Source organism: Zafaria sp. Z1313 (assembly GCF_050563205.1).
GTDB lineage: Bacteria > Actinomycetota > Actinomycetes > Actinomycetales > Micrococcaceae > JAZDCJ01.
Window position 1 is genome coordinate 1 of sequence record NZ_JBNWUK010000021.1, and the last position, 54883, is coordinate 54883.

54 protein-coding genes, 1 tRNA gene and 2 pseudogenes (1 of these 57 cut by a window edge) are annotated in these 54883 nt (G+C 69.2%); 31 read left to right on the top strand and 26 right to left on the bottom strand.

Translation table 11 applies throughout. The features are described 5' to 3' along the window. On the bottom strand, positions 1 to 387 hold a 387-nt coding region (locus ACQ3I4_RS14570; RefSeq protein ID WP_430633347.1), incomplete at its 3' end, for a transposase. Between the two features lie 218 nt (positions 388 to 605). Beyond that, the gene (locus ACQ3I4_RS14575; protein ID WP_421009183.1) at positions 606 to 1427 is read right to left on the bottom strand and encodes a helix-turn-helix transcriptional regulator; all 822 of its coding nucleotides are present in this window, start codon (positions 1425 to 1427) and stop codon (positions 606 to 608) included. A gap of 166 nt (positions 1428 to 1593) precedes the next feature. Between ACQ3I4_RS14575 and ACQ3I4_RS14580 the strand changes: the two genes are divergently transcribed. Further along, positions 1594 to 2334, top strand: a complete 741-nt coding sequence (locus ACQ3I4_RS14580; RefSeq protein WP_427385415.1) for an SDR family oxidoreductase — start codon at positions 1594 to 1596, stop codon at positions 2332 to 2334. A 21-nt stretch (positions 2335 to 2355) separates the two neighbouring features. Here the strand turns inward: ACQ3I4_RS14580 and ACQ3I4_RS14585 are convergent, their stop codons facing one another. Continuing rightward, positions 2356 to 3276 carry an oxidoreductase gene (locus ACQ3I4_RS14585; RefSeq protein ID WP_421009181.1) on the bottom strand — a complete coding sequence of 307 codons (921 nt, stop codon included), beginning with the start codon at positions 3274 to 3276 and terminating at the stop codon, positions 2356 to 2358. 56 nt (positions 3277 to 3332) lie between these two features. Between ACQ3I4_RS14585 and ACQ3I4_RS14590 the strand changes: the two genes are divergently transcribed. Both ACQ3I4_RS14590 and ACQ3I4_RS14595 read left to right on the top strand, forming a co-directional pair. Beyond that, a complete protein-coding gene (locus ACQ3I4_RS14590) occupies positions 3333 to 4184 on the top strand; it encodes a MurR/RpiR family transcriptional regulator (protein ID WP_421009180.1) in 852 nt (283 codons plus the stop codon). Further along, entirely contained in the window at positions 4184 to 5044 is an 861-nt protein-coding gene (locus ACQ3I4_RS14595; protein ID WP_421009179.1) for an EamA family transporter, read from the top strand. Before ACQ3I4_RS14590 ends, ACQ3I4_RS14595 begins: the two co-directional genes overlap by 1 nt. 25 nt (positions 5045 to 5069) lie before the next feature. Here ACQ3I4_RS14595 and ACQ3I4_RS14600 read toward each other — a convergent pair whose 3' ends face one another. Together ACQ3I4_RS14600 and ACQ3I4_RS14605 are read right to left on the bottom strand one after the other, a co-directional pair. After that, positions 5070 to 5609, bottom strand: a complete 540-nt coding sequence (locus ACQ3I4_RS14600) for a MaoC/PaaZ C-terminal domain-containing protein (RefSeq protein WP_421009178.1) — start codon at positions 5607 to 5609, stop codon at positions 5070 to 5072. Continuing rightward, complete coding sequence (locus ACQ3I4_RS14605) at positions 5606 to 6265, bottom strand: CGNR zinc finger domain-containing protein (protein WP_421009177.1); 660 nt, start codon at positions 6263 to 6265, stop codon at positions 5606 to 5608. Before ACQ3I4_RS14605 ends, ACQ3I4_RS14600 begins: the two co-directional genes overlap by 4 nt. Positions 6266 to 6306: 41 nt before the next feature. Between ACQ3I4_RS14605 and ACQ3I4_RS14610 the strand changes: the two genes are divergently transcribed. The 11 genes and pseudogenes from ACQ3I4_RS14610 to ACQ3I4_RS14660 all read left to right on the top strand — a co-directional run bounded on the left by ACQ3I4_RS14610 (position 6307) and on the right by ACQ3I4_RS14660 (position 16129). Continuing rightward, entirely contained in the window at positions 6307 to 7512 is a 1206-nt protein-coding gene (locus ACQ3I4_RS14610) for an MFS transporter (RefSeq protein ID WP_421009176.1), read from the top strand. Positions 7513 to 7786: 274 nt separating this feature from the next. Continuing rightward, positions 7787 to 8668 (top strand): helix-turn-helix domain-containing protein, encoded by an 882-nt coding sequence (locus ACQ3I4_RS14615; protein WP_421009175.1) that lies wholly within the window; start codon positions 7787 to 7789, stop codon positions 8666 to 8668. Between the two features lie 275 nt (positions 8669 to 8943). Beyond that, the gene (locus ACQ3I4_RS14620) at positions 8944 to 10023 is read left to right on the top strand and encodes an ArdC-like ssDNA-binding domain-containing protein (RefSeq protein WP_421009193.1); all 1080 of its coding nucleotides are present in this window, start codon (positions 8944 to 8946) and stop codon (positions 10021 to 10023) included. Between the two features lies 1 nt (position 10024). After that, the gene (locus ACQ3I4_RS14625; RefSeq protein ID WP_421009174.1) at positions 10025 to 10921 is read left to right on the top strand and encodes a bifunctional DNA primase/polymerase; all 897 of its coding nucleotides are present in this window, start codon (positions 10025 to 10027) and stop codon (positions 10919 to 10921) included. Further along, complete coding sequence (locus tag ACQ3I4_RS14630; protein ID WP_421009173.1) at positions 10921 to 11601, top strand: DUF2637 domain-containing protein; 681 nt, start codon at positions 10921 to 10923, stop codon at positions 11599 to 11601. Before ACQ3I4_RS14625 ends, ACQ3I4_RS14630 begins: the two co-directional genes overlap by 1 nt. Next, entirely contained in the window at positions 11598 to 11969 is a 372-nt protein-coding gene (locus ACQ3I4_RS14635; protein ID WP_421009172.1) for a hypothetical protein, read from the top strand. The genes ACQ3I4_RS14630 and ACQ3I4_RS14635 overlap by 4 nt, the downstream gene beginning before the upstream one ends. A gap of 91 nt (positions 11970 to 12060) precedes the next feature. Then, positions 12061 to 12918 (top strand): hypothetical protein, encoded by an 858-nt coding sequence (locus ACQ3I4_RS14640; protein WP_421009171.1) that lies wholly within the window; start codon positions 12061 to 12063, stop codon positions 12916 to 12918. After that, a complete protein-coding gene (locus tag ACQ3I4_RS14645; RefSeq protein ID WP_421009170.1) occupies positions 12915 to 13916 on the top strand; it encodes a ParB N-terminal domain-containing protein in 1002 nt (333 codons plus the stop codon). Before ACQ3I4_RS14640 ends, ACQ3I4_RS14645 begins: the two co-directional genes overlap by 4 nt. Positions 13917 to 13958: 42 nt before the next feature. Continuing rightward, positions 13959 to 14645 (top strand): hypothetical protein, encoded by a 687-nt coding sequence (locus ACQ3I4_RS14650; protein ID WP_421009169.1) that lies wholly within the window; start codon positions 13959 to 13961, stop codon positions 14643 to 14645. Between the two features lie 15 nt (positions 14646 to 14660). After that, positions 14661 to 15851 (top strand): annotated as a pseudogene (locus tag ACQ3I4_RS14655) (M23 family metallopeptidase); the annotation flags it as partial. A gap of 11 nt (positions 15852 to 15862) precedes the next feature. Further along, the gene (locus ACQ3I4_RS14660; protein WP_421009168.1) at positions 15863 to 16129 is read left to right on the top strand and encodes a DUF6112 family protein; all 267 of its coding nucleotides are present in this window, start codon (positions 15863 to 15865) and stop codon (positions 16127 to 16129) included. Here ACQ3I4_RS14660 and ACQ3I4_RS14665 read toward each other — a convergent pair. After that, positions 16126 to 16989 carry a TIGR02391 family protein gene (locus tag ACQ3I4_RS14665; RefSeq protein WP_421009167.1) on the bottom strand — a complete coding sequence of 288 codons (864 nt, stop codon included), beginning with the start codon at positions 16987 to 16989 and terminating at the stop codon, positions 16126 to 16128. The two genes, ACQ3I4_RS14660 and ACQ3I4_RS14665, sit on opposite strands and share 4 nt — an antisense overlap. A 194-nt stretch (positions 16990 to 17183) precedes the next feature. On the opposite strand from ACQ3I4_RS14665, the gene ACQ3I4_RS14670 reads away from it, so the two are divergent. From ACQ3I4_RS14670 to ACQ3I4_RS14680, 3 genes are read left to right on the top strand one after another with little or no spacing between them, the layout of a single operon-like run. Continuing rightward, positions 17184 to 17456 (top strand): DUF6112 family protein, encoded by a 273-nt coding sequence (locus tag ACQ3I4_RS14670; RefSeq protein ID WP_421009192.1) that lies wholly within the window; start codon positions 17184 to 17186, stop codon positions 17454 to 17456. Between the two features lie 42 nt (positions 17457 to 17498). Then, entirely contained in the window at positions 17499 to 18884 is a 1386-nt protein-coding gene (locus ACQ3I4_RS14675) for a conjugal transfer protein TrbL (protein ID WP_421009191.1), read from the top strand. A gap of 5 nt (positions 18885 to 18889) precedes the next feature. Beyond that, positions 18890 to 20350, top strand: coding sequence for an SCO6880 family protein (locus ACQ3I4_RS14680; protein ID WP_421009166.1), 1461 nt, complete (start codon positions 18890 to 18892; stop codon positions 20348 to 20350). 3 nt (positions 20351 to 20353) lie between these two features. On the opposite strand, the gene ACQ3I4_RS14685 is transcribed toward ACQ3I4_RS14680, so the two are convergent. Further along, on the bottom strand, positions 20354 to 21124 hold the full coding sequence (locus ACQ3I4_RS14685) for a hypothetical protein (protein WP_421009165.1): 771 nt from the start codon (positions 21122 to 21124) through the stop codon (positions 20354 to 20356). A gap of 156 nt (positions 21125 to 21280) precedes the next feature. On the opposite strand from ACQ3I4_RS14685, the gene ACQ3I4_RS14690 reads away from it, so the two are divergent. The 8 genes from ACQ3I4_RS14690 to ACQ3I4_RS14725 all read left to right on the top strand — a co-directional run bounded on the left by ACQ3I4_RS14690 (position 21281) and on the right by ACQ3I4_RS14725 (position 28487). Further along, positions 21281 to 22099: a hypothetical protein gene (locus tag ACQ3I4_RS14690; RefSeq protein WP_421009164.1), complete on the top strand. Its 819-nt coding sequence runs from the start codon at positions 21281 to 21283 to the stop codon at positions 22097 to 22099. Further along, entirely contained in the window at positions 22096 to 23583 is a 1488-nt protein-coding gene (locus ACQ3I4_RS14695) for an ATP-binding protein (protein ID WP_421009163.1), read from the top strand. The genes ACQ3I4_RS14690 and ACQ3I4_RS14695 overlap by 4 nt, the downstream gene beginning before the upstream one ends. After that, positions 23583 to 24140 (top strand): hypothetical protein, encoded by a 558-nt coding sequence (locus tag ACQ3I4_RS14700; RefSeq protein ID WP_421009162.1) that lies wholly within the window; start codon positions 23583 to 23585, stop codon positions 24138 to 24140. The genes ACQ3I4_RS14695 and ACQ3I4_RS14700 overlap by 1 nt, the downstream gene beginning before the upstream one ends. Then, positions 24137 to 25915, top strand: coding sequence for a type IV secretory system conjugative DNA transfer family protein (locus ACQ3I4_RS14705; protein WP_421009161.1), 1779 nt, complete (start codon positions 24137 to 24139; stop codon positions 25913 to 25915). Before ACQ3I4_RS14700 ends, ACQ3I4_RS14705 begins: the two co-directional genes overlap by 4 nt. Positions 25916 to 25998: 83 nt before the next feature. After that, entirely contained in the window at positions 25999 to 26493 is a 495-nt protein-coding gene (locus ACQ3I4_RS14710; protein WP_421009160.1) for a single-stranded DNA-binding protein, read from the top strand. Between the two features lie 12 nt (positions 26494 to 26505). Further along, a complete protein-coding gene (locus ACQ3I4_RS14715; RefSeq protein ID WP_421009159.1) occupies positions 26506 to 27102 on the top strand; it encodes a hypothetical protein in 597 nt (198 codons plus the stop codon). Continuing rightward, positions 27080 to 27304, top strand: coding sequence for a helix-turn-helix transcriptional regulator (locus ACQ3I4_RS14720; RefSeq protein WP_430633824.1), 225 nt, complete (start codon positions 27080 to 27082; stop codon positions 27302 to 27304). The genes ACQ3I4_RS14715 and ACQ3I4_RS14720 overlap by 23 nt, the downstream gene beginning before the upstream one ends. Beyond that, the gene (locus tag ACQ3I4_RS14725) at positions 27297 to 28487 is read left to right on the top strand and encodes a tyrosine-type recombinase/integrase (protein WP_427385410.1); all 1191 of its coding nucleotides are present in this window, start codon (positions 27297 to 27299) and stop codon (positions 28485 to 28487) included. The genes ACQ3I4_RS14720 and ACQ3I4_RS14725 overlap by 8 nt, the downstream gene beginning before the upstream one ends. A 234-nt stretch (positions 28488 to 28721) precedes the next feature. On the opposite strand, the gene ACQ3I4_RS14730 is transcribed toward ACQ3I4_RS14725, so the two are convergent. The 9 genes from ACQ3I4_RS14730 to ACQ3I4_RS14770 all read right to left on the bottom strand — a co-directional run bounded on the left by ACQ3I4_RS14730 (position 28722) and on the right by ACQ3I4_RS14770 (position 37479). Then, positions 28722 to 28795, bottom strand: a tRNA-Pro gene (locus ACQ3I4_RS14730). A gap of 167 nt (positions 28796 to 28962) precedes the next feature. After that, positions 28963 to 30501 carry a ribosome biogenesis GTPase Der gene (gene der / locus ACQ3I4_RS14735; protein ID WP_329863794.1) on the bottom strand — a complete coding sequence of 513 codons (1539 nt, stop codon included), beginning with the start codon at positions 30499 to 30501 and terminating at the stop codon, positions 28963 to 28965. A gap of 100 nt (positions 30502 to 30601) precedes the next feature. Continuing rightward, a complete protein-coding gene (gene cmk, locus ACQ3I4_RS14740; RefSeq protein ID WP_430633825.1) occupies positions 30602 to 31276 on the bottom strand; it encodes a (d)CMP kinase in 675 nt (224 codons plus the stop codon). Then, complete coding sequence (locus ACQ3I4_RS14745) at positions 31273 to 32373, bottom strand: prephenate dehydrogenase (protein WP_329863796.1); 1101 nt, start codon at positions 32371 to 32373, stop codon at positions 31273 to 31275. Before ACQ3I4_RS14745 ends, cmk begins: the two co-directional genes overlap by 4 nt. Before the next feature lie 3 nt (positions 32374 to 32376). After that, the gene (locus ACQ3I4_RS14750) at positions 32377 to 33468 is read right to left on the bottom strand and encodes a pseudouridine synthase (RefSeq protein ID WP_430633826.1); all 1092 of its coding nucleotides are present in this window, start codon (positions 33466 to 33468) and stop codon (positions 32377 to 32379) included. Positions 33469 to 33578: 110 nt separating this feature from the next. Then, complete coding sequence (gene scpB / locus ACQ3I4_RS14755; protein WP_329863665.1) at positions 33579 to 34202, bottom strand: SMC-Scp complex subunit ScpB; 624 nt, start codon at positions 34200 to 34202, stop codon at positions 33579 to 33581. Continuing rightward, positions 34199 to 35119, bottom strand: a complete 921-nt coding sequence (locus ACQ3I4_RS14760; RefSeq protein WP_329863664.1) for a segregation and condensation protein A — start codon at positions 35117 to 35119, stop codon at positions 34199 to 34201. The genes scpB and ACQ3I4_RS14760 overlap by 4 nt, the downstream gene beginning before the upstream one ends. After that, positions 35119 to 36015, bottom strand: a complete 897-nt coding sequence (locus ACQ3I4_RS14765; protein ID WP_430633827.1) for a ParA family protein — start codon at positions 36013 to 36015, stop codon at positions 35119 to 35121. The genes ACQ3I4_RS14760 and ACQ3I4_RS14765 overlap by 1 nt, the downstream gene beginning before the upstream one ends. Positions 36016 to 36168: 153 nt before the next feature. Beyond that, positions 36169 to 37479 carry a cation:dicarboxylate symporter family transporter gene (locus ACQ3I4_RS14770; protein WP_430633828.1) on the bottom strand — a complete coding sequence of 437 codons (1311 nt, stop codon included), beginning with the start codon at positions 37477 to 37479 and terminating at the stop codon, positions 36169 to 36171. Between the two features lie 118 nt (positions 37480 to 37597). Between ACQ3I4_RS14770 and ACQ3I4_RS14775 the strand changes: the two genes are divergently transcribed. Continuing rightward, complete coding sequence (locus ACQ3I4_RS14775; RefSeq protein WP_329863657.1) at positions 37598 to 39235, top strand: sensor histidine kinase; 1638 nt, start codon at positions 37598 to 37600, stop codon at positions 39233 to 39235. Positions 39236 to 39273: 38 nt separating this feature from the next. Next, complete coding sequence (locus tag ACQ3I4_RS14780; RefSeq protein ID WP_430633831.1) at positions 39274 to 39981, top strand: response regulator; 708 nt, start codon at positions 39274 to 39276, stop codon at positions 39979 to 39981. Positions 39982 to 39994: 13 nt separating this feature from the next. Here ACQ3I4_RS14780 and ACQ3I4_RS14785 read toward each other — a convergent pair whose 3' ends face one another. Continuing rightward, positions 39995 to 41899 carry an AMP-binding protein gene (locus ACQ3I4_RS14785; protein ID WP_329863654.1) on the bottom strand — a complete coding sequence of 635 codons (1905 nt, stop codon included), beginning with the start codon at positions 41897 to 41899 and terminating at the stop codon, positions 39995 to 39997. 160 nt (positions 41900 to 42059) lie between these two features. On the opposite strand from ACQ3I4_RS14785, the gene ACQ3I4_RS14790 reads away from it, so the two are divergent. From ACQ3I4_RS14790 to ACQ3I4_RS14805, 4 genes are read left to right on the top strand one after another with little or no spacing between them, the layout of a single operon-like run. Further along, positions 42060 to 42704, top strand: a complete 645-nt coding sequence (locus tag ACQ3I4_RS14790) for a GntR family transcriptional regulator (RefSeq protein WP_329863653.1) — start codon at positions 42060 to 42062, stop codon at positions 42702 to 42704. Beyond that, positions 42701 to 44218: an MmgE/PrpD family protein gene (locus tag ACQ3I4_RS14795; RefSeq protein WP_329863651.1), complete on the top strand. Its 1518-nt coding sequence runs from the start codon at positions 42701 to 42703 to the stop codon at positions 44216 to 44218. The genes ACQ3I4_RS14790 and ACQ3I4_RS14795 overlap by 4 nt, the downstream gene beginning before the upstream one ends. A 2-nt stretch (positions 44219 to 44220) precedes the next feature. Then, on the top strand, positions 44221 to 45147 hold the full coding sequence (gene prpB / locus ACQ3I4_RS14800) for a methylisocitrate lyase (protein ID WP_329863649.1): 927 nt from the start codon (positions 44221 to 44223) through the stop codon (positions 45145 to 45147). A 12-nt stretch (positions 45148 to 45159) separates the two neighbouring features. Then, positions 45160 to 46296 (top strand): bifunctional 2-methylcitrate synthase/citrate synthase, encoded by a 1137-nt coding sequence (locus ACQ3I4_RS14805; protein WP_329863648.1) that lies wholly within the window; start codon positions 45160 to 45162, stop codon positions 46294 to 46296. Between the two features lie 291 nt (positions 46297 to 46587). Here ACQ3I4_RS14805 and ACQ3I4_RS14810 read toward each other — a convergent pair. The 9 genes and pseudogenes from ACQ3I4_RS14810 to ACQ3I4_RS14850 form a co-directional block, all read right to left on the bottom strand. Next, positions 46588 to 47310: pseudogene (locus ACQ3I4_RS14810) on the bottom strand (CHAD domain-containing protein); the annotation flags it as partial. A gap of 54 nt (positions 47311 to 47364) precedes the next feature. After that, positions 47365 to 47847 carry an 8-oxo-dGTP diphosphatase gene (locus ACQ3I4_RS14815; protein WP_329863646.1) on the bottom strand — a complete coding sequence of 161 codons (483 nt, stop codon included), beginning with the start codon at positions 47845 to 47847 and terminating at the stop codon, positions 47365 to 47367. Between the two features lie 9 nt (positions 47848 to 47856). Continuing rightward, complete coding sequence (xerD, locus tag ACQ3I4_RS14820) at positions 47857 to 48846, bottom strand: site-specific tyrosine recombinase XerD (RefSeq protein ID WP_430633829.1); 990 nt, start codon at positions 48844 to 48846, stop codon at positions 47857 to 47859. Beyond that, the gene (locus ACQ3I4_RS14825) at positions 48843 to 49517 is read right to left on the bottom strand and encodes an NUDIX hydrolase (RefSeq protein WP_329863645.1); all 675 of its coding nucleotides are present in this window, start codon (positions 49515 to 49517) and stop codon (positions 48843 to 48845) included. Before ACQ3I4_RS14825 ends, xerD begins: the two co-directional genes overlap by 4 nt. A gap of 2 nt (positions 49518 to 49519) precedes the next feature. After that, complete coding sequence (locus ACQ3I4_RS14830; RefSeq protein ID WP_329863644.1) at positions 49520 to 51214, bottom strand: CTP synthase; 1695 nt, start codon at positions 51212 to 51214, stop codon at positions 49520 to 49522. A gap of 56 nt (positions 51215 to 51270) precedes the next feature. Next, positions 51271 to 53007 (bottom strand): DNA repair protein RecN, encoded by a 1737-nt coding sequence (gene recN / locus ACQ3I4_RS14835; RefSeq protein WP_329863642.1) that lies wholly within the window; start codon positions 53005 to 53007, stop codon positions 51271 to 51273. Beyond that, complete coding sequence (locus tag ACQ3I4_RS14840) at positions 53004 to 54011, bottom strand: NAD kinase (protein WP_329863640.1); 1008 nt, start codon at positions 54009 to 54011, stop codon at positions 53004 to 53006. Before ACQ3I4_RS14840 ends, recN begins: the two co-directional genes overlap by 4 nt. Before the next feature lie 51 nt (positions 54012 to 54062). Continuing rightward, positions 54063 to 54860: a TlyA family RNA methyltransferase gene (locus ACQ3I4_RS14845; RefSeq protein WP_329863639.1), complete on the bottom strand. Its 798-nt coding sequence runs from the start codon at positions 54858 to 54860 to the stop codon at positions 54063 to 54065. Continuing rightward, positions 54861 to 54883, bottom strand: partial view of a hypothetical protein gene (locus ACQ3I4_RS14850; RefSeq protein WP_329863637.1) — the end only. It continues 172 nt past the right edge of the window; the window shows 23 of its 195 coding nt (coding positions 173-195); its start codon lies beyond the right edge, outside the window; the stop codon is at positions 54861 to 54863.

Genomic DNA, 54883 nt, shown 5'->3' on the forward strand with positions numbered 1-54883 from the left:
CATCTCATCGACACCGGTCAGGCGGCGCTGACGCTTCTTGACGATGACCGGTGAGAAGGTCCCTTCCCGGTCCCGCGGCACGTCCACCTCCACCGGGCCCGTGGTCTCCGTCAGCACCGTTTTTGGGCGCACGCCGTTGCGGGAATTCGCGGTCTGCTTCCCTGCCGTATCGTGCTTTTCATATCCGAGATGCTCGGTCATTTCCTCATCGAGCGCGGTCTCGATCACGGTCTTGGTCAGCTGCTTGAGCAGACCGTCCGGCCCGGTCAGGGACAGGCCCTGTTCCTTCGCCATTCTGACCAGCTCGCGCGCAGCGTCGCCCTCGGATACTTCTGTCTTCTTTTCAGCGGTTTTCGTACTCGGCACAGCCTCAAGTGTTGCGGCCATATCGGGCTCCTCCCCGCCAGGCTTACCGCCCGGCGTGTCGAGCCGGATACACCGTTATTTCCACAGTCCCGGCAGGTGACTAACTCCGAGGAGATCGCAGACGCGACTTCCGACCGGGGTCATCGAACAGATGGAGTCCTCATGTCAGATAGCACCGACTCTCAGCAGAGGCCCCTTGCCGTGGGGTCGCTGTTCTCCGGTGGCGGCACCCGGCGGCCCTATTCGGCGGTGAGGGATGCGAGAAGGTCGAGTTTTTCGGCGTCGGCGCTCTGTTCGGCCGGGTAGTAGACGACAAGGACAAGGTCGTCGATCGGCATCTTCTCGCGGTGGAGGCGCAGCACGCCGAGACTTGGATGATTGACAACCGCGGTGCCACCCGCGAGTTGCCGGACGTCGTGTCGAGCCCACAGTGTGCGGAAGCGTGCGCTGGCGAGCGAGAGCTCGCCGACGAGTTCGATGGCGCGCGGGTCGTCGGTCTCGTCGCCGAGGGAACGACGGAAAGCAGCGATGAACTCGTCGACCGCCGTCTCCCAGTCCTCGTGGAAGTCGCGCTCGGCGGGGTCCAGCATTAACGAGCGCAGTCGGTTGTTCCCTGGCTCCAGGCGGGGGTTGAACGCGATCGCGAACGGATTGGCGGCAAGGACGTCGAAGTAGCGGTTCTCGATGAACGCGGGCATGTTCAGCGCTGCGAGCAGGTCGCGCAGCCGGGCCGGCACCCGCTCAGTGCGCCCGGCGGCTTTCGCGCGGCGGACACGAGGGCGCGGCCCGCCGAGGCTCATCAGGTGGTCGGCTTCGATGTCGTCGAGGCGCAGCACCCGGGCGAGCGATTCCAGGACTTGAGGTGAGGGGTTCTTGTCGCGGCCACGTTCGAGCCTGAAGTAGTAGTCAGCGCTAATGCCGGCGAGGAGCGCAACCTCCTCACGCCGAAGACCGGGGACTCGGCGCCCCGATCCAGCGGGTATGCCCGCCTGCTCGGGAGTGACCAGCGCACGGCGTGCGCTCAGGTACTTCCCGAGGCGGTTGTCGTTGTTGCCGTCCATGTGATCAACGGTAGCTATTCCCGGCCGATCGAAAGGTGCCCTGTCGGGACGCGGATCAGCGGGGTCCTTCCTCGGCTTCGAACATCGGCCGAGCATGGATGCATGCCGGCGATCGAGCCGGGAGACCATCCGGCCAGTGGTCGGAGATGGACACGTGAGGAAGCACATGGATATCAGCGGACGTACCGTCCTGATCGTCGGAGGCACCACGGGAATCGGACGTGCCCTCGCCCAGCGATTCGTTGACGCGGGCAGCACGGTCGTTGTCGGCGGGCGCAACATCGAGCAGGTCGACGGCGTCGAGACGGTGCGCATCGACGTCACCGATGCGGCGTCAGTCGCTCAGGCGCGCGATGAGGTGCTGGCGAAGCACCCCGACCTTGACGTCGTCGTGACGATGTCGGGGGTCATGCTCACTGAGGATCTGCGCGAGCCGGACCACATCGCCCAGGCCGAGACCACGATCTCGGTGAACCTGCTCGGCACGATCCGCGTGATCGACGCGTTCACCCCCCACTTGCTCGGCCGTGGCGCCGGCGACATCATCACCGTTTCCTCGGGCATCGGCTTCCTGCCGTTCCCTCTCATGGCGACGTACGGCGCGTCGAAGGCGGCCGTGCACTCGTACACCGAATCGCTGCGCGCGCACCTCGCTGGCACTGGTATCGCCGTCACCGAGCTGATCCCGCCGGCCGTCGCCAACGCCGGCCAGGAGAAGCTCAACCCGAATGCCCTGCCCATGGGCGACTTCCTCGACGAAGTCATCGGGCTGCTCACCCAGAACCCGACTCCGAAGGAGATCGTCGTCGAGCGTGCCAAGCCCCTCCGCTGGGCTGAGCACGACGATACCTACGAGGAACTCCTCGCCGCCCGGTCCCAGTCGCTCAGCAACCTCCCTGGACGCTGAGCCGGAACGGCGACAACCGGATCATCCTGGCCCGTCGCTTGTGGCGGCAAGGAGCGTAGTGATCGTGTCGCTGATCGGTGTAGGGATGTCGTGTCTGCGCGCGAGACGCGAGATGACGCCGTTGCGGATATCCCATTCGAGCGGCCGGCCGGCTTCCCGGTCGGTGAGGATCGAGGTGCTCATGTCGGCGGGGAATGCTTGGAAGCGGGCCAGGATGGCGGCAGGCGCGTCCTCACCGAGGGCCGCGCCTTCGGCCTGCGCGACGGCCACGCACTCTGCCAGGTAGGCGAGCGTGAGGTACGCGAAGTCAGGGCGGTTGAACACGCCGGCGCGCCGGCCGGTGAGTGCCATGAGCCCTGCGGCGGCGTTCTGGAGAAGTTTGCGCCAGGCGAGGGTGGTGAAGTCCGCCGCGAGTTCGACCTGGCAGCGCGTGTCGCGCAGGACGTCCGCGATGCGCTCCGCCCCCGGTGATGCGGGAAGCGTCAGCCGGGGCTCGCCCCGCAGGAGGATGGTGCCGTCTTCCTGCGACTGCGCCGGGAACCAGACGACCGCGGGGACGACCTCGACTCCCTCAGGAACGTGGGGTCGAACGGCAGCGATCTGCTCGACGCCGTTCTGCAACACGCAAACCACAGTCCCAGGACCGCACAGGGAACGCAGCCAGGGGGCTGCCGCAGCGGTCTGGGTGGCCTTGACCGCCAAGAAGAGCACATCCGCCCTCTCGGGCTGTGCAGCGGGATCGGTGCGCACGGGGCCGGGGACGACGATCCGGCGGTCGCCGTCGATCAGGGTGAGTTCCGTTCGCGTCGTACGACCATAGAGCGTCGGCGTGCTGCCTGCCTCATGCATAAGCGCTGACACCGTCGTACCGATAGCCCCCGGACCCACCACGCCAACCCGTATGCGCCCTCCAGCGGAGCCGCGCCGTTGCTCTGTCACCATGCCCCAATGTTACGCTATTACCCGTGACAGAATCACCACGTAACGCAGTTTCGGCAGTGGAGGACCCACTGCGCCGCTGGCTCGGAACGGTTCAGGCGCGGAGCGCGGGCCTAGTGGCAAGCGAGGCAAAGGTCGTCGACCTCGTGCTGGAGGACCCGTTGTTCGTAGGGAGGAGCACGACGGCGCAAGTCGCCGACCGTGCCGGGGTCTCGGCACCCAGCGTGGTCCGTGCCGCCCGGGCAATCGGGTTCTCGGGCTTCGCCGAACTGAAGCTGGAAATCGCCCGCGCTCGCGGAACAGCGGAGTTCTTCGCCCCGCCACACACGCTCACGAGCACCGATTCGACGCGCACGATCATCGACACGACAGCGCGCACAGGGATCGACGCGCTCACCGCCCTGGGCGGCGCGATCGACCCGGACGCTCTCGACCAGGCGGTCTCTGCGATTCGTGGCGCGGGGCAGCTCCTCGCCTATGGTGCGGGCCCTTCGGCGACGGTCGCGGCCGATGTCGTGTTCCGGCTGCGTTCGCTGGGCGTGCGGACATCGGGAGTCGTCGATCACGAGTCCGCGATGATCGCGGCACGCCTGCTCGACCCTGGCGATGTCGTCGTCGCCGTCAGCTCCACCGGCCGCACCGACATGACCGTCGCGATCGCCGACGCCGCCGCGACCGCCGATGCGACGGTCATCGCCATCACCAACCAGTACGGCACGCCACTCACCGATGTTTCCACGGTTGCACTGGTCGTGGGTGGCGCACCGCTGACGACGCAGATGGCCGCTGCCGGGAGCCGTCTGGCGCAGCTTGTCGTCGTCGATGCTCTCGCGGCCGCGCTGGCACTGCGCGATCCCGACCGTGTCTCGCGCGCCGAGCGGGCCGGGATCGATCTGCCCGACATCACCTGATGCCGCCGGGAACCGTTGCGATCGTCCTCGTCGCCGCAGTCGCCCACGCTGGCTGGAACCTCGTATCGAAGTACAAGAAGGGCGACACGCTGCTGTTCGTGGGCGCTTACACGACCTCTTCCGCGATTCTGTGCCTCCCCCTCGCGATCGGTGCCGCCGTCACCGGTTCGCAGCCGATCACCTGGACCCTGGTCGCCGCTGCGGCCGTGTCCGCCGCCCTGCATCTGACGTACTCGCTCACCCTGCAGGCAGGCTACGACCGAGCAGACCTCGGAGTCGTCTATCCGATCGCTCGGGGTGTGGGGCCGCTGCTCACCATCGTGATCGCTATCCTCCTGCTCGGAGAACGCCCCACGGCACTGGCGGTCATCGGAGCGCTCGCCATTCTCGCAGGCATCCTCGTCGTCACCGGCAACCCCTTTCAGAGAACGGGCGCCCGCCCCCTCCGCGGCATCGTATGGGGTACTGCCACCGGGGCAACGATCGCCGCCTACACGCTCTGGGACTCGTTCGCGATCGGCTCCATCGGACTCGCCCCAGTCAGCTACTACACCGGCACGCTCGTCGTCCAGGTCGTGTTCGTGGCTCCGGCCATCATCAGACGCCGCACAGCGTTCGCGAACACCCTCCGCGTCAATCGCGCGTCTATCGCCGCGGTCGCAGTGCTGTCCCCGCTCGCGTACATCCTGGTGCTGACAGCAATGCAAACCTCGCCCGTGGCGCTCGTCGCGCCACTGCGGGAGGCATCCATCGTGATCGGCGCACTTCTGGCCTGGCGTCTCTTCGGCGAAGGGCACCTTGTCCGCCGGCTGATCGGCGCCGTGATCGTACTTGCCGGCATTGCCGCTATCAGCCTGTAGTACGCGCTGCCAGACTAGGTACGACTCAGCGACTTTCTCCGCGTTTGATCGCCTTTTCGCCGCTCTCAGCACCCAGTGCTGTGGCCTGAGTTCCAACGTGGCACTTCCAGCCTATGAGCGTGATGCGCGCGCGCTGCCGGATATCGCCGCTCTGGTTCAGAGTTTGGTAGCCCACGGTGATCGATCCGCGATCAGGGCGACTCTTCGACGGCGTGATCGTGTCGATTTGGGCAACGACCCTGAGTTCGTCATTCGGTCGTGTTGGGCTTGGCCATTCGATCTCCACGCCTTTACCGATGATTCCTGTAGCCAAGGGCAAAGCCTGCGCGAGCAGCTTCATCGACAACGCAGCAGTATGCCATCCGCTCGCAGCGAGTCCTTCGAAGAAGCTGTCTCGGGCCGCCGTGGCAGAGAGATGGAATGCCTGCGGGTCAAACTGTTCGGCGAAGGCAACGATGTCCTCCTCGCGCAGGAGTACAACGGGCGAATGGAACTGCATTCCGACGGCGAGGTCGTCAAGCCAGAGGCCGTCTGGATTCGCAACATGCGAGCCGGGTGACGTCATCTTCCCGGTTCCTTGATCGAGCGATCTTCCGTCACGTCAACGTTGGTGGTGCGCTCTCGCGGTTGGCGTGAACGTGCGCGGTGCGCGGCGGCTTTCGCGCGGTTACCGCACTGACTCATCGAACACCAGCGACGCTCTCGCGAACCAGACGGGAGCAGGTAGATCATGCGGCATTCCTCGCTCGCGCACTCCCGGAGTCGATGACGCACGTCAGGGCTTGCGAGGATCTCCAGCAGATCCCGAGCCGCGCGGGCGCACATCGCGCTGTGGCTGAGTGCCACCATCTGAGCTTGCGGTCCATGCGAGGTGTTCGCCAAGCGGGGCGGGGGAACATCGGCGCTGGCCCACCGCTCTATCCGCTGCACGGCGAACGATGACACGGGTCGCTCGTGTACGACCCCCGACAGCACTTCCCAGGCATCCTCGCGAAGCTCACGCAACTCCGTCAGCAGCGCTCCCCGATCCACGCTCGCGTCGACCTCGATACCTACGCCGACGAGCCACTGTTCCAGGGCCTCCTCACCGTCGAGGCGCTCGACGCGATGCTCTTCGCCAGCGCCCCGCCGCCCGACGGTTGCGGTGAGGTTGAGAACGAGGGAGCCACCGTCGAAACGAAGCTTCCGCAGTGCCGTGCTGGTTCGAAGGTCGGTAACCATGCAACTATAGTAACCGATAGAACGGTTACTTAGGAGAGTGTATGGGAACTCGATTGCCTGGTTGGGCACGCGTCGCGACCGGTATCACCGTCGTGGGGTGGGGAGCGAACCAGTTCGCTGCTCTGCTACCGGTGTACCGGGAGACCGCCGGCCTGCCGGACTCGTTCATCGCCCTCGCGTTCGCTACCTACATCGTGGGTCTCATCCCGGTGCTCTTCGTCGCCGCCGAGGTCGCGGACCGCGTTGACCGACGTTGGCCGGTCCGAGTTGCGGTCATCCTTTCCGCTGTCGCCTCTGTCGTGCTGTGCCTCGGCTCGCAGGACGCCTGGCTTCTCCTTCTGGGCAGGTTCTTCTCCGGTGCAGCGGCTGGTGCAGTTCTCGGTCCAGGCACGGCATGGGTGACGGACTTGTCTGCGGATGACCGCTCCGCTGCTCCGAAGCGAGTGGCGGTCGCGCTCTCCGTCGGGTTTGGTGGCGGCCCGCTCGCAGCAGGGCTCGTCGCGCAATGGGCACCGCTACCGGAAGTCCTGCCCTACGCCCTCCACCTGCTCATCTCGGCCATCGCGGCTGCGCTGCTATGGCGGGCCCCAGATACCTCCCTCGACCACGAAGAACTCGTCGAGCAGGCTGAAGTCTCCGCCCCAGAACCCGTATCGAGACGCCGAGCGAGTTTCTGGAGCGCGATCATGACACGGCCATTCCTCTGGACCATTCCGCTCACGGCTCCGTGGGTCTTTGGCGCTGCGACGATGAGCTTCGCCGTGATCCCGTCGGTCATCCATGTCCATGGATTCGAGGCCGCCACGGCGGGGATCATCACGGGACTCACCATGGGCACCGGGGCACTCATCCAGCCTTTGGCGCAACGCATCGAGCGCGGCAGGGCCGGACGAGCCTTCCCTCTAGGGATGGGAATCGCCGCTCTAGGGATGCTCCTGGCCGCGGGAACCTTCGCGGCGCGGCTCACCATCCTGATGCTCCCCAGCGCTATCGCCCTCGGCGCCGCGTACGGCTTGGTGCTCGTCGCAGGTCTTCGTCGCATGGAGGAGATCGGTCATCCGAAAGATCGCGCACGGCTCAACGCCGCGTTCTACTCGCTCTCCTATATCGGCTTCGCCCAGCCACTCGTCTTTGCACTCGTCGCAGTGACGCCGAACGCCCAAACTCTCTACGCGGTCCTCGCCGCCATCGTGGCCACTGTGACCATGGTCGGCATCGCGATCAGATCCAGAGAGTCCCATGCATAGTGGCGACAACACCATATCTGTTCGACGTCGAGTAGGCCGGTATCACCTTTGCTCGCGCATCGACCTGCTCTTTGAACCGGCAGCCTCTCGGTCGTCGAATCATGGACATACGCGCAGTCTCCTTCTTGCTGTTACAACGAGTCCGGCCAGCCCACGCCACCAATTGGGCTGAGGAAGCGGATGGGACGTGTCCGCCGAAGCGGCCGGCGAGAGCAGACTTCGTGAGGCGTGCGACCCTGCGATAGACGCGTCGCCCGGAGAACAGTTCGGGCTCATGTCAGCGATCGAGATATTGCGCTGCGTCCCGACGCAGGAGTTGACGTTTCCGGTCGTCACGCTCATCCACGTAGTGTCCGGAAAGATCGATTTTTGTACGGATGTGTCGATACAGCGCTTGGCACCCGGGTCAGCGGTGGCGCTCGGCTCGCACAGGAGGCACCAACTGTTGCCGCTATCGCCATCACGGCTGTGGGTGATCTATGCCGACGAACCCTTCATTAGGGCGCAGATGCGCTGGCTCTTGCGGCCACGGCAGCACGTTCGTCGAGGCGTGCATCCTGATGACTGGGACGGCAACTCCCTGGTACTTACCCCAGGAATCGAGTCCTTTCGGCGGCTGGAACCGATCTGGCGACAGATAAGTGTGCTTCCAGATACGTGTTCATCGCCCGAAGAGATATCGATTCGCACAGTCGAGCTTCTCGCGAGGTGGGTTGGCACAGTCGCACCGGTCTTCCTTACTGAAGACAGTCGCTCTCTCCACGTGCCCACCCGGAATCAAGTGCCGTCTTCGGAGCGGCAGGCAGATCCGGCAATGATTGGGCACGTCGGACGGGCTGCGCGGCTGCTTCGGGAGCGCATGGGCGAGCCGTGGACTGTTGCGTCGCTGGCCCAAGAGCTCGCGCTGTCTCGCACGCACCTAACACGGCTGTTCTCGACGCACATGGGGGCCAGCCCAATGCGATTTCTTACCGAAGTTCGCTTGACCGAGTTCAGCCGCCTCATTGATGAGACTGATCTATCAGTCCGTCAAGCGGCACAAGCGGTCGGCTGGGCCGATCCGCGCGTCGCCTCGGCGTGGTTCTCTAGACGATTCGGCGTAACGCCGACCCACTACCGGCATCGCCTACCCACGCCCGGCAGCGAAACTGCGTAGCGACGAGTTCCCGCGCGCTCGTCGGCGGGTGGCGCCCTCTCGAACTCGTCGTATGAATCGCGTTACTCGTCAAGCGACCCGGACAGCCCCCAAAGGCTCGACATCACCGCGAGCCAGGAGATAGACCGGATCGGACTCGTCGGGTCTGGTCAGATCCCTGGCGGTCTCGTACTCACTCGTTCCTCTCGGGCCTCCTGAACACCCCGGCGCGTACCTCATGGTCGCAAGGGTTCGCGGCTGTCGTGTCGTGGGCCTCGCCGGGAGGAGGTCCGATGATGGCGACGAAAGAGGAAGCCCGAGCCGCGCGGGATGCGAAGCTCGACGAACTTCACGAGCGCTTGACTGGCGAGGTCGAGACGCTGGTTTCTGGTGAGGACTGGGCGCGGGCGTTGTCGTTCGCGGCGCGGTTCCGGTCGCGTTCGTTCAACAACACGTTGCTGATCTGGGTGCAGCACGAAGCCAACTTCGCTGCGGGGCGGGTTGCTGAGCCGTTCCCGTCGTTCGTGGCGGGGTATCGGCAGTGGCAGCAACTCGGACGTCAGGTGCAGAAGGGGCAGCCGGGGCTACAAATCTTCGCCCCCGTCACGGGCCGATTCGCGTCCTCGAATCCGGCAGATGCGGATTCGTGGCGGCGGCTGGAGCGCGGCGAGAAGCCCCGTGCTGGGGAGGTGGTGCGGTCGCGGATGATCGCCGCCCGGCCTGCCTATGTGTGGGATGTCTCTCAGACCGATGGTGATCCGATCCCGGAGCCGCCCGCGCCGAAGCTGTTGGAGGGTGAAGCTCCGGCTGAGCTGTGGGAGGGGCTGGTCGCGCAGGTGGAGGCGGCGGGGTTCACGCTGCTGATGGTGCCGCATGAGGGGATGATTCACGGCGCGAATGGCATGACGGATTGGCAGGCGCGGACAGTGACGGTGCGGGAGAACATGGACCCCGCCGCGCAGGTCAAGACGCTCGCCCACGAACTCGGTCATGTGCTGCTGCATGACCCGGATAGCGAGGATGCGCGGCATCATCGCGGGATCGGTGAGGTCGAGGCCGAGTCCGTTGCCCTGATGGTTGGTGCCGCTCACGGGATGGACACCTCCGGTTACACGATCCCGTACGTCTCTTCCTGGGCTGCGCGTGTCGATGGGAAGGAGCCGGTCGAGGTCGTCAAGGCAACCGGTGAGCGGGTGCGGAAGGCGGCTCTGGGGATTCTCGATCAGCTCGACACCGTGATGGTCGCTGATGGCACCCCACCAGGGCTGGATCGTGAGGCGCCGAAACAAGAGCAGCCGCAGCGCACGGTCGCATCGTCGCCGGTTCCTGCTGCGTCATCGGCGTCTCGGTCATCTGGGGTCGTGAGGGGGCTGTGAGATGCCGTCGATCAGCGATCTCCTCGCCCACACCAGCCGCCTCACCCTGACGGAGGCCGCGGCCGTGTTTGCTGCTGCCGGGGTGCCGGTGTTCCCGTGCGTGCCTGGTGAGAAACGGCCACTGACTCAGCACGGTTTCCACGACGCCACGACCGATCCCGATCAGATCAGCGCCTGGTGGGGGCGGTGGCCGACAGCGAACATCGGCATCCCCACCGGCCCAGCATCCGGGGTGGATGTCGTTGACGTGGATATCCACGGCGAGGAGTCGGGGTTCCCGGCGTTGCAGCGGGCTCGTCGGGCGGGGCTGATCCCGGCGTGGGCAGGACTGGTGCGGTCACCGTCGGGTGGCCTGCACATCTACTTCCCGGCCGACCTGGAGGATGGGCAGTCGTCGTGGCAGGCACCACCGGCGCATATCGACTTCCGTGGCGCGGGCGGCTACATCATCGCCCCACCCTCCGGCGTCACCCAGCCGGATGGCAGCACAGGAGTCTACGAGCTGCGCGCCACTGGTGTTGTCGAGGCGCAGCCGGTGGATGCCACCCGGCTGCGGGAGTTCCTAGACCCGCGCCCACCGCTCCCGTCTCGGTCGGTGCCGGCACAGAGTCTGGATGCGGATCGTCTCGGCCGCTGGGTCGCGTCGCTGGGTGAGGGTGAGCGGAATCGTGGCCTGTTCTGGGCCGCCTGCCGATTGGCAGAAGCAGGCACCAGGCCTGCTGAGACGTTCGCCGCGCTCGGGCCGGCGGCCGAGCACATCGGCCTGAGTACGCGGGAGGTGTCGGCGACGATCCGCTCCGCCTACCGCACCACCAACCCGGCACCGGCAAGTAGCGCGCGCCCTTTCGGTGACGCCCCGAGAACGCGCGCCCCTGCCGCTACCGGACGGGGGCTGTGATGGAGACGCGGACGCGGAGTGTGCGGCTCGCGGTCGTCACCGCGATCGCGGGAACGGTGCTGATCGCGTTGGGGGCGTTCTGGCTCTCATTCACCGCGCTTGCTGATCTGGCGCGTCGTTCCGGGATTAGTGCGGGGCAGGCGTGGGCGTGGCCGCTGATCGTGGACGGCATCATCGTCGTCGCAACCGTTGCGGTCGTTGCCTTGGCTGGGCAGCGGGCGGCGTGGTATCCGTGGGTTCTGCTGATGGGTGGGGCGGCCGTCTCGGTGACCGCGAACGCGATCCACGCCATCCTCACCGCCGAAACCGACGTACCCGCGCTGCTGGCAGCGGCCGTTGCTGCGGTGCCACCCGTGGTTCTGCTGGCGATCACGCATCTGACCGTGATCCTCACCCGCAGCACTACCAACGCTGCATCGCCCGTTCCCGAGAGTCGGGTGCCGCTCAATCTCGCCACACCCACCGCGTCTGTAACCGCCGTCGAGTCCGCTGCGCCCGATGACTCCGGTGACCGGCGAGAACAGGCGGCGGAGCTGCGCGCTGAGGGGTGGTCGAACAAGAAGATCGCCCGCGAACTCGGCGTGCATCCGTCAACGGTGGGCCGCTGGCTCCCGACCCCAGAACCACAAGAAGAAACCGATGATCCGCCCACAGCGGTGGAGGAAGAGAGAACACCATGAACAATCAGAACAACGGCCCTGGCAAGCGCGAGGTCGAGGACATGACGCCGGATGCGATCGAGGCCGAGAAGACCCGACAGCAAGCCGCCGACCTCGCCCAAGAGCAGCACAAGGCGCGGGGTGTGGATTGGGTGCGCCCGACCGATCTCATGGCCCGGCACTCTGCCGTGGTTGCGGGGCGCGGGATCGACTTCCAAGCCGAACTGTCGCGTCGCACTCGCACCGGCATCGCTACCGGCGCAAGAGCGGTCGGTGCCGGTGCGAAGGCGTTGGCGGAGCGGGCGAAGCAGTTGCCGCCCCTGTCCGCGTTCGGTCGCCGCACCAGCTCGCGGGAGCCGGTGACTCGTGGTGCGGTCGGGAAAAGCTAGGCCGGTGAGATGCCATGAACACGCAATCGATGACGGGATCTTTTCTGTGGGTGGGTAGTGCACCTGGTTTGGGTCGAGGAGGTGTCCGACCATGAGCTACAGGACGATGACCGCAGCCCCGGATGGCCCGGAGGACTACCAAAGCAGCGAGGGCCTACGCGCTCTACTCCATCGCCTCCACGACAGCGGCCCCGACGCCTGGAAACACGATCCGGTCGCCGCAGAGTTGATGGCCTATGCCTGCGAGAAGTACGCGCCCCTCGCGGTCAAGCATGGGTTGGACCCGTGGGAGGCGGCGTCGGCGGCGTTCGATGTGATGCGCACCAAATCGGCGAGGTCGGCGGTTGATCCGTGGGCTGTGGTGACGCATGCGGTGCGGCTCACCTGCATCTTCGAGGAACGCGCCCAAGGCCTCCTCTGCTCCGTCCACCAAGCCCGCCGCCCCCACATCTCCGCCTTCCACGACCCCGAACGCTTCAGTGACAGGGAGAACCCGCTGACCGACTACCACCCCGCGTTCCGCATCACCGACGACCCCGACACAGAGCAGACCGTTGCTGAGCAGGATGGTGGTACCGGGTCGGCGCATTCGACGGTGGAGGATGCGATCGGGGTGCTCGTGCTGGCGAAGTGGCCGGCCGATGTCGCCCGCGCAGGCGTCGAGCACGTCTGCGGAGCCCTCATGCGCTCAGGCACCCGCCAGTCGGCGTATGAGGGGTTGCGGCGCGATAAGGTCGCACGCTCCCTCCTCGACATTCCCGCTCCCTGCTGGCACACCCTCATCCGTGCCCTCCTCGGCCATCCTGATCCGGCGCTTGCGACCACGAGTGCGGGGCGCGGGATTCTGTTGCGGTTGGCGATGGAAGAACCCATGCGGCTCCTGCTGCGCGATGACGACCTCATGCTCGCCCTCTCCCTCGCAGCCGCCCGGATCGAGGACGAGCGATGAGCGGCGACATCGACGGCGTCCAGGTCCAATGGTCCGTACCCGCCATCACCGTCGGCGCGAGGCACCGCAAAGAACTCGGCGACATCGACACCCTCGCCGCCTCCATCAAGAGAGTCGGCCTGCTTCAGCCCATCACAATCGCCCCCGACGGGTCACTCGTCTGCGGTGCCCGGCGCTTGGCGGCGGTGAAACTCCTCGGGAAGAAGACGATCAACGTGTGGATGCGATCCGGGATCTCCGACCGACTCGGGAAACTCCTCGCAGAGCAGGACGACAACGTGCTCCATAAGCCCCTGAACTCAGTGGAGGCGGCAGCGCTGTATCGGGAGCTGAAGGTCCTAATGGCTGAGGATGCGGCGCGGCGTGAGGCGGCGAATCAGTTCACGACTGCGCATCAGCCGAGGTGGAACGGCTCCGCCGATTCGGCGGAGCCGTTGACCAGCCCGACCGGGGATGCGCGCCGACAGGCCGCACAGATGGTCACCGGCACTGCGTCCTACTCCAAGCTCGAACAAGTCGGCTACCTCGAAAAGGTCGCCGCCGATCCCGCCCAGCCTGATGACCTCCGCGCCCAGGCACGGCGCGAGCTGGACGCCGTGAAAGCTGGAGCGCCGGTCAACCCCGCCTACCAACGCATCCGCGAACAAGCCGAAGGCCGACCGGCAGAGGACTTACATCAGATCGCGGAAGAGACCTTGGCGCGCGTCCATGCTGAGAACAAGGCTGCTCGGAAGAAGAACAAGCCCCGCAAGCCAGCACCCGCTCCTGCTGGGGAGATCGTGCAGTTCCCCGTGCGGGCGTTTGTGTTGACCTGGGGCGAGCTGATCGACTGGTGGGAACGCTACGACCTCCACCAGATCGCTACCGAACTCACCGACGAGCAAGCCGACGCCTTCTACGCGACCGTCGATGGCACCGTCGCGTTCGCTGATCGCCTCCGTACTGCGCGTGGCACGGCGGACACCGCCGAGGATGCGCGGCTGCTTCGCGCTCTCTGACCGCTCAGCTCGTGGCTGCGGTGTCTCGTGCACCTGTGGGGCATGACTTTCTTCGATAGCAGCCGTCCAGGGTTCAAGCGCCGCCTCATCGCCACCATCGCCGCCGGTGTGGTGTTCCTGATCCTCGCCGGAATCGGGATCTACGGCCTCATCACCGGCCCCAGAGACACCACACCCAGCGAACCATCCGCTTCCGAACCGGCTTCGACATCACCGTCTACGTCGAATCCGACGGCGACGCCACGGCTCCCGTCCGTGCCTCGGTCGGCGGACCCGCAAACCTTCGCCCGCAACGTCGCCGAAGCCTTGTTCACCTGGGACACCGGCAGCGGATTCATGCCCCTCGACTACAGCAGCGTGATCCTCGATGTCGGCGACCCCTCCGGTGAGGAACAAGCCGGGCTCGCGTCGGACGTGGCGGCGTATCTGCCGACACGGGATTCCTGGATGGAGCTACGCAAGTATGTCACCGCCCAGACCCTCACCATCGACAGCATCTACGTCCCGGAGTCGTGGGAGACGGCGGTGGCGCAGGCGCAGCCGGGGCAGCTCGCAGAAGGGACCGTCGCCTACACGATCGAGGGCACGAGGCATCGCGACGGCGAATGGAACGGCACCCCCGCCGCGTCGGAGCATCAGGTGGCGTTCACGGTGTTTATCGTCTGCGCACCCACCTACGACACCTGCTCGCTCCTGCGGCTCTCGCAGCTCGACAACCCCCTCAAATAGGACGGGTGGTGTGTCGTGTTCAAGAAGCTCGCTATCGCGGGGATCGCCCTGGTCTTCCTTGCCCCGGCCGTCATGCTCGTGTCCATCGGGGCGCTCATCAACCCCGCGCAGACCGCGAACGCCACCTGCCTCACCACCGGGCTGACCGTCGGCGAGATCCCGGATTCCCTGTCGGTGACGACGGCGGATGGGTACTCGTTCACGTTGAACAAGCGGCAGCTCACACATGCCGCCACGATCATCACCACCGGCTCCCAGATCGAGGGAGTGGATCGGGATGCGGTGCAGATCGCGATCATGGCCGCCCTCACCGAATCCACCCTCCGCATGCTCTCCAACACCAGCACCTACCCGGAGTCGGCCGACTATCCGAACGATGGTGATGGCGGGGATCACGATAGTCTCGGCTTGTTCCAGATGCGTCCGCAGTCCGGGTGGGGCACCGTCGCCGACCTCATGGACCCGACCTACCAAGCGAAAGCGTTCTTCGGCGGCCCCACCGGACCGAACTACCCGAGCCCCAGGGGCCTGCTCGATATCCCCGGGTGGGAGTCGATGGACAAGGGCGAAGTAGCCCAAGCCGTCGAGGTCTCCGCGTACCCGGACAGGTATCAGAACTACGAGCCCGTCGCCGAGGCCATCCTTCAAGCACTGACTGTGAACAGCGGCAGCAACAACACGCAGCCGGCGGGCACCGGTGGTGCGGCGGCTGGCCCGGTGGCGGAGTCGTCGCGGATCGTGTTCCCGCTGCCGGAGGGCACCTGGGTGATGACCAGCCCCTTCGGGATGCGCGAGCACCCGATCACGGGCGAATACAAGCTCCACACCGGCACCGACTTCGCAGGCCCCGACGGCACACCGATCCTCGCCGCCGCCGACGGCATCGTCACCGTCGCCGAATACACCGGCGGCTACGGGGGGCTTGTCGTGATCGAGCACACCGTTGACGGGCAGACCGTTGCGACGGCGTATGCGCATTCGTGGGAGAACGGCATCCACGTCTCCGTCGGTGACCGGGTGACGGCGGGGCAGCACATCGCCGACGTGGGTTCGTCGGGGTATTCGACGGGGCCGCACCTGCATTTCGAGGTCCGTATCGGCGGCACCAACGGCGACTACACCGACCCCGCCGCCTGGCTCACCGAGCACGGGGCCGCGGACCTCCCCGTCGGAGACATCACCCCAACAGGATCATGCAGCAACGGAGGGAGTGGATCGTGAACGTGTTTCCCGACTTCGAGGGCATCAGCGGCATCGGAGACCTCAAAGAAGTCATCGGAGCCTTGCTGACGTTCGTGCTCATCATCGCCGTGCTCATGCTCATTGTGTGCGCCATCACCTGGGCGGTAGCCTCCGCGCACGGCAACCACGCCACCGCTAGCAAAGCCCGCACCGGCCTCCTCGTCGCTGTCGGCGCTGCTGCTCTCGCCGGTGGCGCGGTCGCGTGGATGAACTGGCTCATCGCCATCGGCGACCAGCTCTAGAGATCGTCAGCGGTCTCAGCACGCTGGATCTCACACTGATCGAGTAGCCGCGCAAGGTAGCTGTAAGCAGCGAGGCGTTCCATTGCTTCCTGCTCGGTGAGTTCGCTCCGCGTATGTGTCGTGACGTTTCGCACCGTCAGATTGACGCCTGTTGCTAGATTCGTCAGGGCCTTAGCCATCGGTTCGAGACCACCGCGCATGCTCTTGGTGGTCTTATCCGAAGGCTCGCCTGGCCACACAAGTTTCGGTCGGTCGGGAAGGGGCTCGCCGGGCGACAAAGTTTGTTGCCAGAACGGGGTGTCGTCCACATCGTTGCGGCCAAGTCGGTTTTTCCAATGGACGGTGAGCGCTTCTGCCGCTTCGCGCACGGCGACGCGATACTGATGCGTTGTCCAATGAGCCGCCGCCGCAGCCCAGATCACTTTGTGCAGCTCGGCAGGAGAGAAACCGGGAAGGCCGGAATCGTCACGCGCTTCCGCGTCGGCGATCATCGCATCGAGCCGCCCCTTGACGTTGGACGCGGTCATCCGAACATCGCGGGGTGCAAGCGGAGCCTTCGGTGCCGCCATGAACGACCAGTTCGAGACAGGATCGATCATTCCCAGACCCTGCACTGCGATATAAGCCCCCGTGACGGCGACGGCACGCGCTGCAAGTCCTGCTGCTTCAGCAACATCGAGTTCAAGTCCCTGGATGGCAGCGCTGTCTTCTCCCTCCTTGGCCCAGACAGTAGGGAAAAGACCGCGTGACTCCATATGTGTCGACTCGTGCTGGGTCTGCATCCACGCCTCGAAGGCTCCCTCAAACTGTTCGATTGCCGAACGCAACCGACGCAGATAATCCGCGCTGTACTCCGCCATACCGGCCTCCTCTCACCAGTCCCCAAGCGTAGGCGGCACCCCCGACACGGCAGAGGATGCGCTGTCGGTATCGAAGGCGCACCTGATCCGCGAACCCTTCCCCCGCCCACGATTCCTGTGGGCCTTGTTCGTGTCAGGAGCCCATCGTGTTCGATCTCATCTCGTCCGTCCTCGCCGCCCCGGTTCTCGTTCCGATGGAGGTGAACATCGACCCCAACGACTCCGGCCTTCCCGGTATCGCGCAGCTCCGCACGATCGTCGGCGCGGTCATGACCGTCGGCCTCATCCTCTCCGTCCTCGCGCTCATCATCAGCGCGATCGTCTGGGGCTTCGGCGCGAACTCCTCGAACCCGCATCTGGCAGGGCGGGGAAAGATCGGCGTCCTCGTCTCCTGCGGAGCCGCGGTCATCTGCGGGGCGTCGGTGACGCTCGTGAACTTCTTCTGGAACGTCGGCCAGCAAGTCTGACCCCGCCCACCACCAACGACTTCAATCTGAAGGAGGTGCGTGATGGGCGTGTGCGATATACCCATCATCTCCAACGTCTGCGATATCGCAGGCGACGCCGCCGGCGCCCTGATCTCGGCACCGTTTGATTGGCTTGCCCAGGCAATGGGCAACGCTGCCGGGTGGTTGTTCGAGGCAGTCTGGAACGTCTTCGACACCACCACGTTGGTCGACGTCACCAGCGACGGCTACATCTCGGTGTACAACCTGGTGTTCGGGATCGCAGTGTTCATCATGCTGCTGTTCTTCTGCCTCCAACTCATCACCGGCCTCATCAAACGAGTCCCCACCGCCCTGTCTCGGGCTGCGTTGGGGCTGGCGAAATCGGTGCTTGGGTCATTCGTCGTCATCACGTTGACCGGGCTCGGGTTGGAGATCGTGGATCAGCTCTGCACCGGCATCATCCAAGCCGCAGGCGAAACCACCACCACGATGGGCGACAAGATCACCCTGTTGGTTGCGGGGCTGGCGGGGATCAATATCGCGGCTCCGGGTGTGGGTGCGATCATCACCATCTTCCTCGCAGGACTGGCGATCTCGGCCGCCGCCATCGTCTGGCTCTCCCTCCTGATCCGCAAAGCCTTGCTGTTGGTTGCGATCGTGTTTGCACCGTTGGCGTTCTCCGGCGCCTCCTGGGACGCGAGCCGGGGGTGGATCAGCAAGTGGGCGATGTTCGTAATCGCCCTCATCGCCTCCAAGCTCGTGCTGGTCGTCATGTTCCTCGTCGCGATCACGCAGGTGTCGGCACCGATTGACATGGATCTCGCGTCGATCAGTGACCCCATCGCGGGCGTCGTGCTGATGGCGATGGCCGCGTTCGCGCCGTATCTGACGTACAAGTTCATCGCGTTCGTCGGCTTCGACATGTATCACGCGATCGGCTCCGAACAAGACGCCAAGCAGGCTCTCAACCGCCCGATGCCTGTGCCGTCGAAGCCGCAGGGGCAGGACGCGCAGAAAGTCCTCGACGGCAACAACAGCGGCGGGGGCAAAGGCAGTGGCGGCAACGGCGGCGGCGGTACGACTCCGCCGCCGAAGCCGACACCGGCCTCCACGGGTGGCACTCCGCCTGAGAGTGCTGCGCCTGCCGCATCCGGTGGTGGTTCAACCGCGGCAGCCGGAGGTGGGGCGGGTGCGGGTGCTGCGGTCGCGGCCCCGGTCGCTGCGGCGGTGATCGCGGCGAAGGTCGCCAAGGACTCCTTCAACGCCGGTCACGACCTCGGCGACAAGCTCGGCGGTCAAGGCGAAGCAGCCGCCGACGGTGCGAGCAGCAACATCACCCCACCACCCCAGGGCAGTGACACGGCACCACCCTCGTCCCCGGTGCCGAAGACGCCGACACCACCGCAGGACCCGACACCGCCCGACCCCACACCCGGGAAGAAGTGAACCCCATGAGCAGCAGCAGTAAGAATGCGAGCGAACTGGTGCCGGTGAAGTTCTCCCGCCTCACCCGCCGCGGCGTCCTCCTCGGGTTATCGCTTCCGCAGCTCGTGACGCTCGCGGTCGGCATCCTCTCCTTCGTCGGGGCCCTCTACGCCGGCGGCGGCATCCTGCTCGCCTACACCGCACCCATCTGGGCACTCTCCATCACGTTGACGTGGGTGCCGATTGCGGGAAGGCCCCTGGTCGAATGGTTGCCGGTCGGATGCTGGTGGCTCTACCGCACCACGATCGGGCAGCTCATCTACCGCCGCAAAGTCGTCGCACCCCGCCCGGTCGGCACCCTCGCGCTGCCGGGCGATATGGCGCGGCTGCGGGAGTTCACCGACCCCGAAACCGAAGCCGGGATGATCCACGACCCGCACGCGGGCACCCTCACTGTGGTCTGCGAGGTCACCCATCCGGCGTTCGTACTCCTCGATCCCGGTGAGCAGGAACGCCGCGTCACTTCCTGGGGCCGCGTGCTCGCCACCGTCTGCCGTTCCGGGCGCATCGCGACCTTGCAGATCCTCGAACGCACCCTCCCGGACTCCGGCACTGGATTGGCGGAGTGGTGGGCTGCGCACGGCACCCACGACGACTCCTGGGCCTCCACGACCTATGGCGAGTTGATCGACCGGGCAGGTCCTGCCGGGGAACGCCACGCCACCACCCTGTCACTGTCCTTGGACATGCGGGCCGCCGGGCGACAGATCCGCACCGCCGGCGGCGGCATCCGTGGCGCGGCCGCCGTCCTCCGGCAGGAGATGGCGACGCTGACCGCGGCGCTCCGGTCGGCGGACCTGACCCCGTCCGGATGGCTCACCCCAGGGCAGATCGCCGTGATTCTCCGCTCCGCGTATGACCCCGCGATCGCCGCGACCTTGGAACGGCACGGGCAAATCGGACAATCCCTCGCCACCGCAGGCCCGCTCGCGGTCAACGAATCCTGGGGACGTATCCGCACCGACTCCGCCCACCACGCCACCCTCTGGATCTCCGAATGGCCCCGCTCTCTGGTCTATCCGGGATTCCTCTCACCCGTGCTGCTCTCCACCGGCATCCAGCGATCCTTCTCGCTGATCTGCACACCCATGCGGTCGGACCAAGCGGCGCGGGATATTCGGAAGAAGAAGGTGGAGCACATCAGTGATGCGGCGCAGCGGCAGCGGATCGGGCAGATCGAAGACGCCTCCCAAACCGCCGAATACCAAGACGTCCTCCAACAGGAGGCCGACCTCACCGCCGGGCACGGCATCCTCCGCTACACCGGCCTCGTCACCATCACCGCACCCACCATCAACGAGTTGGACGCCGCCGTCGCGGCGATCGAACAAGCAGCGATCCAGGCCTCGTGTGAAACCCGACTCCTCGTCGGGCAGCAGGCCGCCGCGTTCACGGCCGCCGCATTGCCGTTGTGCCGGAAGGTGTGATCTTTAGGCGGCGCGGTCGAGACGGACGATGGCGGCGCCTGTGGCCACAGGTTCGCGTTCGATACGTTCTCGCTCAATGTCGTCACGAATCTTGCGGCTACGGTCAGATTCCAATCCGGCAAACCACGAGATGATCCCGACCGGGATGCCGACAGCGGCAACAACTACTGCGACACCCGTGAAACAGATCCCCACATAGACGCGGTAAACGACCACTGCCGGGGGCCACAACAGGAGACGGGCAAGGTCGTCCATTCCGTATCGCCGCGCGAGGAGGTAGAGAACACCCGCAGCGGCGAGCCCGCCCAACACCCATAGCGCTGCGGCGAACGCGGTGTGCGCCCATGAGCGCAGCGGTGCCGCGATGTCGCCGTACTGTGCCGCGACGAAAAGAAGAAGCCAGACGGTCGCAGCTGCGGGCGCACCGACGAGGCGAAGAGGTTCGTAGGCGAACATCTGGTTGTCATCATGTCTGCTGCGCACCAACGGGATCACGACCATCCAAGCCAGAAGAACAAGCAGAGCCGTAAGCATGATCCCGTTCACGGCGGGGGCCGGGTCGTTAGCGAGCGATAGGCCAGTCAACCACTCCGCCACCGGCGTGAGTTGGATATGGCGCGCGACCGCGGCCAGGGCGTCGCTCGGTCGCGTTCCTGTCGCAACGGCCGCAACGACGAGGGCAGCAGCGATAGTCGCAACGAGGTTGTAGATCGACTCTCGGTTGTCGCGCCAGCTCTTGATCGTGCCCGGAATCTCCTTGATCGCACTCAACATCAGTTCCTCCCGGTGTGGGTCTGCTCGTTTGCGCAGATGCTGGCATGTACCACCGACACATCTCCCCACGAGCACTGCTGCCCGTGCCAAGAGCGAGCAAGACGAGGAGCCTGTCGCTCACCTCCTCTCTGACATCCATCGTCAGGGAGGTTCCTCATGCCCACGTTCACCGACCCCACCAAAGACGCCGCTGAAGCATCCGAAGCGATGCGGGGTCTGGCTCATGCCAGCCGGACGTTCGGTCAGCCCTCGCAGATGTATCCGGTGATGGGTGATCTGCTCGCCGGGGTGCGGTCGCTGCGGCAGGTCCTCGACCAGCTTGCCAACGCCCACGCATCGCGGCAGATCCACGCGACCGACGATCACGGCAACCCCGCCGCAGGTGCCCGTGACGCTCTCGCGGCAGCGGACGAACTGCACCAGGCAGCGACCCTGATTGACTCCGCACACGACCGCCTCGACGCGGCCATGAACGCGGCAGGGCGGATCGCCTGGCAACCCGGCACCTCCCGCTCGATCCGGCAGTGGGTCAACATCGTCTTCCTCCAGGGCGAGGAGGCCGACCAGGTGATGGACCTCATCAGCCGCGACGGCCCGGCGGCAGGGATCGAGCATTTGAAGCAGTGGGACTACGGCGAGGAGACCACTGATGCGGCGTTGGAGAACGGATACGTCTACGACACCCCACCGGTCAGTGATCTCGACCGCGCGGTCACCGACGGCGACTACGCCCTTACCTACAACCCGTTCCACGGTCACGTCTCCCTGCACCGCGCCCACAACGTGCCCCTCGAACCAGAATCGACCGAGCCTCCTTCGCCACCAGCGGCCGATCCGGCAAGGGTCGCGGGTAGTCCTGCTCGTGCAGCCGCTGCTGCGGGGCCGTCCGCTGCGCAGGGCGTCGCGGTCGAGAAGGACTGGTTCGCCAACACCACTCGCTCGTCGCACACCTCGGGTCGGGGGCTGGGTCTGTGAGCGCCCGTGAGCCCGAACGGCTACATACCTCGGTTCTCGTCGCCCCAGCGTCCGAGCGCCGCAAGCTGCGGAAGCAACGCCGGCAGGCCGCCGCCCGCATCACCGCCGAGAAGCGGCTGGCCGAGAAGGCGGCTGCGGTGGCGAAGGCGGAGGCCGAGCGTGCCGAACGCCTAGCGACAACGTATCTGCCTGCGTCGGGCGAGCCGGGCGCAGCTGGGTTACGGTCGCCGGGCAGGTTCAAGGTGCCACGTCACCAGGACACCAGCGCGACTCTCGCTGGGGCGTATCCGTTCGTCGCTGAAGGGGGTCTCGGCTCCGACGGCGTCTTCGTCGGCCAGGACCTCTACTCCGGCGGCAGCTTCGTCTACGACCCGTGGGTGCTCTACGCCCGCGGCATCATCACCGCACCCAACGTCGTCCTCGCCGGAATCGTCGGCTCCGGGAAATCCTCACTCGCAAAATCCCTTTACACGCGGTCACTGCCGTTCGGGCGTCGCGTCTACGTCCCCGGCGACCCCAAGGGGGAACACACCGCGGTAGCGGAGGCTGTCGGGGGTCGAGCGATCGTCCTCGGCCACGGCCTCAACACGCGGTTGAATCCGCTCGATGAGGGCATGCGGACCTCCGGCCTGTCGGATGAGCAGTGGGCCGCGACCGTCGCCTCTCGCCGGAGGGATCTCATCGGGGCTCTGGCGGAGACGGTGCTGGCGCGGGGGTTGTCGCCGTTGGAACACACTGCGATCGACTTGGCGTTGACGCAGACGGTGCGGGAGAACACGGTGCCGATTCTGCCAATGGTCGTTGACCGCGTCCTCAACCCCAGTGACGACACCGACGGCCGGCTCGCGGAGGATGGGCGGCTCGTCGGCCACGCCCTCCGCCGCCTCGTCGCCGGCGACCTCGCCGGTCTTTTCGATGGGCCATCGACGGTCAGGTTTGATCCGTCGTTGCCGATGATCTCCCTCGACCTCTCCCGCGTGACCGAGAACTCGACGTTGATCTCGGTGCTGATGACGTGCTCCAGCGCGTGGATGGAATCGGCGTTGTTGGACCCGAATGGTGGGCAGCGGTGGGTGATCTACGACGAAGCCTGGCGACTCATGTCCCACCCCGCGCTCCTGCGCCGGATGGATGCGCACTGGCGGCTCGCGCGGCATTACGGGATCGCGAACATGTTGATTTTTCATAAGTTGACCGACTTGGACAATGTCGGCGACCAAGGCTCAGCCATGCGCTCCCTTGCCAACTCCTTGCTCGCGAATGCGGAGACCCGGATCGTGTACCGGCAGGAATCCGACCAGCTCGGAGCCACCGCCAGTGCGCTCGGGCTGACCGGGACCGAGCAGAAGCTCCTTCCCGGTCTCGGTGTCGGGCAGGGGTTGTGGCGGATCAAGGACAGGTCGTTCGTGACGCAGCATCAGCTCCACCCAGCCGAGCTGGAGATGTTCGACACCAGCTCCCGCCTCACCTCGGGGGTGAAGTGATGAACGTGCGTCCCCAGAAGAAACACGCCGCCGCAGCGTCGAACGAGACACCGGGGCCGGTGCAGGCGGTGCTCCCGAACGTCCGTGTGATCGTCACTGACACCGGGACCCTCGATGTCACGGTGGACGGTGCCGTGTTCCCGCCGCCTCCTCGCGGGGAATGGACGCGCGGCAGCTTCACCGACCTCCTCGACGCGGTCACGAAGGACCGAAGCGTGGCGGTGCGGATCGAGGTCCGCGAGGTTGACGGGTCGGTGTTCACCGACCTCATCCACCCCCGCAAACGCACACGCACCCCCGAATCCGTGCCGCCGTCCGAGCCCGCGAAGCCAGTATGGAAGCTGAAGGGGCCAGTGCTGGTCGAGGTCACCGCCGACGGGTTCCTGCCCGGCGAAGATGTCGCCGTCGCAATCATCGTCTCCCATACGGATGCGGCGGGCGGACGTGCGTGCGCCCTGCTGGATCTCAACCAGCTCCCGACACCAACAAGCAGGGCACAGGACGTGCTGCTGTTTGGCCGGATCTCCGGCACCGTCCACATCGAGACACTGCCATGAACGAGCGGCAGCCGGGCTCGATGGGTGATGAACTCACCAACGCCGCCCTCATCGGCCTCATCGGAATCTTCGCCCTCGGGCTCGTCCTCCGCGGCGCAGGCTCCATCGCCGCGTTCCTCACCGGGACCGCGCAGCCCACGTCAGGGCCGACGGGCGGGATGGGGGTGCTGTTCAACCCCGGCGACCCCGGCGGCGCCCTCGGAGCTGAGGGCCTGAGCCCGGTCGTCTACTGGATCGTCACCGTCGTGCTCCTTGCTGCGGTGACGGTCGGGCTGGGCTGGTGCTGGACGAAATGGCGACGCCACAACCGCAAGGTCGAGACCGACCCCCGCCGCCTCGCGGGCACCGCGACCAGCCATGAGGTCACCCAGACCGCGTCGCCCAAGGCCTTGTTGAAGCGTGCTGCGACGCTGCGGCCATCGCTCGACGAACCATCACCAGCCGATGTCGGCTACCTCCTCGGCTCCTCGCGGGGCAAGCAGGTCTGGGCGTCGGTCGAGGACTCGATCTTGCTGATCGGGCCGCCCCGCTCCGGCAAGGGCCTGCACGTCGTCATCAACGCCATCCTCGACGCCCCCGGAGCCGTGGTGACGACCTCCACGAGGCCGGACAATCTCACCGCCACCCTCCGCGCCCGGCGGCGTAATGCGGGGCCGGTGGCGGTGTTCGATCCACAGCACCTCGCCGAAGGCGTCCCCGCAGGCCTGCGCTGGTCGCCGGTACGGGGGTGTGAGGACCCGTTGACGGCGATGATCCGCGCCACCGGACTCGCCTCCGCCACCGGCCTCTCCGCTGGCGGTGTCGAGTCCGGTGGGTTCTGGGAAGGAAAGACCCGCACCGCACTCCAAGGCCTCCTCCACGCCGCCGCCCTCGATCATCGCTCACCGGCCGAACTGTTCCGCTGGACCCTCGACCCGTCGGCTGCGGCGGAGGCGGTCGCGATCCTCACCGCGAACCCGAACGCGGCCGCAGGTTGGGCGGATTCTTTGGAGGCGATGATCGACTCCGACCCCCGCACCCGAGACTCCATCTGGCAAGGCGTCTCCCTCGCGCTCGGTGCCCTCGCTGATCCCAGGGTGCTGGATGCCGTGTCGCCGAGTGAGGGTGAGAGCTTCGACCCCGAAGCCTTCATCAAAGACCGCGGCACGCTGTATCTCCTCGCCACCGGAGCGGGGGCTGGTGCGTCTGCAGCGTTGGTGGCGGCGTTCGTGGAAGACCTCATCGAAACCGCACGCCGCATCGCCGCACGATCACCCGGAGCCCGCCTCGACCCACCCCTCCTACTCGCGCTCGACGAAATTGGAAACCTCGCGCCCCTCCCGTCACTGCCGACACTCATGGCAGAGGGCGGCGGCACGGGCATCACCACGCTCCCGGTCTTGCAGTCACTCGCGCAGGCCCGCGATAAGTGGTCGGAGAACCAGGCCGGAGCGATCTGGGATGCCTCCATCGTCAAGGTCATTCTCGGTGGGGCGTCGAACTCCAAAGACCTCCAAGACCTCTCCACCCTCATCGGCGAACGCGACGAGTTCACCGACTCCGTCACCCTCGGGGACCACGGCAGCCGGTCGAACCAACGCTCGATCAGGCGGGTGCCGATCCTGCCGCCCGACCGCATCCGCACCCTGCCCTTCGGCACCGGCGTCACCCTCCTCCGTGCCGCACCACCCATCGTCACCGACCTGCGCGCCTGGCCGAGCCGTCCCGATGCGGAGCAGTTGAAGCGCGACCGGGCCGAGATCGAGGGGCTGTTGCAGCGCACTTCCGACGCCTGAAGTGGTTGGGCTGGTGTAGTGCACCTGACTTTCACGGATGACCCCTGACAAGTGGGGTCGCGTGATCGTCAAGGAGCATTTCGATGGACATTCACACGCAGCAGTCGATCTCGGGGTTCATCGCCTCGGACCCGCAGCTCAGCTACAACGACCAGAACCAGGCCCGGTTCTACGCGAGGTTCGGCCAAGAGCACTTCGACCGCAACCCCGACGGCACCTTCACTCAGCTCGACTCGACCTTCCACGATCTCGTGTTGTTCCGGGCGAGTGCAGAGCGGGCGCACGAGCGGTTCAAGAAGGGCGACAGCTTCGTCGCCGAGGGCTACGTCCGCGAGTACGAGACCACCCGCGATGGTGAGCAGATCCAGGCCGAGCAGTTCGTCGCGAAGAAGATCGGACACGACACCGCCCGCACCCGCTACGACGTCGACCGCACACCCCGCACCCCAACCCAACAGCTCGACCAGAACGCCCCGACTCAGGAAGCACCGGCACGGGAGACCCCAGCCCAGCCAGCGCCGGAGTTCCAGGTACCGAATCGCAGCAGCGCGCCGACGCCGCCCGCGCCCCGACTCTGAGGAGACGCCACCATGAGCACCATCGCCACGGATATCCCGGAGATCGACGAGCCCGAACCCGCACTCCAGGACGAGAAACCTGGCACGAAGCCGGCGCTGTCTGATCCCGATTCGATTCCTGGGCCGCCGCATCCGGTGAACTGGAACCTGCTGACCGCCGACGAGGCAGGGGCGGAATGGCTGGAACTGGATCGGTGGGTGAACTGGCTCCGTCACACCTACGGCCTGTCCGCGAACGTCATTCCGCCGTTCTGGCACCGGCACCCCGAACTGGTGTGGGAACTGTCCGCGCTGCATCTGCACTGGCTGTGCGCCTACGACCCTGATCAGAACGGTTCCGCGCCTATCGGTTGGCACCGGGACTTCGTCGATGCCAAGCAGCGGCTCCGCGACTGGGTCGCAGGCTCCGTCACCCGGCTGGATCGCGACCGTCCCACTCGGCAGACCGTCTGGCCGGGCGAGAAGCCTGCACCGCCGGTGGAGGATGTCGTGATCCTGGATCGGGCGGCGGACTTCGATGCGTTCGTTGCCGCTGACATCGCCCAGCGCCAGGCGGCCGAGGACGCCTTCTACGCGAGTCTCGACGATGAACGCCCCAACAGCGCTTGAGCACGGCATCACCCCCGTTGAGGCCCTGTGGTGTGCGCGGGATGTGGCCGAGTTCTTGAACGTCTCCCAGGCCACGCTCTCGCGCTGGCGCAGAGAGAGGATTGGGCCGCCGTTCCTTCGGGTCGGTGGTGTCTCCCGTTACAACCCGGCCACGGTGCGCGCCTGGGTCACCGAGCAGGAACAGGGTCGGGATCGTGGCTGATCCGCGGAATCGGCGGATGCCGCCGGTCGGGGTGAAGCTCACCACCGATGTCGAACGCCGCGTCGACGGGTTCCGGGCCCGCGTCCGCTGGACCGACCCGTCCACTCACAAGCGTGTCGGCCGCGTCGCCCACGTCCATTCGCAGGAGGAGGTGGAGGAGTTCTTCGATCAGATGCGGGCAGCGACCGAGACCGGCAACGACCCGACCGTCACCCTCGCCGACTACGCCGCCTCGATCGGGGACCGGTGGCAGCGGGGCCTGGACCCGACCTCCACTGCCGAGCTGTACGAGACCGGGTTCCGGCTCCGGGTGCTGCCCGCGCTCGGGCATGTGCGGGTTGCGAAGATCACCGCCGGGATGATCGACCGCACCATCGACGCCTGGGAAGCCGAACACTCCGCGTCCACGATCAAGAACTCCATCGCCCCACTCGTCCGGGTACTGGATGAGGCCGTGCGTGATGACGTCATCTCCATCAACCCCGCCAAGCATCGTGCTCGGCGCAACCTCGGCAACAACGTCACCCACACCACCGGAGCACTCCGTCAACACGCACTGCCGGATCTCGCGACGCTACGGAAGCTCGCGAAAGCCTGCGGGAAGGTACATCAGGCGTATTCCGATCACGTCATGCTCGCCAGCCTCCTGGCTGCCCGTGGTTCGGAAGTCGCCGGCCTCCAAGTCGGTGATGTTGACTGGGAGAACCACATCGTGTGGATCAGACGCCAGCATTACCCCGGCAAGGGCGGCCTCGTCGTGAAGAAGACCAAGGGCCGTAGAGACCGGCCGGTGCCGATGCTCGATGCGCTCGAACCGATCCTCGAACGCCTCACCCAAGACAAGTTGCCCGAAGCTCCGCTCCTGCGTGGGCCACGGGGTGGGGTGCTCACGACTGCGACGGTGCGGGATGCGACGCACTGGGATGACCTCGTCGCAGGCCTCGGGTTGCCGGACCTCACCCGGCACGGTCTCCGGCATACGGGGGCGACGTGGATGGCCGACGCCGGTATCGCTTTGCATGTGCTCCAGGAGATCCTTGGGCATCAGTCGATCGAGACGACCAAGGGGTATCTCCACCCCGACCATCGACACCTCGCCGAAGCCGCGAGACAGGCTAATCAGTTCCTTTCCAGGACACCTCAGAGGAAGGACGCTAGCCGCCGCGACGGACCCCGCTTGTGACCACTTCAGAACCCATGCTCCGACCCTCCCAGAGGGGGCCGGAGCACCGTCATGCCCGCGTTTTGGTGCACCTCATGGTCACCTTTTGGTGCACTCCGCAGCCGACGAGACCGAACGGAAGTGGACCAATCCGCGAACGAGCGGGACGGGCGGATGAGGGAAGTGGACCAGCCAGTGACCACGTTCAGATACGACGAAGCCCTGGTGAAAGTTGCCTCTCACCAGGGCTTTTTGTCGGGATGACAGGATTTGAACCTGCGACCCCTTGACCCCCAGTCAAGTGCGCTACCAAGCTGCGCCACATCCCGTTGTTTAGTTTTCGGACAGTCCCGCCGCTCTAACTCACCTGACCCCCAGTCAGGCGCGCTACCAAGCTGCGCCATAGCCCGATGGTTTTCGCAGCCGTTCTCCCCGGGGTTTCCCCCGCGGTTCCGTCTGCGAAAAGCTCCTCAGCTACTCTACCCCATCCGCGGGACTACTTTTGACGCCCCCGCCGTTCGCGCACGCGCATGCTGACCTCGATGGGCGTTCCCTCGAACCCGAACGTCTCGCGCAGGCGGCGCGTGATGAAGCGGCGGTAGCCGGGATCGAGGAATCCGGTGGTGAACAGCACGAACCGCGGCGGCCGGGCCGAGGCCTGCGTGCCGAAGAGGATGCGCGGCTGCTTGCCGCCCCGGACCGGGTGCGGGTGAGCGGCCACGAGCTCGCCGAGGAAGGCGTTGAGCTTGCCAGTCGGGATCCGCTTGTCCCACGACTCGAGCGCGCGGTCCAGCGCCGGGACGAGCTTGTCCTTGTGCCATCCGGTCCGGGCAGAGAGGTTCACGCGGGGCGCCCAGTCGACGTGGGCGAGGTCCTGCTCGATCTCGCGCTCCAGGTAGCGGCGGCGCTCGTCGTCGAGCAGGTCCCACTTGTTGAACGCGAGGACCAGGGACCGGCCCGAGTCGATCGTCATCTGCAGGATGCGCACGTCCTGTTCGCTGAGCACCTCGTCGACGGCCAGCAGGACGACGGCCACCTCGGCCTTGTCCAGGGCGCTCTGCGTCCGCAGCGACGCGTAGTAGTCGGAACCGTGGGCCATGTGCTGCCGTCGGCGGATCCCGGCCGTGTCGACGAAGCGCCACGTCCGGCCGCCGAGCTCGACGAGCTCGTCGACCGGGTCGCGCGTCGTCCCGGCGAGGTTGTCGACGACGACGCGCTCGGAGCCGGCGAGCTTGTTCAGCAGCGAGGACTTGCCGACGTTCGGCCGGCCGATCAGTGCCACGCGCCGCGGTCCGCCGCGCGGGACGAGACCGCCGTGGGCGGAGAATTCGGGAAGCTTGTCCACGATGTCGTCCAGCAGGTCCGCGGTGCCGCGCCCGTGGAGGGCGGAGACGGGGTAGGGCTGGCCGAACCCCAGGCCCCACAGCGTGGCCGACTCGGCCTCCTGCGAGGCGTCGTCGACCTTGTTGGCCACGAGGAAGACGGGCTTCTTCAGCCGGCGCAGCATGCGCACGACGCCCTCGTCGGTCGCCGTGGCGCCGACGGCGGAGTCCACCACGAACACGACCGCGTCGGCGAGCTCGGCGGCCACCTCCGCCTGCTCGGCCACGCGCGCGTGGATCCCCTTCGCGTCGTGCTCCCAGCCCCCGGTGTCGACGAGGGTGAAGTCGCGTCCGCCCCACTCGGCCGGGTAGGCCACGCGGTCGCGGGTGACTCCCGGCACGTCCTCGACGACGGCCTCCCGGCGTCCGATGATGCGGTTCACGAGCGTGGACTTGCCCACGTTCGGGCGGCCGATGATGGCCACGACGGGGGCGACGCGGTCGTCGTCCTCGTCCTCGTCGTCATCCTCGAGGCGGGCGAGCAGTGCCGCGTCCTCGTCGTCGAGCTCGTAGTCGTCCAGGCCCGCGCGGAGGGAGGCGGCCCGGAGCTCTGCCTCCTCGTCGCTCAGTTCCCCGAGCCGTTCCGCGATGTGGTCCTCGCCCGTGGGCACGTACTCATCGCCGTCGGAGGGAAGGGCGGCGTTCTCGGTCATGGTGCGGGGTTCCTTTGTTTGCTGCCTCCGCGGGTCGCGGACGCACCTTCCATTTTCGCATGCCCGGCGCCGGCGTCCGGCCGGGCCCCTCCCGCCGGGGTCAGAGGGCCGCGCCGCGGCCGGCGACGATGCCGAGGACGGCCCGGACGGTCTGCTCGAAGTCCAGATCGGAGGAGTCAAGGGTCACGACGCCGTCGGAGGCCGTGGTGAAGTCCACGACCGTGGCGTCCTTGGCGTCGCGGGCCAGGACCTGCCGCTCGAGGTCGGCGGCGGACTGCGTGCCGCCGAGCTGGAGGCCGCGCCGGCGCAGGCGCGCCTCTTCGCTCGCGGTGAGCAGGATGCGGGCCTCGGCCTGGGGTGCGACGACGGTCGTGATGTCCCGGCCCTCGGCCACGACGCGCGCGTGGGCCGCGATGAGCCCGCGCTGGCGCCGGACCAGTTCGGCGCGGGCGTCCAGGTTGGTGGCGACCGCGGAGACCGCCTCGGAGACCCGTGGTTCGCGGATGGCGGCGGTGACGTCGGTGCCGTGGATGAGCACGCGTTCGACGTCTGGATCCGTGCTGATGTCCAGGTCCGCTGCCTCGACTGCCGCCGCGACCGCGGCGGCGTCCGCGAGGTCGGTCCCGGCGTCCAGGCAGTGCCACGTCACCGCACGGTACATCGCGCCCGTGTCCAGGTAGGCGGCGCCGAGCCGGCGGGCCGCCTCCTTCGCCACGGAGGACTTTCCGCTGCCCGAAGGGCCGTCGATGGCGACGACGAGCTTCTCCACGATCACTGCACCACCTTCCAGTCGAGCCCGGTCAGGACCTCGACGAGTTCATTGCTCCGTCCGGGCAGGACGGAGAGCTCCACCATGCCGACCTGGTGTCCCGCCGAGTGGTCCATGCGCAGGTCCTCGACGTTGATGCCGGCCGTGCCGACGTCGGCCAGGAGCCGGGCGATCTGTCCCGGCTTGTCGTCCACGATGACCGTGACGACGGCGAACGCGTGCGGCGGGGACCCGTGCTTGCCCGGAATCCGGGCCTGCCCGGCGTTCCCCTCCCCCATCAGCTCCGCCAGGTCCAGGAGCGAGCCGGGCGCGTCCGGGTGCTCCAGGGTGTTGATGAGCCGGTTCAGGTCCTCGCGCAGGCCGTGCAGGATGGCGACGATCCGAGGCGCGTTGTGGCTCAGGATCTGGATCCACAGCCGCGGGTCCGAGGCCGCGATGCGGGTCGTGTCGCGCAGCCCGTTCCCGGCCAGGGCCAGGGTGTGGTCCGGGGCGTTGAGGAGCCGGGAGGCCAGGAGGGAGGCCGCGAGCTGCGGGAAGTGGGAGACGAGTGCGACGGCGGCGTCGTGCTCGCCCGCGTCGAGCCGGACGACGCTCGCGCCGAGGTCGATCGCGAGGGACTCGGCCGCCTTGACCGCGCCGGGGTCCGATCCCCCGTGCGCGCAGACCACCCAGGGCATCGCCGTGAAGAGCTCGCCGCGCGCGGCGGCGGGACCGGACTTCTCCCGCCCGGCCATGGGGTGCGTTCCGACGTAGCGCGCGAGCTCGGAGCGGCCCAGGCGGGTGTCGGCCCGGAGCGCGGCGAGGACGGAGGACTTCACGCTCGCGATGTCCACCACGACGGCCTCCCGGTGGCGCAGGAGCGCCTCGGCGACGACGGCCGCCGTGACGTCCGGGGGCGCGGCGACGACGACGAGCCGCGGCTCGGGATCCCCGGGCGCGGCGATGCGGCCCGCGCCGATGTCCTGTGCCACGGCCTGCGCGGTCGGGGAGGTGTCCGAGAGCAGCACCTCGAGGCCCCGGCGGCTCAGCCCCAGCCCGACGCTGGCGCCGAGCAGTCCCGTGCCGACGACGAGGACGGGCCCGGTCACGTGGTTCGGGGACACGTGCTACAGCCCCACGGCGGCGAGCAGGTGGCCGACTTCCTGGTGCCCGAGCGGGCGGATGGTGCCCTGCTTCTGGTCGCCGAGGCGGATGGGACCGAGCTGGACGCGGACGAGACGCTTGACGGGGTGGCCGACGGCGTCGAAGAGGCGCCGGACGATCCGGTTGCGTCCGGAGTGCAGCACGACCTCGACGAGCAGCTTGCCCGGCGTCGAATCGACGAGCTTGAAGGAGTCGACGTTGGCCCAGCCGTCCTCCAGCTGGAGGCCCTCCTTCATCTGCGCCCCGACGCCCTGGGCCATGGGCCCGGGGACCTGGACCAGGTAGGTCTTGGGGATCTCGTAGGACGGATGCGTGAGCCGGTTGGCGAGCTCTCCGTCGTTGGTCAGCAGGAGCAGGCCCTCGGTGTTGACGTCGAGGCGGCCGACGTGGAAGAGGCGTTCGCCCTTCTTCTTGAGGTAGTCGGAGACGCACGGGCGGCCCTCGGGGTCCTCCATGGTGGAGACGACGCCGCGGGGCTTGTTGAAGACGAAGTACTTGAGCGTCTCGTTGAGCTGGATGCGCATGCCGTCGACGTGGATCACGACCGTCTCCGGATCCACGCGCAGCCCGAGCTCGGTCACGATCGCGCCGTCGACCTCGACGCGGCCCTGCGCGATCATCTCCTCGCTGACGCGCCGCGAGGCCACCCCGGCGTTCGCCAGGACCTTCTGCAGGCGGACGCCCTCGAGCTCGGAGGTCCCGCCGCGCGGGGCGGCGGCCGGCTTCTGGGCGGGACGGGGGCGCTGCTTCACGGGACCGAGGTTGCGGCCGAAGCGCTCGTTGCCGTACGGCCGCGGCCCCTTGCCGGAGGGTGCCCCGCCCTTGCCGCCGGCGCCCTTCGCGCCGGCCCCCTTGCCGCCGGCGCCCTTCTGCCCCGCTCCGGAGGACGCGCCGCCGGCGCCGAGGCGTCCCTGCGCGGAGCCCGACCGGCCGGCCGCGGCGGGCCCTCCGCGGCCGGTGCCCTGGCCCTTGCCGGAGCCGGACTGGCCGCGCTGCGGCTGGCCCGAGCGGCGGGGTTCGCCGCGGCCCGATCCTGAACGGGGTCCCTGGGTCATGTGAAGTCCTTCGATGCTGCTGTCGTGGTGGTGGAGGCGATGGCGGTGTCTGCCAGTCTCGCCTACGGTGCTGCCGTGCTCAAGCCCGGCACCCGTGCCGGGCGCCGCGGCTAGGCGGACCCGTCGTCGAACTCGCCGAGCTGGTCGAGCCCGGGCAGGTGCGGCGAGAGCCGCGGCAGCTCGGAAACGCTGCCGATCCCCAATCTTTCCAGAAAATGCGAGGTGGTCTGGTACAGCAGCGCCCCGGTCTCCGGATCCGTGGACGCCTCCTCGATGAGTCCGCGGGACGAGAGCGTGCGGACGACCGAGTCCACGTTGACCCCGCGGATCGCCGCGATCCGGGCCCGGGAGACGGGTTGGCGGTACGCGACGACGGCCAGGGTCTCGAGCGCGGCCTGGGTCAGGCGCGCGGTCTGGCCATCGACCACGAAGCGGGAGACGACGGGAGCAAGATCACGCCGCGAGAAGATCCTCCAGCCGCCGGCGAGCTCGCGCAGCTCGAATCCGCGGCCGTCGGCGTACTCGGTCCGCAACGCCTCCAGCTCGTCGAGCACCTCCTGGGCGGGGACCTGCAGGACGCTGGCGAGCCGCAGCACGGACACCGGCTCGTCCACCACCATCAGGACCGCCTCGACGCCGGCCCGCACCCCGCCTGGGACGTCCCGGACGTCGAACTCCTCTTCCCCGGTGCCGGCCGTGGTTTTCGTTCCGGTCCTCGTCCCTTCCGCGCTCATCGCGTCCCTTCCCGTTCCGCGGACGCGGGCCGCGCCCCGGCGTCGTACTCCTCGACCGCGTCCGCCGGCGTCCATCCGCTGCCGTCCCCGCTCCAGCGCACGAGGAGTTCAGCGAGCGGCGCCGCCTGCTCGAAGGCGACCACCTGGTCCCGGAACATCTCGAGCAGCGCGAGGAAGCGGGCGACGACGACGAGCGTCCCCCCGGCGTCCCGCGTGAGCGAGCGGAAGCTGCGGGCCCCGCCGCCGCGGAGCATTCCCGCGAGGAGCTCCGCCTGTTCGCGCACGCTCACGGGCGGCGCGTGGAGGTGCTCGAGCCCCACCTCGGTCGCGCGCACCGGCTTGGGCGCGAGGGCCTTCTCCGCGATCGCCGCGAACTCGGCCGGGCTCGTCCTCCACAGCAGCTCGGGCAGCAGGGCCGCGAACTCCGGCTCGAGCGTGGTCTGCCGCGGGTACCGGCCGGCCTCCGCGTCGAGGCGCCGGCCCAGCTCGGCGGCCACGGCCTTGAACGCCTTGTACTGCAGCAGGCGGGCGAAGAGCAGGTCGCGGGCCTCGAGCACCGCGATGTCCTCTTCCGACTCGACCTCGCCCGAAGGCAGCAGGCGGGCGGCCTTGAGGTCCAACAGGGTGGCCGCGACGACGAGGAAATGCGTCGTCTCGTCCAGGGCCTTGTCGCCGATGCGCTCCCGCAGCCCCCGCAGGTACGCGATGAACTCGTCGGTGACCTCGGCGAGCGCGATCTCCGTGATGTCCAGCTGCCGCTTGCCGATGAGGTTCAGCAGCACCTCGAAGGGGCCGGAGAAGTTGTCCAGGACGACGGCGAATCCCGCCCCGGGCGCGTCGGGTCCCGTTCGCGCCGGCTCGGCCGCGTCCTGCGGGCCGGGCTCGGCGCGGGCGGACCGCACCCGGGCCGGGGTCATTACGGGGCGCCCCCGCGGCTGATGAGCTCCTTGGCCAGGGTGCGGTAGGACTCCGCCCCCGGGTGGTTGCTCGCGTAGCTCGTGATCGGCTCGGCGGCGACGTTGGCGTCGGCGAACTTGATGGTCCGCTTGATGACGGTCTCGAAGACCTTGTCGCCGAAGGCCTCGAGGAGCCGGCCCACGACCTCGCGGCTGTGGAGGGTGCGGGCGTCGTACATCGTGGCGAGCACCCCGTCGATCTGCAGCGAGGGGTTGAGCCGGTCCTGGACCTTCTCGATGGTCTCGACGAGCAGGGCGACGGCGCGCAGGGCGAAGAACTCGGCCGTGAGCGGGATGATCACGCCGTGTGCGGCGGTCAGCGCGTTGACCGTGAGCAGCCCCAGCGAGGGCTGGCAGTCGATGAGGATGACGTCGTAGTCGTCGGAGACCTTGCGCAGGGCGCGGTCCAGGACCTGCTCGCGGGCGACCTCGTTGACGAGCTGGACCTCCGCGGCCGACAGGTCGATGTTCGCCGGCAGGAGGTCGATGCCGTCGACCTCGGTGGTCATGATGGCGTCGCGGATGTCCGTCTTGCGTTCCATCAGGACGTTGTAGACGGTGGTGTCGAGCTCGTGCGGGCTCGTCCCGAACCCGGCGCTCAGGGCCCCCTGGGGGTCGAAGTCGACGAGCAGCACCTTGCGTCCGTACTCGGCGAGCGCGGCGGCCAGGTTGATGGTCGAGGTGGTCTTGCCGACCCCGCCCTTCTGGTTCACCATCGCGATGATGCGTGCGGGCCCGTGGCCGGCCAGCGGCGCCGGCTCCGGGAACTGTGTCAGCGGGCGGCCCGTCGCTCCCATGACCGGCGGTTCCTTCAACAGGCCTGCCGTCCGGGTACGCGAACCCTTTTCCTCGCTCACGGTGATAACCACGCTTCCGTTCGTTGATTGTGGGTGTACTGCCTGCCTCCTAGGTTAAGCCCCGGCCGGGCCGCCGCCGCGCACCACGCGCCTCCCACGGCGAGCCTTGACCTTGAACCTGAACTGGAGGGTTTCCGCGGATTGCCGGGGCCGTCAGTGGGCGTCGGGCTCGAGCGAGAGCTCGTCGAAGGGGCGGTTCCCCGCGAGCACCTCGCGGGCCTGCTCCTTGTCGATCTCCCGCGTCCACGTGCCGATCAGGAGCGTCGCGACGGCATTGCCCGTGAAGTTGGTCAGCGCGCGGGCCTCGGACATGAACTTGTCGATGCCCACGATCACGCCCATGCCGTCGAGCAGCTCCGGCCGGTGGGCCTGCAGCCCCGCGGCGAGGGTGGCGAGCCCGGCGCCCGTGACGCCGGCAGCGCCCTTGGAGGCGATGATCATGAACACGAGCAGCCCGATCTGCTCGCCGAGGTTCATCGGCAGTCCCATCGCGGTGGAGACGAAGAGGGCGGCCATGGTCAGGTAGATCGCGGTCCCGTCCAGGTTGAAGGAGTAGCCCGTGGGGACCGTGATGCCGACGACGGGCTTCGAGACCCCCGCGTGCTCCATCTTGGCGATGAGCCGCGGCAGCGCCGACTCGGAGGAGGAGGTGGAGAAGATCAGCAGGTACTCGCGGGCCAGGTACTTCAGCAGCGCGAAGATGTTCAGGCCCGTGACGGCCTTCAGGATGCCGCCGAGGACGACGACGATGAACAGGGCGCAGGTGAGGTAGAACGCACCCATCAGGACGGCCATGGAACCGATCGCCGCCCATCCCGTCGCGCCGACGACGGCCGCGATCGCGCCGAAGGCGCCGACCGGCGCGGCCCACATGATCATCATCATGAGCTTGAAGACGACGCCCTGGAGGTGCTTGATGCCGGTCAGGACCGGCTCTCCGGCCTTGCCCATCGACTGCAGGGCGAAGCCCACGAGGAGCGCGAGCACGAGCGTCGGCAGCACCGGGATGTCTCCGGGGATGAGCTCGAGGAGGAACTTCACCGTGGCGCTCTCCTCGCCGCCCGCGGCGGCCTCGTAGGGCTGGAGCCGCAGCCCCTCGCCCGGGTGGATGAGGTTGCCCACGAGCAATCCGATCGCGAGGGCGAACGTCGACATCGCGATGAAGTAGAACAGCGCCAGGCCGCCGACCTTGCCGACCGTGGCCGCCTTGGCGATCGATCCGACGCCGAGGACGATCGTGCAGAAGATGACGGGCGCGATGATCATCTTGATCAGGGCGATGAAGGCCGTGCCGAGGGGCTTGAGGGCCTTTCCCGCCTCGGGGAAGACCAGGCCGATGGCCGCGCCGAGCACGACGGCCACGATGACCATAATGTAGAGCCAGTGCGTGCGGTCCTTCTTGCGGGCCGGCGCGGCGTCCGGCGTGCCGGGACGGCCGGCGGCTTCGGTGGGCGTCGTTGCCATGGGAATGCTCCTTGGTGGGGTGTGATGTCCTGCATCACATCCTCGCCCGCGCCGTGACGCCGCTCACGATTGCGTTCATACTGAACACGGCCCGGAGGGCCGGCGGAAGGGAGGTGCCATGAGCCTGGCGGCACGCCTGTTCCTGTGGCAGCTCGTCCTCGTCACGGCGGTCGCCGCGGCCCTGAGCATGGCCAGCTACGCCACGGCGGAGCGGCAGCTGCACGACGCCTCCGCAGACCGCTCGCTCAGCATCGCAGCGACGCTCGCCCACGACCCGTTCGTCATCGACGCCGTCCAGGGACCGGACCCCTCCGCGCTCCTGCAGCCTTACGCCCTGGAGCTGCTCGATTCCGCCGACGTCGACTTCGTCACCATCATGGACACCGACCGCAGGCGCTACACGCATCCGCTGCCGGGGAACATCGGCCGTGAATACATCGGCAGCATCGAGCAGGCCCTGGCCGGGCGGACCCACACGGAGGACTACGCCGGGACCCTCGGCCCCTCCGTCCGCGCGATCGTCCCGGTCCGGGGCGACGGCGGTGGGGTCGTCGCCCTCGTCGCCGTCGGCGTGACGCTGCAGTCGCTCTCGATCGCCCAGGCGGCCTCGATCCCGCAGATCGCCGGGGTCGCCGCCGCCTCGATCGCCCTCGGCGGCGTGTTCTCCCTCGCGGTCAGCGGCTACCTGCGCCGCACGACCCTGGGCTTGGGCCCGGAGGAGCTGCGACGGCTCTTCTCCTACTACGACTCGGCGCTGCACTCGGTGCGCGAGGGCCTCCTGCTCGTCTCCCCCGAGGGCCGGCTCGTGCTCTACAACGACCACGCGGCCGTCCTGCTCGGCCTGCCGCCCGTGGGGAGCCTCAAGCCCACGCCCGTCGCCGAGCTCGGCCTGCCCGGTACGATCGACGAGCTCCTCCGCAGCGGGCGCCGGGTCCGGGACGAGATCCACGTCGGCAACGGCCGGATCCTCGTCGTCGGCCAGCAGCCGGCGAGCGCGCCGGACGGGCCCGGGCGCTTCGGCCTGCCCTTCGGCCTCGCGCGCGGGGGCCGGCCGCCCGGCCCGGGAACGATCGCGACGCTGCGGGACCACACGGAGATCGAATCGCTCAGCGGCGAGCTGGAGAGCATGCGCACGCTCACCGAGGCCCTGCGCGCCCAGGCCCACGAGCATGCCAACCGCCTGCACACGGTGGCCTCGCTCATCGAGCTCGGGCGCGAGCGGGAGGCGCTGGATTTCGCCGTGCAGGACCGGCAGGCCTCACAGCGGCTCACCGACGGCGTGGTCCGCTCCATCGACGAGCCGTTCCTCTCCGCCCTGCTCGTCGGCAAGGCCGCGCAGGCGCACGAACGCGGCATCGAGCTCACGTTGACCGCCTCCGGGGACCTGCCGGCCGACGTCCTCGACGCCCGCGACCTCGTCACCGTGACGGGGAACCTCCTGGACAACGCCTTCGACGCCGCCGCCGGCTCCGCCGCCCGCCGTGTGTGGGCCGACTTCTCCGTGGGCGACGGGCTGCTGTCGATCTCCGTCGCGGACTCCGGCCCGGGGATCGATCCCGACTACATCGAGGAGTTCCTCCGGCTCGGCGTCTCGGGCAAGGGCCCCGCGTCCGGCGGGGCGCCGCGCGGCCTCGGGCTCGCCCTCGTCCGCCAGGCCGTCCACCGGCTCGGAGGGACGCTCGAGATCGAGAACGACGGCGGGGCCATCTTCACCGCGACGCTCCCCGTCGGCGTCCCGGGACGGGGGACGCCGTGAACCCGGGGCCGGCCCCGGCGGGCGGCGGCACGCCCGGCATCGGGGACGGGACCGCACCGCTGCGCGTCCTCGTCGCCGACGACGAGCCCATCGCCGCGGCCGCTCACGCTGACTACGTCGGCCGGGTCGCCGGCTTCGCGGTGGCCGGGATCGCGCACACCGGAGGCGAGGTGCTCGAGCTGTTGCGGCGGGAGGCGGAATCCGGGCGGGCCGTGGACCTGGTGCTGCTGGACATGAACCTCCCGGACCTCCACGGCCTCGACGTGGCACGGCGGATCCGCGGGCGCGGCGACACGGTGGACATCATCGCCATCACGGCGGTGCGCGAGCTGGCCGTCGTGCGCACGGCCGTCGCCGCCGGCATCACCCAGTACCTCATCAAGCCGTTCACGTTCGCCGCGTTCCGGGACAAGCTCGAGAACTTCCGCGGCTACCGGCTCAACCTCGCGGACAGCGGGTCCGCGGCGACGCAGGACTCGATCGACAGCGCCTTCGCGGCGCTGCGCACGGCCGCTCCCCCGGTGCTGCCCAAGGGCCTCATCAACGAGACCCTGGGGGCCGTCGCGGGACTGCTGAGGCAGGACGGTTCACCGCTCTCGGCCACGGAGGTCGCGGACCGGCTCCAGATGTCCCGGGTGACGGCGCGGCGCTACCTCGAGCACCTGGCCGCGGACGGGCGGGCGGACAAGCAGCCGCGCCATGGGACCCGGGGGCGCCCCGAATTCGAGTACCTCTGGCTGCGCTGAGGCCCCCGGGCGCCTACGGACGTCCGCCGCGCAGCAGCTCGACGAGCCCGCCGACGACCGCCGGGTCCTCGATCGTGGACGGTACGGTGTACTCGTCGCCGTCGGCGATCTGCCGGATCGTCTTGCGCAGGATCTTGCCCGAGCGCGTCTTGGGCAGGGCCTCGACGATCCGCACCTCCTTGAACGCGGCCACGGCCCCGATCTCCGAACGCACGCGGGCGATCAGCTCCCCGGCGATCAGCTCCGGATCAGCCCGGACGCCGTGCTTGAGCACCACGAAGCCGCTGGGCCGCTGCCCCGTGAGCGCGTCCCGGATACCGACGACGGCGCACTCGGCGACGGCGGGGTGTCCCCCGAGCGCCTGCTCCATGGCGCCCGTGGAGAGCCGGTGGCCCGAGACGTTGATGACGTCGTCGGTGCGCCCCATGACGTAGAGGTATCCGTCCGCGTCGAGGTAGCCCGAGTCCCCCGTGGCGTAGTAGCCCGGGAACTGGGAGAGGTAGGAGTCGACGAAGCGGTCGTCGTCGCGCCACAGCGTCGCCAGCGTGCCCGGCGGCAGCGGGAGGCGCAGCGCGATGTTCCCCTCACGCCCCGGCCCCACCGGCCGGCCGCCGGGATCCAGGACCTCGACGGAGTACCCCGGGACGGGGACCCCGGGCGAACCGGGTCGGCGCGCGATCAGCTCGAGGCCCGCGGGAGTGGCCGCGATCGGCCACCCTGTCTCGGTCTGCCACCAGTTGTCGATCACGGGCACGCCCAGGATCCCGAGGGCCCACTCATAGGTACCGGGGTCGAGGCGCTCGCCGGCGACGAAGAGCCGCTGGAGCGTCGCCGTGTCTTCAGGCGAGAGCAGGGCCGCCTCCGGATCGGCCTTGCGGATGGCCCGCAGGGCGGTGGGGGCGGTGAACAGGACGTCGACGGCGTGGTCGCGGACCACGCGCCAGAAGGCGCCGGCGTCCGGGGTGCCCACGGGCTTGCCTTCGTAGAGCACGGTCGTGGCGCCGGCGATGAGCGGTCCGTAGACGATGTAGGAGTGGCCGACGACCCAGCCGACGTCGGACGCCGTGAACATCGTGCTCCCCCGGCCGACTCCGTAGATGTTGCGCATGGACCAGTCCATGGCCACGGCGTAGCCGCCGCTGTCGCGGACGATTCCCTTGGGCGCTCCCGTGGTGCCGGAGGTGTAGAGGATGTAGAGCGGGTGGGATGCGTCGACGGGCACGGGGTCGGCCGGGGCGGCCTCCGCGGCGAGCGCCTCCCAGTCCATCCAGTCGGCGCCGGCACCCCCGAAGTCGCCGAGCTCGTGGGCGAATCCCGGGCGCTGGTGGACGACGACCGTGGACACTGCGTGCCGGGCCAGCCGCAGCGCCTCGTCGACGGCGGGCAGGTACTCCACCCGGCGGGACGGTTCGATCCCGCCGGAAGCGGTGACGACGACGTCCGGCTGTGCGTCGTCGATGCGGGCGGCGAGCTCCTTGGGCGCGAAGCCGCCGAAGACGACCGAGTGCACCGCGCCGAGCCGAGCACAGGCGAGCATCGCGATGACCGCCTGCGGGATCATGGGCAGGTAGAGCAGGACGCGGTCCCCGGGGCCGACCCCGCGCCCGGCGAGGACGCCGGCGAAGCGGGCGACCTCCTCGAGCAGCTGGGCGTAGCTGAAGCGCCGGGCCGTGCCGAGTACCGCCGAGTCGTAGACGAGGGCGGTCTCCCCGCCCCGGCCGGCGGCCACGTGGCGGTCGAGCGCGTTGGCGCAGACGTTGAGCCGGCCCTCCGGAAACCACCGGTAGATCGGCGCGCGCGCATCGTCCAGGGCCCGCGCCGGGACCCGGTCCCAGTCGATCCCTGCGGCCGCCTCGAACCAGAACCCCTCGGGGTCCTCGGCGGCGCGGCGGTGGACGTCGGCGTAGCTCGGGGTCATGGTGCGGCCTCCTTGATGCGGTCCGTGAGGATTCCAGACTATGACGCACGCCACACCCGACACCATCTTTTGTATACACATTTCGCCGAATGGCCGCCTAAACGCGCCGAACGGAGCGGTTTGGTGGAGCAGGAGTCGAGGATATGTATACACTGGCGGCATGAAGGCGAGCGATCGGGCCTACAGTGCCCTCCGGGAGGAGATCGTCGAGTGGCGGCTGCGCCCCGGCGACGTCCTCGGGGAGGTCGAGCAGGCGGCGCGCCTCGGGGTCTCCCGCACGCCGCTGCGCGAGGCGCTGGCGCGCCTCGTCGCCGACGGGCTGGCCGTCCAGCAGCGCGGGCGCGCGACGGTCGTCTCCGACGTGTCGCTCGACCACGTCGACCACCTCTTCGAGCTGCGCCGCGCCCTCGAGGTCGCCGCGGCCCGGGCGGCCGCCCGCGGCACGCAGCGCGCGCGGTTCGCCGAGCTCGCGACGGAGTTCTCCGGCGTCGCGCTGGACGGCCCGGACGCCGTCGAAAGGTACTACGGGCTGGCCGCGGCGCTCGACGAGGCGCTCGACGAGGCGGCGGCGAACCCCTATCTGCTGCAGGCCCTGCGCGCGCTGCGCGTCCACCTCGCCCGGCTGCGGAGGCTCGCGTTCGACGACCCGGCCCGGCTGCGGGCCTCGGCCCACGAGCACGCCGTGATCGCCCGCGCCGTCGCCGCCGGCGACCCGGAACTGGCCGCCTCGGCGACCCACCTGCACCTCCACCACAGCCTCGACCACATCAAGACCCATTCCATCCCCCGGAAGGACACCCCATGATCAACCACCCCGTCCGCGTCTACCGCTCCGAAGAGCAGCTGCCCCGCGAACACCAGCTGGCGCACAAGATCGCCGTCGTCGCCGCGGATCCCGTCGCCGTCGACGCCGACGTCGTCGAGATGGTGGTCAACCGCGTCATCGACAACGCCTCGGTCGCCGTCGCCTCGCTCAACCGCGCCCCCATCGTCGCCGCGCGCGCCCAGGCCCTCGCCCATGCCCCCAGCACGGGCGGTTCCGGCTCCGCCGTCTTCGGCATCGAGGGCACGGCCTCCCCCGAGTGGGCCGCGTGGGCCAACGGCGTCGCGGTCCGCGAACTCGACTACCACGACACCTTCCTGGCCGCCGACTACTCGCACCCGGGAGACAACATCCCCCCGATCCTCGCCGTCGCCCAGCACGTCGGGGCCTCGGGCGCGGACCTGGTGCGGGGCATCGCGACCGGCTACGAGATCCAGGTCGACCTGGTCAAGGCGATCTGCCTGCACCGGCACAAGATCGACCATGTGGCCCACCTCGGCCCGTCGGCGGCGGCCGGGATCGGCACCCTGCTGGGCCTCGACGTCGAGACCATCTTCCAGGCCGTCGGGCAGGGCCTGCATACGACGACGGCGACGCGGCAGTCGCGTAAGGGCGAGATCTCGACGTGGAAGGCCCATGCGCCCGCCTTCGCGGGCAAGATGGCCGTCGAGGCCGCCGACCGGGCCATGCGCGGGCAGACCTCGCCCGTTCCGATCTACGAAGGCGAGGACGGCGTCATCGCCTGGCTCCTCGACGGCCCGGACGCCGCCTACGAGGTCCCGCTGCCGGCGCCCGGCGAGCCGAAGCGGGCGATCCTGGACACCTACACCAAGGAGCACTCGGCCGAATACCAGGCCCAGGCCTGGATCGACCTGGCCCGCAAGCTGCACCGCGAGCACCCGGAGGCCGCCGACCCGGCCAACGTGGCCTCCGTCCTGATCAAGACGAGCCACCATACCCACTACGTCATCGGCTCGGGCGCGAACGACCCGCAGAAGTACGACCCCACCGCCTCGCGCGAGACGCTGGACCACTCGATTCCGTACATCTTCACCGTGGCCCTGCAGGACGGCGCGTGGCACCACGTGGACTCCTACGCCCCGGAGCGGGCCGGGCGGCCCGACACGGTCGAGCTGTGGGGCAAGGTCGCCACGCAGGAGGATCCCGAGTGGACCCGCCGCTACCACTCGCTCGACATCGCCGAGAAGGCCTTCGGCGGCTCCGTGGAGATCACGCTGAAGGACGGGACGGTCCTGGCGGACGAGATCGCGGTCGCCGATGCCCACCCGCTCGGCGCCCGTCCGTTCGGCCGCGAGCAGTACATCCAGAAGTTCCGTACGCTGGCCGCCGGGCTCGTCGAGGAGGCGGAGATCGAACGCTTCCTGGCCGCGGCCGAGAACCTGCCGAACCTCGCCGCCGGCGAGCTCGGCCAGCTCAACGTCGTCGCCGCACCCGGCGTGGTCGACCTCGCCGCCGCGCCGAAGGGGCTGTTCTAGCCATGTTGTATTCCACCACCACGCCCCAGGCCAAGCGGGCGGCCCTGCGCGAGGCGCTCGTCCCGGGCGCGGGGCTGCAGTTCCCGGGGGCCTTCAATCCCCTCTCGGCCCGGCTCATCGGGGAGAAGGGCTTCGACGGCGTCTACATCTCGGGCGCCGTCCTCGCCAACGACCTCGGCCTGCCGGACATCGGATTGACGACCCTCACCGAGGTCGCGCAGCGCGCCGGACAGATCGCGCGGATGACGGACCTGCCGGCGATCGTGGACGCGGACACGGGCTTCGGCGAGCCCATGAACGTGGCCCGCACGGTCCAGGAGCTGGAGAACGCGGGCCTGGCCGGGTTGCACATCGAGGACCAGGTCAACCCCAAGCGTTGCGGCCACCTCGACGGCAAGGGCGTCGTCGATCTGGACACGGCCCTCAAGCGCGTCGCAGCGGCGGCCGACGCGCGCCGCGACCCGGACTTCCTCATCATGGCCCGGACGGACATCCGCGCCGTCGACGGGCTCGAGGCCGCGATCGACCGGGCCCGGGCCCTCGTGGACGCGGGCGCGGACGCCATCTTCCCGGAGGCGATGCGCAGCGTCGACGAGTTCGAGGCCGTCTGCCGTGCCGTCGACGTCCCCGTCCTGGCCAACATGACCGAGTTCGGCAAGAGCGCCCTGTTCCGCCGCGAGGAGCTGGCCGATGCCGGCGTCGCGATCGTGATCTACCCCGTCACCCTGCTCCGCTCAGCGATGGGCGCGGCGGAGCGGGTCCTCGAGGCCATCCGCGCCGACGGGACCCAGGAGGCCGAGGTCGGGAAGATGTTGACCCGCGCCCGGCTGTATGAGCTAGTGGACTACGAGGGCTACAACGGCTTCGACGCGGGGATCTTCAACTTCCGGGTCCCCGGCCTCGACACCGACGGCACGACCAACGCCTAGAAGGAGCACAGCATGACCGAGCCAGACATCAAGAAGGGCCTCGCCGGTGTCGTCGTGGACTACACGGCCGTGTCCAAGGTCAATCCGGACACCAACTCCCTGCTCTACCGCGGCTATCCGGTGCAGGAGCTCGCCGCCTCGAAGGGCTTCGAGGACGTCGCGCTGCTCCTGTGGACGGGCGAGCTGCCGGACGCCGCGGAGCTGGCGGACTTCACGGAGTTCGAGCGTTCACACCGCTCCCTCGACGCGAACGTCAAGGCGGCGATCGACCTGCTGCCGTTGGACTGCCACCCGATGGACGTGGGGCGGACCGCCGTCTCCGTCCTCGGCGCCAACCACCCGCTCGCGCCGGACTCCTCCCCGGAGGCCGAGCTGGCCAAGGCGAAGTCGCTTCTGGCGAAGTTCCCGGCCGTCGTCGCCTACGACCAGCGCCGCCGCCGGGGACTGGACCCCGTGGAGCCCCGCGCCGACCTGGACTACTCGCAGAACTTCCTCTGGATGACCTTCGGCCAGGAGGCCGCCCCCGAGGTCGTCGACGCCTTCCGGGTCTCGATGATCCTCTACGCGGAGCACTCCTTCAACGCCTCCACCTTCACCGCCCGCGTCGTCACCTCGACGCTCTCGGACCTGCACTCCGCCGTGACCGCGGCGATCGGCGCCCTCAAGGGGCCGCTGCACGGCGGCGCGAACGAGGCCGTGATGCACACCTTCGAGGAGATCGGCATCCGCCAGGACGAGCCGCGCGAGGAGGCGGCCGCCCGGGCGCGTGCCTGGATGGAGGACGCGCTGGCGCAGAAGAAGAAGGTCATGGGCTTCGGCCACCGCGTCTACAAGAACGGCGACTCCCGGGTCCCGACGATGAAGGCCGCGCTCGACGCCATGATCGCCCACTACGGCCGGGATGAGATCCTCGGGCTCTACGACGGCCTGGAGCAGGCGATGGGCGAGGCGAAGGACATCAAGCCGAACCTCGACTACCCGGCCGGCCCGACGTACCACCTCATGGGCTTCGACACGGAGATGTTCACGCCGCTGTTCATCGCGGCGAGGATCACCGGGTGGACGGCCCACATCATGGAGCAGCGGGCCTCCAACTCGTTGATCCGGCCGCTCTCGGCCTACAACGGACCGGATCAGCGCTCGGTCTGATCCCCCGGCTCCTCCCCGGGCGTCTTCCTCCCCTCGGGCGAGGACAGGCGCCCGAGGGCTTTCCGGTAGCGCTTCAGCGCGTCCCGGCCGAGGGCCTCCTCCCGGGTCCTGATCCAGCGGACGACGCCGGTGCCGCCGCCTTCCGCTGCCAGGTGGGCCAGGAGGGCGCGACCGTCGAGGTGGTCCCCCAGCGCTTCCTGGATCGCGTGCGCCGCCCGTTCCTGCCGGGCGGCGGAGGGGACCGCGCCGGGACCCGCGGCCTGCAGGGCGTAGCGCAGGGCGCGCGGCCTTCCTGACCGCGTGGAGCGCCTCCTCCCGGGCCCCTTCGGCTGCGTCCCGGTCGGGGCCGGTGCCCTCGGCGGCCTTCCAGCCGGGGCCGGAGCGGACGCTGGAGCGGACGGGCGCCGCGGCCAGCGCCTCGGCCTCCTCCGCCAGGCGCAGCACGAGGGCCCGCTGCCGCTCGAGCGCCGCGGCCACGTCCGGGGAGCCCGTCCCGGGCCCGCGCTGCCCGGCCTCCTCCCCCGGGCCGTCGACGGCGGATCCGCCGGGGTCGGCGGCCGCACGAACCGTGGAGCGCCCCTCGGCGGTGGCCAGCCAGGCGGCGAAGGCCCCGCGGGCTCCGGCGCGGGCGGGAGCGGACGGCACGGCGCCTGCGACGCCCGCCTCGGCGGCCTCGGCCACCCGCTGGGACAGCCGCGCGGCGAGTACCTCGGCGTCGCGGGGACCGGCGAGCGCGCGGCCGAGGAGCTTCAGGGCCGTCAGGCGCCTCCCGGCCTCGGCGGGGCCGAGGACCTCGAGCGCACTGCGGATCCGGCGGACGGCCGAGCGGGCGTCGTGGACGGATTCCGTTCCGCCGCCGGCCGAGGCCGCGTCCTCCACGAGCCGCTGCAGCCGCGAGGCGTCGGCGCGCACTGCATCGGCCACGCGGTCGACCAGGCCGTCGGCCGGTCGATCGGCGGGGTGGCCCGGCGGGTCGGCCGCCCGCCGCCGGCCCGCGTGCCGCTGCTCATGCATGCACCCATTCTCCCCTCTGGGGCCCGCCGGAACCGTCGCCCGGTGGCACGACGGCTAGGGGCGCTCGACGGCGGTGTAGGCGGCCACGGATTCGTTGTCCTCGGCGAGCACGACGTGGACGTCGAGGCGCCGGCCGGCGATGAGCGGGCCGAGCCAGCGGGCGGAGTCCTCCCACATCCGCGCTGCCGGCAGCCCGTCCACGGCATACCAGGCGGGGCGCAGTTCGGCGGAGTCCCGCAGCGTCCCGCGCGTGCGGAGGGCCAGGAGCACGGTGCAGCGCATGTCCGAGGCGGGGCGGGAGGGGAACTCGAAGCGGATCGTGGCCACGTCGGTGAGCTCGTCCGGGTCCGCCTCGAGGCCCGTTTCCTCGGCGAGTTCCCGGGCCGCCGCGTGGGCCGGGGTCTCCCCGGCTTCGATCTTGCCGCCCGGCAGCACGGTCTTGCCGCTGCCGAAGCCGCGGAGCTTGTCCCCGAGCAGGACCTCGGGGCCCCCGTCGCCGCGGCGCAGCGCGAGGCAGAGGACGACGTCGGTGCTCATCGGCCCAGTCTAGGTCCCGGAGCGCAGGGCCCGGGGATGCGCGGCCGCGTAGACCTCGCGCAGGGTGTCGGCCGTGACAAGGGTGTAGACCTGGGTCGTGGTGACGGAGGCGTGGCCGAGGAGCTCCTGGACGACGCGGACGTCCGCGCCGCCCTCCAGCAGGTGCGTCGCGAAGGAGTGGCGCAGGGTGTGCGGGGAGACGTCGCGGGTGATGCCCGCCCGTTCCGCGGCGGCCTTGAGGATGCTCCACGCGGACTGGCGGCTGAGCCGGCCCCCGCGCAGGTTGAGGAACAGGGCGGGCGTCCCCTGGCCCTTGGCGGCCAGGCCGGGCCGGCCGCGGACGAGGTACCCCTCGAGCGCGGAGGCGGCGTAGGACCCGAGCGGGACGATCCGCTCCTTGGATCCCTTGCCGAAGAGGCGGACGACGGCGGGGCCGTCGTCCGGGCGCTCGAGGTGCAGGTCGTCGACGTCGAGCCCGACGGCCTCGCTGATGCGGGCGCCGGTCGAGTAGAGGAACTCGAGCAGGGCGCGGTCGCGGAGGCCGCCCGGGGTCTCGGTGGGCACGGACTCGAGGATCGCGGCGACGTCGGCGGCGCTGATCGCCTTCGGCAGGCGCCGCCCGGCGGCGGGCGGGTGGAGTTCTGCCGCGGCGTTGTCCGGGGTCGTCCCCTCGAGCGCCCAGAAGCGGTGCAGCCCGCGGACGGCCACCACGCAGCGGGCCGCCGAACGCGGACCGAGGGGCGTGCCGCCGTCGGAGCCGTCCCGGAGCGCCTGGGCGAAGCCCGTCAGGAGCCCTTCCGTCACCGCGGACGCGTCCCGGATCCCCTGGGCCTCGAGGTAGGAGGCGTAGCGGACCAGGTCGCGCCGGTAGGCGGCGACGGTGTTCACGGCCATGCCCCGCTCGACGGCGAGGTGCTGCAGGTAGGCGGCCATCTGCCGTCCGGGGCCGGTCGAACCCAGCTCGAAGCGGGGGGCGGCGGGCGCCCCGGCCGTGCTCACGGTGCCGCCGGCGCGCCGGTCTCCGGCGTGCGCCGGCGCGGGTGCGCCTCCCACGGCGCGTCGGCCGGGCGCAGCGAGGCGTAGCCGTCGGCGGACGCTGCGCGGCAGGCCAGGATTCCGGCGACGGCCGAGGGATTGTGCACGCGGCCGTCGAGGACGGCGCGCACGGCGTCGTCGAGGGGGACCCAGGCGGTGTCCATGTCCGCTTCCTCGTCGGTGCGGACGTGGCGCTGCTCGAGGGGCACCTCCGACGCGCCGCGGGCCAGGAAGATCCGGATGGCCTCGGAGGAGGATCCCGGCGAGTTGAAGACGTCCACGAGCACGTCCCACCGGGCCGCGGTCAGGTCCGCCTCTTCCGCGAGCTCGCGCGCCGCGGCGGCCTGCGGGTCCTCCCCGTCCACGTCGAGCAGGCCCGCGGGAACCTCCCACAGCGTCATGCCGACGGGGTGCCGGTACTGGCTGATGAGCAGCACGCGGTCCTGCTCGTCCAGGACGACGACGGCGACGGCGCCGGGGTGGTCGATGTAGTCGCGGACGAGCGGCACGGCGGCGGCCGGGTACTCGAAGCTGTCCTGCACGACGTCCCAGACCCGCCCCGTGTAGACGGTGCGGGAGGACAGCACGCGGCGGGGCGTGACCTCGTCACGGACCCCGCCGCTGCCGGACGCCATGGCTACCGCCCGGCCTTCTGGTGGGCGAGGGCGGCCTTGACGAGGCCCGAGAAGAGCGGGTGCGGCCGCGTCGGACGGGAGCTCAGCTCGGGGTGCGCCTGCGTCGAGACGTAGTACGGGTGGACGGACTCCGGAAGCTCGACGAACTCGACGAGCCCGCCGTCCGGCGACGTCCCGGAGAACACGAGCCCGTGCTCCTCGAGCTGGGCGCGGAACGCGTTGTTGACCTCGTAGCGGTGGCGGTGGCGCTCGGCGACCTTGGCCTTGCCGTAGGTCCTGGCCGTGACCGAGCCGTCCGCAAGGACGGCGTCGTAGAGTCCCAGGCGCATCGTGCCGCCGAGGTCGCCCTTGCCGTCGACGATCTCCAGCTGCTCCTCCATGGTGGCGATCACGGGGAACTCGGTCTCCGGCTCGAACTCCGTGGACGAGGCCCCGGCGAGTCCGGCGACGTTGCGGGCGTACTCGATGACCATGCTCTGCAGGCCCAGGCACAGGCCGAGCGTCGGCAGCCCGTTCTCGCGGGCGAACCGCAGGGCGCCGAGCTTGCCCTCGAGGCCGCGGATGCCGAAGCCGCCGGGGACGCAGATCGCGTCGACGCCCGCCAGCGCCGCCGCCGCGCCCTCCTGGGTCGCGCAGTCGTCCGACGGGACCCAGCGGATCGCGACCTTGGCCTTGTTGGCGAAGCCGCCCGCGCGCAGCGCCTCGGTCACGGAGAGGTAGGCGTCGGGGAGGTCGATGTACTTGCCGACGAGCGCGACCTCCACGTGGTGCTTGGGGTGGTGGACCGCGTCGAGGAGCTTGTTCCACTTGGACCAGTTCACGTCCTTGAACTTCAGTCCGAGCGACTGGACGATGTACGCGTCGAGTCCCTGTTCGTGGATCTTGACCGGGATGTCGTAGATGCTCGGCGCGTCGGCGCAGTTGATGACCGCTTCCGGATCGACGTCGCACGTGCGGCCGAGCTTCTCGCGCATATCCGCGGGGATCTCGCGGTCGGAGCGGATGACGAGGGCCTCGGGCTGGATGCCGATGGAGCGCAGGGCGGCGACCGAGTGCTGGGTCGGCTTGGTCTTCAGCTCCTGCGACGGGCCGATGTAGGGCACGAGGGAGACGTGGACGAAGAAGACGTTGCCGCGGCCGACGTCCTGGCGGACCTGGCGGGCGGCCTCGAGGAACGGCTGCGACTCGATGTCGCCCACCGTGCCGCCGATCTCGGTGATGATGACGTCGGGGGCCTTCTTGGACTCCGCCGGGAGGCGCATGCGGCGCTTGATCTCGTCGGTGATGTGCGGGATGACCTGCACGGTGTCGCCGAGGTAGTCGCCGCGGCGTTCCTTCTCGATGACCGCGGAGTAGACCTGGCCGGTCGTCACGTTCGCGGAGCCATCGAGGTTCTCGTCGAGGAACCGCTCGTAGTGGCCGATGTCGAGATCCGTCTCGGCGCCGTCGTCCGTGACGAAGACCTCGCCGTGCTGGAACGGGTTCATGGTCCCTGGATCGACGTTCAGGTAGGGGTCGAGCTTCTGCATGGTGACGGAGAGGCCGCGCGCCCGGAGCAGGTGACCGAGGCTCGAGGCCGTCAGTCCCTTGCCCAGGGAGGAGGCCACGCCACCGGTGACGAAGATCTGCTTGGTAGTTTCGGAGGACCGGGAATTACGGGAAAAAGTTCGCTGCACCACGGAATTCGAGCCTATCATCATTTCGCCGGACGGGGGTTGGGGACACTCTACTGGAGGGGTACGACGCCGGGGCCTCACCCGAGCGCGGAGACGGCCTGCCGGGCCTCCTCCAGGAGCTCGCCCGCGTGGGCCTGGGCCGTGTCCGATTCCTCCTGGCCCGCGAGCATCCTGGCCAGTTCGCGGATCCGCTCCGGTTCGTCGAGCAGGACCACGTCGCTCGCCGTGAATCCCGCTCCCCCGTCGGCGGCCGCATCCGAGCTCTTGATCACGCGGATGTGGCGGTCGGCATAGGCGGCGACCTGCGGCAAGTGGGTGACGACGATGACCTGGACATGCCGTGCGAGCATGGCCAGCCGCTTGCCGATCTGTACGGCCGCCTTGCCGCCGACGCCGGCGTCCACCTCGTCGAAGACGAACGTGGGGACGGGATCCACGGCGGCCAGGACCACCTCGATCGCGAGCATCACACGGGAGAGCTCGCCACCGGAGGCGCCCTTGCCGAGGGGCCGGGGCGCGCTGCCCGCATGGGGCTGCAGGAGCATGCGCACCTCGTCGGCCCCGTGGCGCGCCGCCTGGGCCGCGGGCAGGACCTCCACGACGAAGCGGGCGTCCGGCATGGCCAGGGCGGCGAGCTCGGCCGTGACCCGGTCCGCGAGCTCGGCCGCCGCGCTCGTCCGCAGCCCGGTGAGGGTGGCGCCGAGCGCCGCGAGCTCGGCCCGCAGCCGCTCCTCCTCGGCCGTGAGCGCCTCGATGCGCCCGGAGTCGTCCTGCAGTTCGCCCAGGCGGGCGCGCGCCTGCGCCGCCCACTCGAGGACCTCGTCGATGCCCGGAGCGTACTTCCGCACCAGCACGGACAGCGCGGCGCGGCGCTCCTCCACCTCCGCGAGCCGGCCGGGCCCATCGGCGTCGAGCCCGGCCGCGTAGCTCGAGAGCTCGGCCGAGACATCGGCCAAGAGGTAGCCGACCTCCTTCAACCGCCCGGAGAGGGCGGCCAGCTCGGGATCGTCCCCGCCCGCCTGCTCGAGGGATCGTTGGGCCGCCTCCACGAGCACCGTGGCCGCCGGCGCGTCGGCGTAGTCGTCTCCCGAGACGGCCGCCTGCGCCGTGAGCGCCGCGGAGCGCAGGCCCTCAAGGTTCGTGAGCTTCATGGACTCCGCCTTGAGCGCCTCGTCCTCCCCCGGCCCGGGGTCCACGGCGTCGATTTCCTCGAGCGAGAGCTGCAGCGCCTCCGCCTCGCGCAGCCGTTCGCGCTGGCGGCCCGTCAGCTCCCCGAGCTCGGCCTGGACATCGCGCCACCGGTCGAAGGCCGTGCCGTAGTCCTCCACGGCGCGGGCGAGCTCCCGCCCGCCGAACTTGTCGAGGGCTCCCCGTTGCGCGGCGGCCTCCTTGAGCCGCAACTGGTCCGTCTGCCCGTGGACCACCACGAGCTCGGCTCCGAGCTCCGCGAGGAGGCCGACAGGCGCCGCCCGTCCGCCGACGGCGGCCTTGCTGCGTCCCTCGGCACCCACGGTGCGGCTGATGATCAGTCCCGCTTCGTCGTCGTCCTCGTCGACCAGCGCCCCGGCCTCCTCCGCCCGGCGGACCACGGACCCGCCGGCGGGAAGGCGCAGGCTCGCCTCGGCGACCGCCTGGCGGGCGCCGTGGCGCACGGATCCGGCGTCGGCCCGGGCGCCTAGGAGGAGCCCCAGGGCCGTGACGACCATGGTCTTCCCGGCCCCGGTCTCCCCCGTGACCACGCTCAGGCCCGCGCCGAGGGGCAGGCTGGCGCCGGTGATGACGCCGAGGTCCGAGATGCGGATCTCCTCGATCATGGGTGCTGTTCCTCCGTCCGCGGCTGGTGGTAGCGGGGTTCGACGACGTGCAGGGGGGCCGGGACGAGCGGCAGGGCCGTCGTGTCGGCCTCGCGGTCCTTGTCCGGGACGGGACCGCGCCAGCCGCTCGTGGGCAGCTCGAACTTGCGGACGAGGCGCTCACTGAAGGGCGTCTTGTTCACCCGTGCCAGCCGCACGGGCTTCGGCGACCTCGTCACCTCGACGCGGGAGCCGGGTGGAAGGTCCACGGTGCGCCGGCCGTCGCACCAGAGCACCGCCTGGGCGTCGGTGCGGGTCAGCAGCTCGAGGGCCATGGTCGAGGTCGGGGCGACGACGAGCGGCTTCGCGAAGAGCGCGTGGGCGCTGATGGGGACCATGACGAGCGCCTCCACCTCCGGCCACACCACGGGGCCGCCGGCGGAGAAGGCGTAGGCGGTGGAGCCGGTGGGCGTGGCCATGACCATGCCGTCGCAGCCGAACGTGCTGATGGGGCGCCCGTCGATCTCCATGACGACCTCGATCATGCGTTCGCGGTTGGCCTTCTCGACCGCGGCCTCGTTGAGCGCCCAGGTGTGGGCGATGCGGCGGTTGCCGAACCAGACCTGGACGTCGATCGCCATGCGTTCCTCGACCGTGTACTCGCGGTTGACGACCCATTCGACCGTCTGCTGCAGGTCGGTCCGCTCGCTCTCCGCGAGGAAGCCGACGTGGCCGAGGTTCACGCCGAGCAGGGGGACGTTCGAGTTGCGCACGAGTTCGGCCGAGCGCAGGACCGTGCCGTCGCCGCCGAGCACCATGCCGAGGTCGATCTCGTCGAGCTGGACGTCCTCGCCCAGGACGGAGACCTCGAGCTGCTCCGCCTCGAGGGAATTGCGCAGATTCTGCAGCTCCAGCCGGCGCATGACCGGGACCAGCCCGTGGGCCCTCAGGCTCAGGCACGTGTCGAGGGTGGCCTGCAGGGAGTCTTCGCGTCCGGTGTGGGCCAGGACGAGGATCCTTCTCATGAGTTCCTTCCGTCGGCGTTCCGGGCGTGGCCCGGATGCCCGGGCCCGTGATCAAGAATAGTCAACCTCGTCGAGAACGGCGGGGAAGGCGTCCGGCTGTGGAGGGCCGCCGGGGTCCGGGACACGGAGGCGGAGGAAGAACTCGGCGTTGCCGTCCTGCCCCGGCAAGGGGCTGCGCGCGAGCCCGCGGAGGGCCAGGCCCGCGCTCCGGGCCGAGTCGATCACCGCTTCGACGGCTCGGCGGCGCCAGCCCGGGTCGGTGACGACGCCGGTGCGGGAGAGGTTCTCGCGGCCCACCTCGAACTGCGGCTTGACCATGAGGACGAGGTCGCCGCCCGGGCGCGTCGCGGCGGCCAGGGGCGCCATGACCAGGGTGAGGGAAATGAAGGAGAGGTCGGCCACGACGAGGTCGACCGGGCCACCGAGGTCGGCGGCCTCGAGATGGCGCACGTTGTAGCCCTCGCGGACGTCGACCCGCGGGTCCCGGCGCAGCTCGTCCACGAGCTGGCCGTGGCCGACGTCGACGGCGGCCACGGATGCCGCCCCGCGCAGCAGCAGCACCTGGGTGAATCCGCCCGTCGAGGCGCCGGCGTCGAGGCAGCGGCGGCCCCGGACGACGACGTCGTCGAAGGCGTCGAGCGCGCCGGCGAGCTTGTGGCCCGCGCGGCTCACGTACTCGGCGCCCTCCGCCGGCAGGACCTCGAGGCGTTGGCCCTCGGCGACGGGACGGGACGCCTTGGCCGCCGGGGCCCCGTCGAGGAGGACCCGTCCCCCGGCGACGAGCGCGGCGGCCTGCGTCCGGGACCGCGCCAGGCCGCGCGCGACGAGTTCGGCGTCCAGCCGGGCCACCTAGCGCTCCCCGTCCGCGTCCA

What these genes read in the sequence shown, in the direction of transcription:
- ACQ3I4_RS14785 (WP_329863654.1), bottom strand. Translation starts at nt 41,899, where the DNA reads ATGACCCCGAGCTACGCCGACGTCCACCGCCGCGCCGCCGAGGACCCC.
- ACQ3I4_RS14680 (WP_421009166.1), top strand. Translation starts at nt 18,890, where the DNA reads ATGAGCAGCAGCAGTAAGAATGCGAGCGAACTGGTGCCGGTGAAGTTC.
- ACQ3I4_RS14595 (WP_421009179.1), top strand. Translation starts at nt 4,184, where the DNA reads ATGCCGCCGGGAACCGTTGCGATCGTCCTCGTCGCCGCAGTCGCCCAC.
- ACQ3I4_RS14670 (WP_421009192.1), top strand. Translation starts at nt 17,184, where the DNA reads ATGGAGGTGAACATCGACCCCAACGACTCCGGCCTTCCCGGTATCGCG.
- ACQ3I4_RS14640 (WP_421009171.1), top strand. Translation starts at nt 12,061, where the DNA reads ATGAGCTACAGGACGATGACCGCAGCCCCGGATGGCCCGGAGGACTAC.
- ACQ3I4_RS14840 (WP_329863640.1), bottom strand. Translation starts at nt 54,011, where the DNA reads ATGAGAAGGATCCTCGTCCTGGCCCACACCGGACGCGAAGACTCCCTG.
- ACQ3I4_RS14760 (WP_329863664.1), bottom strand. Translation starts at nt 35,119, where the DNA reads ATGACCCCGGCCCGGGTGCGGTCCGCCCGCGCCGAGCCCGGCCCGCAG.
- ACQ3I4_RS14610 (WP_421009176.1), top strand. Translation starts at nt 6,307, where the DNA reads ATGGGAACTCGATTGCCTGGTTGGGCACGCGTCGCGACCGGTATCACC.
- ACQ3I4_RS14625 (WP_421009174.1), top strand. Translation starts at nt 10,025, where the DNA reads ATGCCGTCGATCAGCGATCTCCTCGCCCACACCAGCCGCCTCACCCTG.
- ACQ3I4_RS14775 (WP_329863657.1), top strand. Translation starts at nt 37,598, where the DNA reads ATGAGCCTGGCGGCACGCCTGTTCCTGTGGCAGCTCGTCCTCGTCACG.
- ACQ3I4_RS14720 (WP_430633824.1), top strand. Translation starts at nt 27,080, where the DNA reads ATGAACGCCCCAACAGCGCTTGAGCACGGCATCACCCCCGTTGAGGCC.
- ACQ3I4_RS14615 (WP_421009175.1), top strand. Translation starts at nt 7,787, where the DNA reads ATGTCAGCGATCGAGATATTGCGCTGCGTCCCGACGCAGGAGTTGACG.
- ACQ3I4_RS14685 (WP_421009165.1), bottom strand. Translation starts at nt 21,124, where the DNA reads ATGTTGAGTGCGATCAAGGAGATTCCGGGCACGATCAAGAGCTGGCGC.
- ACQ3I4_RS14580 (WP_427385415.1), top strand. Translation starts at nt 1,594, where the DNA reads ATGGATATCAGCGGACGTACCGTCCTGATCGTCGGAGGCACCACGGGA.
- ACQ3I4_RS14795 (WP_329863651.1), top strand. Translation starts at nt 42,701, where the DNA reads ATGATCAACCACCCCGTCCGCGTCTACCGCTCCGAAGAGCAGCTGCCC.
- der (WP_329863794.1), bottom strand. Translation starts at nt 30,501, where the DNA reads ATGACCGAGAACGCCGCCCTTCCCTCCGACGGCGATGAGTACGTGCCC.
- prpB (WP_329863649.1), top strand. Translation starts at nt 44,221, where the DNA reads ATGTTGTATTCCACCACCACGCCCCAGGCCAAGCGGGCGGCCCTGCGC.
- scpB (WP_329863665.1), bottom strand. Translation starts at nt 34,202, where the DNA reads ATGAGCGCGGAAGGGACGAGGACCGGAACGAAAACCACGGCCGGCACC.
- ACQ3I4_RS14665 (WP_421009167.1), bottom strand. Translation starts at nt 16,989, where the DNA reads ATGGCGGAGTACAGCGCGGATTATCTGCGTCGGTTGCGTTCGGCAATC.
- ACQ3I4_RS14770 (WP_430633828.1), bottom strand. Translation starts at nt 37,479, where the DNA reads ATGGCAACGACGCCCACCGAAGCCGCCGGCCGTCCCGGCACGCCGGAC.
- ACQ3I4_RS14790 (WP_329863653.1), top strand. Translation starts at nt 42,060, where the DNA reads ATGAAGGCGAGCGATCGGGCCTACAGTGCCCTCCGGGAGGAGATCGTC.
- ACQ3I4_RS14825 (WP_329863645.1), bottom strand. Translation starts at nt 49,517, where the DNA reads ATGGCGTCCGGCAGCGGCGGGGTCCGTGACGAGGTCACGCCCCGCCGC.
- ACQ3I4_RS14630 (WP_421009173.1), top strand. Translation starts at nt 10,921, where the DNA reads ATGGAGACGCGGACGCGGAGTGTGCGGCTCGCGGTCGTCACCGCGATC.
- ACQ3I4_RS14815 (WP_329863646.1), bottom strand. Translation starts at nt 47,847, where the DNA reads ATGAGCACCGACGTCGTCCTCTGCCTCGCGCTGCGCCGCGGCGACGGG.
- ACQ3I4_RS14700 (WP_421009162.1), top strand. Translation starts at nt 23,583, where the DNA reads ATGAACGTGCGTCCCCAGAAGAAACACGCCGCCGCAGCGTCGAACGAG.
- ACQ3I4_RS14715 (WP_421009159.1), top strand. Translation starts at nt 26,506, where the DNA reads ATGAGCACCATCGCCACGGATATCCCGGAGATCGACGAGCCCGAACCC.
- ACQ3I4_RS14705 (WP_421009161.1), top strand. Translation starts at nt 24,137, where the DNA reads ATGAACGAGCGGCAGCCGGGCTCGATGGGTGATGAACTCACCAACGCC.
- ACQ3I4_RS14635 (WP_421009172.1), top strand. Translation starts at nt 11,598, where the DNA reads ATGAACAATCAGAACAACGGCCCTGGCAAGCGCGAGGTCGAGGACATG.
- ACQ3I4_RS14605 (WP_421009177.1), bottom strand. Translation starts at nt 6,265, where the DNA reads ATGGTTACCGACCTTCGAACCAGCACGGCACTGCGGAAGCTTCGTTTC.
- ACQ3I4_RS14620 (WP_421009193.1), top strand. Translation starts at nt 8,944, where the DNA reads ATGGCGACGAAAGAGGAAGCCCGAGCCGCGCGGGATGCGAAGCTCGAC.
- ACQ3I4_RS14650 (WP_421009169.1), top strand. Translation starts at nt 13,959, where the DNA reads ATGACTTTCTTCGATAGCAGCCGTCCAGGGTTCAAGCGCCGCCTCATC.
- ACQ3I4_RS14690 (WP_421009164.1), top strand. Translation starts at nt 21,281, where the DNA reads ATGCCCACGTTCACCGACCCCACCAAAGACGCCGCTGAAGCATCCGAA.
- ACQ3I4_RS14645 (WP_421009170.1), top strand. Translation starts at nt 12,915, where the DNA reads ATGAGCGGCGACATCGACGGCGTCCAGGTCCAATGGTCCGTACCCGCC.
- recN (WP_329863642.1), bottom strand. Translation starts at nt 53,007, where the DNA reads ATGATCGAGGAGATCCGCATCTCGGACCTCGGCGTCATCACCGGCGCC.
- ACQ3I4_RS14575 (WP_421009183.1), bottom strand. Translation starts at nt 1,427, where the DNA reads ATGGACGGCAACAACGACAACCGCCTCGGGAAGTACCTGAGCGCACGC.
- ACQ3I4_RS14710 (WP_421009160.1), top strand. Translation starts at nt 25,999, where the DNA reads ATGGACATTCACACGCAGCAGTCGATCTCGGGGTTCATCGCCTCGGAC.
- ACQ3I4_RS14675 (WP_421009191.1), top strand. Translation starts at nt 17,499, where the DNA reads ATGGGCGTGTGCGATATACCCATCATCTCCAACGTCTGCGATATCGCA.
- ACQ3I4_RS14585 (WP_421009181.1), bottom strand. Translation starts at nt 3,276, where the DNA reads ATGGTGACAGAGCAACGGCGCGGCTCCGCTGGAGGGCGCATACGGGTT.
- ACQ3I4_RS14600 (WP_421009178.1), bottom strand. Translation starts at nt 5,609, where the DNA reads ATGACGTCACCCGGCTCGCATGTTGCGAATCCAGACGGCCTCTGGCTT.
- ACQ3I4_RS14750 (WP_430633826.1), bottom strand. Translation starts at nt 33,468, where the DNA reads ATGACCCAGGGACCCCGTTCAGGATCGGGCCGCGGCGAACCCCGCCGC.
- ACQ3I4_RS14805 (WP_329863648.1), top strand. Translation starts at nt 45,160, where the DNA reads ATGACCGAGCCAGACATCAAGAAGGGCCTCGCCGGTGTCGTCGTGGAC.
- ACQ3I4_RS14830 (WP_329863644.1), bottom strand. Translation starts at nt 51,214, where the DNA reads ATGATAGGCTCGAATTCCGTGGTGCAGCGAACTTTTTCCCGTAATTCC.